49 protein-coding genes (1 of these 49 running past the window's edge) are annotated in these 57,671 nt (G+C 48.1%); 33 read left to right on the forward strand and 16 right to left on the reverse strand.

All coding sequences use genetic code 11. The annotated features are described in order from the left end of the window. Positions 1 to 109 precede the first annotated feature (109 nt). The 6 genes from pdhR to HGT70_RS02325 all read left to right on the forward strand — a co-directional run bounded on the left by pdhR (position 110) and on the right by HGT70_RS02325 (position 10,651). The gene (pdhR, locus tag HGT70_RS02300) at positions 110 to 874 is read left to right on the forward strand and encodes a pyruvate dehydrogenase complex transcriptional repressor PdhR (protein ID WP_071435057.1); all 765 of its coding nucleotides are present in this window, start codon (positions 110 to 112) and stop codon (positions 872 to 874) included. A 93-nt stretch (positions 875 to 967) separates the two neighbouring features. Next, positions 968 to 3,631: a pyruvate dehydrogenase (acetyl-transferring), homodimeric type gene (gene aceE / locus HGT70_RS02305; RefSeq protein ID WP_214194781.1), complete on the forward strand. Its 2,664-nt coding sequence runs from the start codon at positions 968 to 970 to the stop codon at positions 3,629 to 3,631. Between the two features lie 13 nt (positions 3,632 to 3,644). Then, a complete protein-coding gene (aceF, locus tag HGT70_RS02310; protein WP_214194782.1) occupies positions 3,645 to 5,519 on the forward strand; it encodes a pyruvate dehydrogenase complex dihydrolipoyllysine-residue acetyltransferase in 1,875 nt (624 codons plus the stop codon). Positions 5,520 to 5,740: 221 nt separating this feature from the next. Beyond that, positions 5,741 to 7,165 (forward strand): dihydrolipoyl dehydrogenase, encoded by a 1,425-nt coding sequence (lpdA, locus tag HGT70_RS02315; RefSeq protein ID WP_214194783.1) that lies wholly within the window; start codon positions 5,741 to 5,743, stop codon positions 7,163 to 7,165. Positions 7,166 to 7,582: 417 nt separating this feature from the next. Continuing rightward, positions 7,583 to 10,180 (forward strand): bifunctional aconitate hydratase 2/2-methylisocitrate dehydratase, encoded by a 2,598-nt coding sequence (gene acnB, locus HGT70_RS02320; RefSeq protein WP_071431591.1) that lies wholly within the window; start codon positions 7,583 to 7,585, stop codon positions 10,178 to 10,180. A gap of 114 nt (positions 10,181 to 10,294) precedes the next feature. Beyond that, positions 10,295 to 10,651, forward strand: a complete 357-nt coding sequence (locus HGT70_RS02325) for a YacL family protein (RefSeq protein WP_214194784.1) — start codon at positions 10,295 to 10,297, stop codon at positions 10,649 to 10,651. Here HGT70_RS02325 and HGT70_RS02330 read toward each other — a convergent pair. Beyond that, the gene (locus HGT70_RS02330; RefSeq protein ID WP_071431587.1) at positions 10,648 to 11,007 is read right to left on the reverse strand and encodes a YacC family pilotin-like protein; all 360 of its coding nucleotides are present in this window, start codon (positions 11,005 to 11,007) and stop codon (positions 10,648 to 10,650) included. The two genes, HGT70_RS02325 and HGT70_RS02330, sit on opposite strands and share 4 nt — an antisense overlap. Positions 11,008 to 11,147: 140 nt before the next feature. Here HGT70_RS02330 and cueO point away from each other — a divergent pair, with 140 nt between their 5' ends. From cueO to HGT70_RS02350, 4 genes are all read left to right on the forward strand, one after another. Further along, positions 11,148 to 12,758 carry a multicopper oxidase CueO gene (gene cueO, locus HGT70_RS02335; protein WP_214194785.1) on the forward strand — a complete coding sequence of 537 codons (1,611 nt, stop codon included), beginning with the start codon at positions 11,148 to 11,150 and terminating at the stop codon, positions 12,756 to 12,758. A gap of 146 nt (positions 12,759 to 12,904) precedes the next feature. Then, positions 12,905 to 13,435: a hypoxanthine phosphoribosyltransferase gene (gene hpt / locus HGT70_RS02340; protein WP_071431583.1), complete on the forward strand. Its 531-nt coding sequence runs from the start codon at positions 12,905 to 12,907 to the stop codon at positions 13,433 to 13,435. A 400-nt stretch (positions 13,436 to 13,835) separates the two neighbouring features. Beyond that, positions 13,836 to 14,759 carry an ABC transporter ATP-binding protein gene (locus tag HGT70_RS02345; protein WP_214194786.1) on the forward strand — a complete coding sequence of 308 codons (924 nt, stop codon included), beginning with the start codon at positions 13,836 to 13,838 and terminating at the stop codon, positions 14,757 to 14,759. Beyond that, positions 14,759 to 15,529 (forward strand): ABC transporter permease, encoded by a 771-nt coding sequence (locus HGT70_RS02350; protein WP_071431579.1) that lies wholly within the window; start codon positions 14,759 to 14,761, stop codon positions 15,527 to 15,529. The genes HGT70_RS02345 and HGT70_RS02350 overlap by 1 nt, the downstream gene beginning before the upstream one ends. A gap of 44 nt (positions 15,530 to 15,573) precedes the next feature. Here HGT70_RS02350 and panC read toward each other — a convergent pair whose 3' ends face one another. The 8 genes from panC to thpR form a co-directional block, all read right to left on the reverse strand. Next, the gene (panC, locus tag HGT70_RS02355) at positions 15,574 to 16,428 is read right to left on the reverse strand and encodes a pantoate--beta-alanine ligase (protein ID WP_214194787.1); all 855 of its coding nucleotides are present in this window, start codon (positions 16,426 to 16,428) and stop codon (positions 15,574 to 15,576) included. A 5-nt stretch (positions 16,429 to 16,433) separates the two neighbouring features. Beyond that, complete coding sequence (gene panB, locus HGT70_RS02360) at positions 16,434 to 17,231, reverse strand: 3-methyl-2-oxobutanoate hydroxymethyltransferase (protein WP_214194788.1); 798 nt, start codon at positions 17,229 to 17,231, stop codon at positions 16,434 to 16,436. An 82-nt stretch (positions 17,232 to 17,313) separates the two neighbouring features. Beyond that, the gene (gene folK / locus HGT70_RS02365) at positions 17,314 to 17,793 is read right to left on the reverse strand and encodes a 2-amino-4-hydroxy-6-hydroxymethyldihydropteridine diphosphokinase (RefSeq protein WP_214194789.1); all 480 of its coding nucleotides are present in this window, start codon (positions 17,791 to 17,793) and stop codon (positions 17,314 to 17,316) included. Position 17,794: 1 nt separating this feature from the next. Further along, a complete protein-coding gene (pcnB, locus tag HGT70_RS02370; RefSeq protein ID WP_214194821.1) occupies positions 17,795 to 19,207 on the reverse strand; it encodes a polynucleotide adenylyltransferase PcnB in 1,413 nt (470 codons plus the stop codon). 70 nt (positions 19,208 to 19,277) lie between these two features. Beyond that, positions 19,278 to 20,177, reverse strand: a complete 900-nt coding sequence (gluQRS, locus tag HGT70_RS02375; protein WP_071431571.1) for a tRNA glutamyl-Q(34) synthetase GluQRS — start codon at positions 20,175 to 20,177, stop codon at positions 19,278 to 19,280. Positions 20,178 to 20,255: 78 nt separating this feature from the next. Beyond that, a complete protein-coding gene (gene dksA, locus HGT70_RS02380) occupies positions 20,256 to 20,711 on the reverse strand; it encodes an RNA polymerase-binding protein DksA (protein WP_071431570.1) in 456 nt (151 codons plus the stop codon). 183 nt (positions 20,712 to 20,894) lie between these two features. After that, entirely contained in the window at positions 20,895 to 21,599 is a 705-nt protein-coding gene (sfsA, locus tag HGT70_RS02385; protein WP_214194790.1) for a DNA/RNA nuclease SfsA, read from the reverse strand. A gap of 8 nt (positions 21,600 to 21,607) precedes the next feature. After that, positions 21,608 to 22,156 carry an RNA 2',3'-cyclic phosphodiesterase gene (gene thpR / locus HGT70_RS02390; RefSeq protein WP_157725354.1) on the reverse strand — a complete coding sequence of 183 codons (549 nt, stop codon included), beginning with the start codon at positions 22,154 to 22,156 and terminating at the stop codon, positions 21,608 to 21,610. A 96-nt stretch (positions 22,157 to 22,252) separates the two neighbouring features. Here thpR and hrpB point away from each other — a divergent pair, with 96 nt between their 5' ends. Together hrpB and mrcB are read left to right on the forward strand one after the other, a co-directional pair. Continuing rightward, the gene (gene hrpB, locus HGT70_RS02395) at positions 22,253 to 24,682 is read left to right on the forward strand and encodes an ATP-dependent helicase HrpB (RefSeq protein WP_214194791.1); all 2,430 of its coding nucleotides are present in this window, start codon (positions 22,253 to 22,255) and stop codon (positions 24,680 to 24,682) included. A gap of 106 nt (positions 24,683 to 24,788) precedes the next feature. After that, on the forward strand, positions 24,789 to 27,293 hold the full coding sequence (gene mrcB / locus HGT70_RS02400) for a bifunctional glycosyl transferase/transpeptidase (RefSeq protein ID WP_071431563.1): 2,505 nt from the start codon (positions 24,789 to 24,791) through the stop codon (positions 27,291 to 27,293). A gap of 61 nt (positions 27,294 to 27,354) precedes the next feature. Here mrcB and hemL read toward each other — a convergent pair whose 3' ends face one another. Beyond that, a complete protein-coding gene (gene hemL / locus HGT70_RS02405; RefSeq protein WP_214194792.1) occupies positions 27,355 to 28,641 on the reverse strand; it encodes a glutamate-1-semialdehyde 2,1-aminomutase in 1,287 nt (428 codons plus the stop codon). Between the two features lie 194 nt (positions 28,642 to 28,835). On the opposite strand from hemL, the gene erpA reads away from it, so the two are divergent. Next, a complete protein-coding gene (erpA, locus tag HGT70_RS02410; RefSeq protein WP_071431559.1) occupies positions 28,836 to 29,183 on the forward strand; it encodes an iron-sulfur cluster insertion protein ErpA in 348 nt (115 codons plus the stop codon). On the opposite strand, the gene HGT70_RS02415 is transcribed toward erpA, so the two are convergent. After that, positions 29,166 to 30,098 (reverse strand): LysR family transcriptional regulator, encoded by a 933-nt coding sequence (locus HGT70_RS02415; RefSeq protein ID WP_214194793.1) that lies wholly within the window; start codon positions 30,096 to 30,098, stop codon positions 29,166 to 29,168. The genes erpA and HGT70_RS02415 overlap by 18 nt on opposite strands. Before the next feature lie 98 nt (positions 30,099 to 30,196). Between HGT70_RS02415 and HGT70_RS02420 the strand changes: the two genes are divergently transcribed. Then, complete coding sequence (locus tag HGT70_RS02420) at positions 30,197 to 31,288, forward strand: SDR family oxidoreductase (RefSeq protein WP_071431555.1); 1,092 nt, start codon at positions 30,197 to 30,199, stop codon at positions 31,286 to 31,288. Positions 31,289 to 31,366: 78 nt separating this feature from the next. Here the strand turns inward: HGT70_RS02420 and mtnN are convergent, their stop codons facing one another. Further along, on the reverse strand, positions 31,367 to 32,065 hold the full coding sequence (gene mtnN / locus HGT70_RS02425) for a 5'-methylthioadenosine/S-adenosylhomocysteine nucleosidase (protein WP_071431553.1): 699 nt from the start codon (positions 32,063 to 32,065) through the stop codon (positions 31,367 to 31,369). A 95-nt stretch (positions 32,066 to 32,160) separates the two neighbouring features. Between mtnN and dgt the strand changes: the two genes are divergently transcribed. The 3 genes from dgt (at position 32,161) to cspE (ending at position 35,722) form a co-directional block, all read left to right on the forward strand. Continuing rightward, complete coding sequence (dgt, locus tag HGT70_RS02430; RefSeq protein ID WP_071431551.1) at positions 32,161 to 33,633, forward strand: dGTPase; 1,473 nt, start codon at positions 32,161 to 32,163, stop codon at positions 33,631 to 33,633. A 131-nt stretch (positions 33,634 to 33,764) separates the two neighbouring features. Beyond that, entirely contained in the window at positions 33,765 to 35,186 is a 1,422-nt protein-coding gene (gene degP, locus HGT70_RS02435; protein WP_214194794.1) for a serine endoprotease DegP, read from the forward strand. A gap of 323 nt (positions 35,187 to 35,509) precedes the next feature. Further along, the gene (gene cspE, locus HGT70_RS02440) at positions 35,510 to 35,722 is read left to right on the forward strand and encodes a transcription antiterminator/RNA stability regulator CspE (protein ID WP_071431547.1); all 213 of its coding nucleotides are present in this window, start codon (positions 35,510 to 35,512) and stop codon (positions 35,720 to 35,722) included. A 113-nt stretch (positions 35,723 to 35,835) separates the two neighbouring features. Here cspE and HGT70_RS02445 read toward each other — a convergent pair whose 3' ends face one another. From HGT70_RS02445 to map, 4 genes are all read right to left on the reverse strand, one after another. After that, complete coding sequence (locus tag HGT70_RS02445; protein WP_214194795.1) at positions 35,836 to 36,213, reverse strand: DUF3461 family protein; 378 nt, start codon at positions 36,211 to 36,213, stop codon at positions 35,836 to 35,838. A 70-nt stretch (positions 36,214 to 36,283) separates the two neighbouring features. Next, on the reverse strand, positions 36,284 to 37,111 hold the full coding sequence (dapD, locus tag HGT70_RS02450) for a 2,3,4,5-tetrahydropyridine-2,6-dicarboxylate N-succinyltransferase (protein WP_071431543.1): 828 nt from the start codon (positions 37,109 to 37,111) through the stop codon (positions 36,284 to 36,286). A 103-nt stretch (positions 37,112 to 37,214) separates the two neighbouring features. Then, the gene (gene glnD, locus HGT70_RS02455; RefSeq protein ID WP_214194796.1) at positions 37,215 to 39,866 is read right to left on the reverse strand and encodes a bifunctional uridylyltransferase/uridylyl-removing protein GlnD; all 2,652 of its coding nucleotides are present in this window, start codon (positions 39,864 to 39,866) and stop codon (positions 37,215 to 37,217) included. A 66-nt stretch (positions 39,867 to 39,932) separates the two neighbouring features. Further along, a complete protein-coding gene (map, locus tag HGT70_RS02460; protein WP_071431539.1) occupies positions 39,933 to 40,721 on the reverse strand; it encodes a type I methionyl aminopeptidase in 789 nt (262 codons plus the stop codon). Between the two features lie 368 nt (positions 40,722 to 41,089). Between map and rpsB the strand changes: the two genes are divergently transcribed. The 16 genes from rpsB to dnaE all read left to right on the forward strand — a co-directional run. After that, entirely contained in the window at positions 41,090 to 41,815 is a 726-nt protein-coding gene (gene rpsB, locus HGT70_RS02465; protein WP_071431537.1) for a 30S ribosomal protein S2, read from the forward strand. A gap of 185 nt (positions 41,816 to 42,000) precedes the next feature. Then, positions 42,001 to 42,852 carry a translation elongation factor Ts gene (tsf, locus tag HGT70_RS02470; RefSeq protein WP_071431535.1) on the forward strand — a complete coding sequence of 284 codons (852 nt, stop codon included), beginning with the start codon at positions 42,001 to 42,003 and terminating at the stop codon, positions 42,850 to 42,852. A gap of 150 nt (positions 42,853 to 43,002) precedes the next feature. Continuing rightward, the gene (gene pyrH, locus HGT70_RS02475; RefSeq protein ID WP_071431533.1) at positions 43,003 to 43,728 is read left to right on the forward strand and encodes a UMP kinase; all 726 of its coding nucleotides are present in this window, start codon (positions 43,003 to 43,005) and stop codon (positions 43,726 to 43,728) included. 130 nt (positions 43,729 to 43,858) lie between these two features. Continuing rightward, complete coding sequence (gene frr / locus HGT70_RS02480) at positions 43,859 to 44,416, forward strand: ribosome recycling factor (protein ID WP_071431531.1); 558 nt, start codon at positions 43,859 to 43,861, stop codon at positions 44,414 to 44,416. A gap of 114 nt (positions 44,417 to 44,530) precedes the next feature. Next, positions 44,531 to 45,724 (forward strand): 1-deoxy-D-xylulose-5-phosphate reductoisomerase, encoded by a 1,194-nt coding sequence (gene ispC, locus HGT70_RS02485; protein WP_071431529.1) that lies wholly within the window; start codon positions 44,531 to 44,533, stop codon positions 45,722 to 45,724. Between the two features lie 162 nt (positions 45,725 to 45,886). Continuing rightward, complete coding sequence (gene ispU, locus HGT70_RS02490) at positions 45,887 to 46,639, forward strand: (2E,6E)-farnesyl-diphosphate-specific ditrans,polycis-undecaprenyl-diphosphate synthase (RefSeq protein ID WP_071431527.1); 753 nt, start codon at positions 45,887 to 45,889, stop codon at positions 46,637 to 46,639. Between the two features lie 15 nt (positions 46,640 to 46,654). After that, positions 46,655 to 47,512 carry a phosphatidate cytidylyltransferase gene (cdsA, locus tag HGT70_RS02495; protein ID WP_071431525.1) on the forward strand — a complete coding sequence of 286 codons (858 nt, stop codon included), beginning with the start codon at positions 46,655 to 46,657 and terminating at the stop codon, positions 47,510 to 47,512. 11 nt (positions 47,513 to 47,523) lie between these two features. Continuing rightward, the gene (gene rseP, locus HGT70_RS02500) at positions 47,524 to 48,873 is read left to right on the forward strand and encodes a sigma E protease regulator RseP (RefSeq protein WP_214194797.1); all 1,350 of its coding nucleotides are present in this window, start codon (positions 47,524 to 47,526) and stop codon (positions 48,871 to 48,873) included. Between the two features lie 46 nt (positions 48,874 to 48,919). Continuing rightward, complete coding sequence (bamA, locus tag HGT70_RS02505) at positions 48,920 to 51,334, forward strand: outer membrane protein assembly factor BamA (RefSeq protein WP_214194798.1); 2,415 nt, start codon at positions 48,920 to 48,922, stop codon at positions 51,332 to 51,334. A 99-nt stretch (positions 51,335 to 51,433) separates the two neighbouring features. Continuing rightward, a complete protein-coding gene (gene skp, locus HGT70_RS02510; protein ID WP_071431519.1) occupies positions 51,434 to 51,928 on the forward strand; it encodes a molecular chaperone Skp in 495 nt (164 codons plus the stop codon). Positions 51,929 to 51,931: 3 nt separating this feature from the next. Then, positions 51,932 to 52,963, forward strand: a complete 1,032-nt coding sequence (lpxD, locus tag HGT70_RS02515) for a UDP-3-O-(3-hydroxymyristoyl)glucosamine N-acyltransferase (RefSeq protein WP_214194799.1) — start codon at positions 51,932 to 51,934, stop codon at positions 52,961 to 52,963. 138 nt (positions 52,964 to 53,101) lie between these two features. Beyond that, entirely contained in the window at positions 53,102 to 53,557 is a 456-nt protein-coding gene (fabZ, locus tag HGT70_RS02520) for a 3-hydroxyacyl-ACP dehydratase FabZ (RefSeq protein WP_071431515.1), read from the forward strand. Between the two features lies 1 nt (position 53,558). Beyond that, the gene (gene lpxA, locus HGT70_RS02525) at positions 53,559 to 54,347 is read left to right on the forward strand and encodes an acyl-ACP--UDP-N-acetylglucosamine O-acyltransferase (protein ID WP_071431513.1); all 789 of its coding nucleotides are present in this window, start codon (positions 53,559 to 53,561) and stop codon (positions 54,345 to 54,347) included. Between the two features lie 9 nt (positions 54,348 to 54,356). Beyond that, on the forward strand, positions 54,357 to 55,499 hold the full coding sequence (gene lpxB / locus HGT70_RS02530) for a lipid-A-disaccharide synthase (RefSeq protein WP_214194800.1): 1,143 nt from the start codon (positions 54,357 to 54,359) through the stop codon (positions 55,497 to 55,499). Beyond that, positions 55,492 to 56,091, forward strand: coding sequence for a ribonuclease HII (rnhB, locus tag HGT70_RS02535; protein WP_214194801.1), 600 nt, complete (start codon positions 55,492 to 55,494; stop codon positions 56,089 to 56,091). The genes lpxB and rnhB overlap by 8 nt, the downstream gene beginning before the upstream one ends. 32 nt (positions 56,092 to 56,123) lie before the next feature. Further along, positions 56,124 to 57,671, forward strand: the start of a protein-coding gene (gene dnaE, locus HGT70_RS02540; RefSeq protein WP_071431507.1) for a DNA polymerase III subunit alpha. Its footprint extends 1,935 nt past the window's final position; the window shows 1,548 of its 3,483 coding nt (coding positions 1–1,548); its start codon is at positions 56,124 to 56,126; its stop codon lies off the right edge, out of view.

Consider the following 57,671-nt stretch of genomic DNA (forward strand, 5'->3'; position numbering starts at 1 on the left):
TACTTTGGTGAACGTAACATAGACAGTCGGTAAATGTTTTGTTAGCTTAAGCCACCTTGTGGGAAATTGGTATGACCAATTTAGAAGAGTAAGAATGACTACAGGTATGATGGCTTATAGTAAAATCAGGCAGCCTAAGCTTTCTGATGTCATTGAGCAGCAATTAGAGTCTCTGATTATGGAAGGGTCATTGCGACCTGGAGAAAAGCTACTTCCAGAGCGTGAGCTGGCTCGACAATTTGATGTCTCTCGTCCTTCGGTACGGGAGGCTATTTTACGTTTGGAAGCAAAAGGATTATTGCACCGTCGCCATGGTGGCGGGACCTATGTGCAAGAAAGTTTATGGCAAAGCGTCAGTGACCCGCTAATTGGCTTATTGGCACAGCATAGCGAATCGCAATATGACCTGCTCGAAATGCGCCATGCTCTCGAGGGGATAGCCGCTTACTACGCTGCTTTGCGGGGGACGGAAGACGATTTGTCGAGAATTACGCATTATCATCTGGCGATTCAACATGCTCAAGAGAGCGGGGACCTAGACGCAGAAGCTGATGCAGTGATCGATTATCAAATAACAGTCACAGAAGCCGCGCATAATGTGGTTCTGCTCCATCTGGTTCGTGCAATGGGGCCAATACTCAAGCAGAATGTACGTTCTAACTTTGAATTACTTTACTCTCGCCGCGATATGCTAGCGAAAGTCAGTGGGCATCGTGCTCGGATTTATCAAGCAATCATCGCACGACAGCCTGAAAAAGCCCGTGAAGAATCCAACTCGCATCTGGCTTTTCTTGAAGAGATTTTATTGGAGAGAAACCGAGAGCAGTCTCGGCGTGAGCGCTCTTTACGGCGTTTACAGCAAAGAAAAAATTGAGTCACCTAGGTATAAAGAGTGGGTATTGGCATTAAGGCCTTTACCTAGCAACGATATTAATTTCAATGTACAGACACAGATAAGGAATACCCCATGTCAGACCGTCTACATAATGACGTGGATCCGATTGAAACTCGCGACTGGCTACAGGCGATTGAATCGGTCATCCGTGAAGAAGGTGTTGAACGCGCACAGTATTTGATCGATCAAGTATTGAATGCGGCTCGCAATGGTGGTGTAAGTGTAGCAACTGGATCGGCGATCCGAGACTACGTTAACACTATTCCGACGGAAGAAGAGCCTAACTACCCAGGCAATACCAGCTTAGAGCGCCGTATTCGCGCAGCGATTCGCTGGAACGCGATTATGACCGTACTTCGTGCCTCCAAAAAAGATTTGGAACTGGGTGGTCATATGGCCTCTTTCCAATCGTCAGCGACTATCTATGAAGTCTGCTTCAACCACTTCTTCCGTGCGCGTACTGAAAAGGATGGGGGTGACCTCGTTTATTTCCAAGGCCATATTTCCCCAGGCGTCTATGCGCGTGCTTTCCTTGAAGGACGTTTGACTGAAGATCAAATGAACAACTTCCGTCAAGAAGTGGACGGTAAAGGTCTTTCCTCCTATCCGCACCCTAAATTAATGCCTGATTTTTGGCAGTTCCCGACGGTATCAATGGGCCTGGGACCGCTGAGCGCCATCTACCAAGCTAAATTCCTAAAATATCTCGAACACCGTGGATTGAAAGAGACATCCGCGCAAACCGTCTATGCCTTCTTGGGCGATGGTGAAATGGATGAGCCTGAATCTAAAGGCGCCATCACTATTGCTACGCGTGAAAAGTTAGACAACTTGGTCTTTGTGATTAACTGTAACTTACAGCGTCTCGATGGACCCGTTACAGGCAACGGCAAGATCATTAATGAATTAGAAGGGATCTTTGGCGGCGCTGGTTGGGAAGTGATCAAAGTGATTTGGGGCGACCGTTGGGATGCATTGCTGCGTAAAGATACTAGCGGTAAGCTAATCCAATTAATGAACGAAACCGTCGACGGTGATTACCAAACCTTTAAGTCACGCAATGGGGCCTACGTTCGTGAGCACTTCTTTGGACGTTATCCAGAAACAGCGGCGTTGGTCAAAGACATGACTGATGACGAGATCTGGGCCCTTAACCGTGGTGGTCACGATCCGAAGAAAATCTACGCAGCCTTTAAGAAAGCGCAAGATACTAAAGATAAACCAGTAGTGATCCTTGCTCATACCGTTAAAGGTTATGGCATGGGCGAAACGGCGGAAGGTAAAAACATTGCGCACCAAGTGAAGAAGATGAACATGGAAGGCGTGCGTTATATCCGCGATCGCTTCAATGTTCCGGTTGCCGATGAAAACCTTGAAAAACTTCCTTTTGTGACCTTCGCTGAAGACTCTGAAGAGTACAAATACCTACATAAGCAGCGTGAAAACTTAGGCGGTTACCTGCCAACGCGTCAAGCCGAATTTACTGAAGAGCTCGAGATGCCTGCGCTGAGCGAATTCCAATCATTATTGGAAGAGCAGAACAAAGAGATCTCGACGACTATCGCCTTCGTTCGTGCCTTGAACGTGATGCTGAAAAACAAATCTATCAAAGAACGTCTTGTTCCGATCTTAGCGGATGAAGCGCGTACCTTTGGTATGGAAGGACTTTTCCGTCAGATTGGTATCTACAGCCCGAATGGTCAGCAATATACCCCGCAAGACCGCGAGCAAGTGGCCTATTACAAAGAAGACGAGAAAGGACAGATTTTACAGGAAGGTATTAACGAGTTAGGTGCAGGCGCCTCGTGGTTGGCCGCAGCGACCTCTTATAGTACTAATAACCTGCCGATGATCCCGTTCTATATTTATTACTCAATGTTCGGTTTCCAACGTATCGGCGATCTCTGCTGGGCAGCGGGTGACCAACAAGCACGTGGCTTCTTAATTGGTGGGACATCGGGCCGTACGACCCTCAATGGTGAAGGACTACAGCACGAAGATGGTCATAGCCATATTCAGTCGCTCACTATTCCAAACTGTATCTCTTACGATCCTGCTTATGTGTACGAAGTTGCCGTCATTATGCAGCACGGCTTAGAGCGTATGTACGGTAAAGCGCAAGAGAACGTTTACTACTACATCACGACCCTAAACGAAAACTACCATATGCCTGCGATGCCTGAAGGCGCGGAAGAAGGCATTCGTAAAGGTATCTATAAGCTGGATACGCTGGAAGGCAACAAAGGTAAAGTCCAGCTGCTAGGCTCTGGCGCAATCCTTCGTCATGTTCGTGAAGCAGCGAAAATCCTGTCAGAAGATTATGGCGTCGGTTCAGATGTTTATAGCGTGACGTCGTTCACCGAGTTGGCTCGCGATGGCCAAGATTGTGAGCGTTGGAACATGTTACACCCGGCAGAAGAGCCACGTGTACCTTATATCTCTCAAGTATTGAGCGATGCGCCAGCGGTAGCCTCAACGGATTATATGAAATTATTTGCTGAACAAGTCCGTACTTATGTTCCAGCAAGCGATTACCGTGTATTAGGAACCGATGGTTTCGGGCGTTCAGATAGCCGTGAAAACCTACGTCATCACTTCGAGGTTGATGCCTCCTATGTAGTAGTCGCTGCATTAGGCGAGCTGGCTAAACGTGGCGAAATTGATAAACAAGTGGTTGTCGACGCGATTAAGAAATTTAATATTGACGCAGACAAAGTCAATCCACGTCTGGCATAAGAGGTAAGAGTAGATGTCAATTGAGATCAAAGTTCCGGATATCGGTTCTGACGAAGTCGAAGTCACCGAGATCTTGGTTAAGGTTGGAGACAAGGTTGAAGTCGAACAGTCTCTGCTTACTGTTGAAGGCGATAAAGCCTCAATGGAAGTGCCTTCACCTCAGGCAGGCGTGATTAAAGAGATTAAAGTTGCGACGGGTGATAAAGTCGAAACGGGATCACTTATCATGATCTTCGAAAATGAAGAAAATGCAGCAGCCCCAGAGGCAGCTCAACCCGCTGCAGAGAAAGCCTCTGCTCCGGCCCCGGCTTCTGCTTCGGCAAAAGAGGTGATGGTACCGGATATCGGTGGTGATGAAGTGGAAGTCACCGAGATCCTGGTGAAGGTTGGCGATACCGTTGAACTTGAACAGTCGCTACTCACCGTTGAAGGCGATAAAGCCTCAATGGAAGTGCCTGCGCCTTTTGCTGGTAAAGTCAAAGAGATCAAAGTGAGTACTGGCGATAAGGTCAACACCGGATCGTTAATTATGATATTTGAGGTTGCGGGTGAAGCCGCAGCATCTGCTAGCACGTCTTCGAAAGAAGAGTCTGCGCCTGGCGCAACGACAGCAGCGTCTAGCCAAGTGGTTAACGTCCCGGATATTGGCGGAGACGAAGTTGAAGTAACGGAAATCCTAGTGAAAGTCGGTGATAAGGTTTCACTGGAACAGTCACTGATCACCGTCGAGGGCGATAAAGCATCGATGGAAGTGCCTGCACCTTTCGCGGGTACGGTTACCGAAATTCAAGTAGCGGTTGGCGATAAAATCAGTACCGGTTCTGCCATTATGGTCTTCAGCAGCGATGCCCCAGCCGCTGAAAAAGCGCCTGCACCTGCGCCAGAAAAACCGTCTGCGTCGACCTCAGAACCCGCTAAGGCTGCTCCGACTGCTGCGCCTACGGCGAAGGACGAGTTCGCGGAAAATAGTGCCTATGTCCACGCGACGCCGGTCATTCGTCGTCTTGCACGTGAGTTTGGTGTTAATTTAGCGAAGGTTAGAGCGACTGGTCGTAAGGGACGTATCGTTAAAGAAGACGTTCAGTCTTATATTAAAGATGCGTTAAAACGTGCGGATGCAGCACCTGCGGCGGCAAGTGGCCTTCCTGGAATGCTGCCTTGGCCGAAGGTAGACTTTAGTAAATTTGGCGAAGTAGAAGAAGTGGAATTAGGGCGTATTCAGAAAATTTCTGGTGCTAACCTCAGCCGCAACTGGATGGTGATCCCACACGTTACTCACTTCGACGAGTCCGACATCACCGAGCTAGAAGCTTTCCGTAAGCAACAAAACGTTGAAGCCGATAAACAAAAACTGGACGTTAAAATCACGCCAGTCGTGTTTATTATGAAAGCGGTCGCTAAGGCGCTGGAGGCTTATCCGCGTTTTAATAGCTCTTTATCTGAAGATGCTCAACGTTTGACGCTGAAAAAATACATCAATATTGGTGTTGCGGTAGATACACCGAACGGCTTGGTCGTACCCGTATTCCGCGATGTTAACAAGAAAGGTATTATCGAGCTTTCTCGTGAACTGATGGAAATCTCCAAAAAAGCGCGTTCTGGAAAGCTGACTGCATCCGATATGCAAGGTGGTTGTTTTACAATATCCAGCTTGGGCGGCCTAGGGACAACCTCGTTCACGCCAATCGTTAATGCTCCAGAAGTGGCGATATTGGGTGTTTCTAAATCGTCGATGAAGCCTGTCTGGAATGGAAAAGAGTTTGCGCCACGCTTAATGCTGCCACTCTCACTCTCGTTTGATCACCGAGTGATTGATGGCGCAGAAGGCGCGCGCTTTATCTCCTATCTAGGTCAAGTGCTTGGCGATATTCGTCGTCTAGTTATGTAATATCTTGAGGTCGGCATTTGCCGGCCTTAATCTTATTAGGGAGTAGGGCATTGGTGTTATTGAGAAATAATGCGCTATTCTTCAAAACAACTAACCTTTACGCAATCCCGTTTGCACAATTTTAACAATTATGTAAACTCTTGCACTACATAGGTTCCGGGAAACTAACGCAGCAGAGGGTATTGCGCTATCACCCCCGGAGAATCGAATAAGAGGTCATGATGAGTACAGAGATTAAAGCCCAAGTTGTGGTACTTGGAGCCGGTCCTGCAGGATATTCTGCAGCATTTCGCTGCGCCGATTTAGGCTTAGAAACCGTACTGGTTGAGCGTTACAGCACTCTTGGTGGAGTCTGTTTGAATGTCGGATGTATTCCATCTAAAGCGCTGTTACATGTCGCAAAAGTGATTGAAGAAGCGAAAGCCCTTGAGGCGCATGGTATCGTATTCGGTAAGCCTGAGACTGATATCGATAAAGTTCGCTCTTGGAAAGATAAAGTTATTGGCCAATTAACCGGTGGCCTCGCGGGTATGGCAAAAGGCCGTAAAGTAACGGTCGTTAATGGCCTGGGTAAATTTACCGGCGCTAACACCCTGTCTGTCGACGGTGAAAACGGGTCGACCACTATTAACTTTGACAACGCTATTATCGCGGCGGGTTCTCGTCCGATCACGCTACCGTTTATTCCGCACGATGACCCACGTGTATGGGATTCTACGGATGCCTTAGCGCTGACTACCGTTCCTGAGCGTTTGCTGGTGATGGGCGGAGGTATTATTGGCCTAGAGATGGCTACTGTCTATCACGCATTGGGATCGTCGATCGACGTGGTAGAGATGTTCGATCAAGTTATTCCCGCGGCAGATAAAGACGTTGTTAAAGTATTTACTAAGCGTATTAGTAAGCAATTTAATCTAATGCTTGAAACCAAAGTGACCGCTGTCGACGCTAAAGAAGACGGAATTTATGTCACGATGGAAGGTAAAAAAGCGCCTTCCGAGCCACAGCGTTACGATGCAGTCCTAGTCGCTATCGGTCGTGTACCGAATGGTAAGGGGCTTGATGCCGAGAAAGCGGGTGTGAATGTCGACGAGCGTGGCTTTATCCGTGTCGATAAGCAACTGCGTACCAATGTACCGCATATCTATGCTATCGGTGACATTGTCGGGCAACCGATGCTGGCTCACAAAGGTGTTCATGAAGGCCATGTCGCAGCCGAAGTGATCGCTGGTAAGAAACATTACTTTGATCCGAAGGTTATCCCATCGATCGCCTACACTGAGCCAGAAGTTGCTTGGGTCGGTCTCACTGAGAAAGAAGCCAAAGAGCAAGGGATCAGCTACGAAACCGCAACCTTCCCGTGGGCAGCCTCGGGTCGAGCGATTGCTTCTGACTGTGCAGATGGCATGACGAAGTTGATCTTTGATAAAGAGACACATCGCGTTATCGGCGGAGCGATCGTCGGGACCAACGGTGGCGAGCTGCTTGGCGAAATTGGCCTAGCCATTGAGATGGGCTGCGATGCGGAAGATATCGCCTTGACTATCCATGCTCACCCGACACTCCATGAATCCATTGGCCTTGCTGCTGAAGTCTTCGAAGGAAGTATTACCGATCTTCCTAACCCTAAGGCGAAGAAGAAGTAGTTCTCCCACTGGGTAACGATCATAAACCGCAATAGCAATATTGCGGTTTTTTTTCGCTTTTTTATTGACCAGAATGCTGCGTTAAAGCACTCAACGGCTGTTAAACCTAGAGGATGATGTTATAAAAGAGTGCGTTTCTCAAGTAAGGATTGTGCGAAGCGTTCTCTTATTGAAGGACTTCTGCATATGGCAAGACAGCATTATTCTCTAATACCTTGCCCTAAAAGGTTATTTTTATCGTGGAAGTGCTTTTTATTAGGTAGTGATTATGTTGTGTTTTTGTAAACAGATTAACAAAGTATAAAAATACTGCTATTCTCAGTGGGCTAAACCGACCATCAAAAACCTATAAAAAGAAGATAATTTATCGGTAGTAGAGGGTTGAAAAGCTATAACAATGTGAGCGAGGAGAATGTCGTGCTAGAAGAATACCGTGAGCACGTTGCTGAACGTGCTGCCCAAGGGATTGTACCTAAGCCTTTAGATGCAACCCAAATGGCTGGCCTAGTAGAATTACTCAAAAATCCACCTGCGGGGGAAGAAGAATTTCTGGTCGACTTATTAGTTAACCGTGTTCCGCCTGGTGTAGATGAAGCCGCCTATGTCAAAGCAGGATTACTAGCGGCAATTGCCAAAGGTGAGACCAGCTCCCCACTAGTATCTCGTGAGAAAGCCACCGAGTTATTGGGAACGATGCAAGGTGGATACAATATCCATCCGCTTATTGAGCTACTTGAAGACGAGGCTCTCGCACCGCTGGCAGCTAAAGCCCTGTCTCATACACTCTTAATGTTTGATAACTTCTATGATGTAGAAGAGAAGGCAAAAGCAGGCAACGCTTACGCTGAGCAAATTCTTAAATCATGGGCGGAAGCGGAGTGGTTTAAAGCTCGCCCTGAACTCGCAGAGAAAATCACAGTTACTGTATTTAAAGTAACGGGTGAAACCAATACCGATGATCTCTCCCCCGCACCCGATGCATGGTCTCGTCCCGATATCCCTCTTCATGCACTCGCGATGTTAAAGAATGAGCGTGAAGGAATTATTCCTGACGAGCCAGGTAACGTTGGCCCGATTAAGCAGATCGAACAGCTCGCCGCATTGGGTCACCCACTGGCCTATGTCGGTGATGTTGTCGGAACCGGTTCTTCGCGTAAATCGGCCACTAACTCGGTGCTCTGGTTTATGGGCGACGATATTCCCCATGTACCGAATAAGAAGGGCGGTGGCGTTGTTTTAGGAACGAAAATCGCGCCGATTTTCTTTAATACTATGGAAGATGCAGGGGCCTTACCGATCGAGGTTGACGTAAACGATCTGAATATGGGTGATGTGATTGACATCTATCCGTATAAAGGTGAAATCTGTCGTCACGGTACCGATGAGGTCTTGGTTCGCTTCGAGCTTAAGACAGAAGTGTTGCTCGATGAAGTTCGTGCAGGCGGCCGTATTCCACTGATCATTGGACGCGGATTGACAACGAAAGCGCGTGAGGCCTTAGCCCTGCCTGCTAGCGATGTATTTCGTAGCCCCAAACCTGTAGAAACCACTACTCGTGGTTATTCATTAGCACAGAAAATGGTAGGCCGAGCTTGCGGAGTCGAAGGGATCCGTCCTGGAGAATATTGCGAGCCGAAAATGACCTCAGTGGGATCACAAGATACTACTGGCCCTATGACCCGAGATGAACTTAAAGATCTCGCCTGCCTTGGCTTCTCGGCAGATTTGGTCATGCAGTCATTTTGCCATACTGCGGCCTATCCAAAACCGGTTGATGTGCAGACTCACCATACATTACCCGATTTTATTATGAATCGTGGCGGCGTTTCACTGCGCCCTGGTGACGGTATTATCCATAGCTGGCTAAACCGTATGCTATTGCCCGATACAGTCGGGACAGGCGGCGATTCGCATACACGTTTCCCGATCGGTATCTCTTTCCCTGCAGGTTCAGGCCTTGTTGCCTTCGCGGCTGCGACAGGAGTGATGCCATTAGATATGCCAGAATCTGTGTTGGTGCGCTTTAAAGGCGAACGCCAACCGGGCATTACCTTACGTGACCTCGTGCATGCCATCCCGCTATACGCGATCAAGCAAGGTCTGTTAACGGTAGAGAAAAAAGGGAAGAAAAACGTCTTCTCCGGGCGTATCTTGGAAATTGAAGGCTTACCGGACTTAAAGGTTGAGCAAGCCTTCGAACTCTCCGACGCCTCAGCAGAACGTTCAGCTGCAGGATGTACGATCAAGTTAGATCAAGCACCTATCATCGAATACCTCAACTCAAATATCGTGTTACTTAAGTGGATGATTGCTGAAGGCTACGGTGATCGTCGTACCATTGAGCGTCGTATCCAAGGTATGGAAAAATGGTTGGCGGATCCTCAACTGCTTGAAGGTGATGCTGATGCAGACTATGCAGCGGTGATCGAGATCGACCTCTCTGAGATCAAAGAGCCTATCCTCTGTGCACCCAACGATCCTGACGATGCGCGTACGCTTTCTGAAGTGCAAGGTGAGAAAATCGACGAGGTCTTTATCGGTTCTTGTATGACCAATATCGGTCACTTCCGCGCGGCGGGTAAACTGCTGGACAAGTTCAAAGGACAACTACCGACACGTTTATGGGTTGCACCGCCTACCAAGATGGATGCGGCTCAACTTACCGAGGAAGGCTATTACAGTATATTCGGTAAGAGTGGCGCGAGGGTAGAAATTCCTGGCTGTTCATTATGTATGGGTAACCAGGCTCGTGTGGCGGAGGGCGCTACAGTGGTGTCCACCTCGACGCGTAACTTCCCTAACCGTTTAGGACAAGGCGCGAACGTCTTCCTTGCCTCTGCTGAGCTTGCTGCTGTTTCGGCGCTTCTGGGTAAATTACCGACTGCAGATGAGTATCAGATCTACATGAACGAAGTGGATAAGAGTGCTGAGGATACCTATCGTTACCTCAACTTTGATCGCTTAAATCAATACACTTCTAAAGCGGACGAAGTTATTTTCCAAAGCGCGGTGTAATCATCGGTAGCTTATGAAATAATAGTCGTACCTGAAAGGGGAGCCACCGGCTCCCCTTTTTATTGTTATAGCGGCGATATGGATCCCTGGATCCCGACGAGAAGAGGAGTCACTATGGATTATCAATTCGTGAAAGATATTGAGGGGAATGTTCGTGTCCAGATGTCCATGGATCATGAAGTGATCGGACACTGGTTCAACGAAGAGGTCAATGCCGACCCTGCGTTGCTGGACCAAGTTGTTAAGGCGGCGACGACTTTAAAAGGGACAGAGCAACAGTGGCAACATACCGGACGCGAATACACCATTGCATTAAGTGATGATGAAGTCATGATCCAAGCGAACTTACTCGAGATAAGTATCGATGAACTTGACGAAGGGATGAGCTACTACGATCAAGAATCCCTCGCATTTTGTGGGTTCGAGGATTTCTTTGCCTTAGTCGCCGCCTATCGCCAATTCTGTCGTTAATGAGACTGTTTATTTACGAAGGCGAGTAGGCCTAACGTTTTTTCTGCCAACAGATGACATTTTTGCTTACCGTCGATATGAATCCCTCGCAGATCCTCGTAACTGTTTTCACCACGTTGTTGCATATTAAAGCTATTATAATTACTTAAATTCCAGCCATTATTACGCGCGAAGTAGATGAGCGCATTACGAATCTGCGGGTCGGGTAAGTCTTGGTAGCCACAATCATTTTTCAGATAGATAAATACGGCGGTGAGATCAGCCATATCATCGGCCTGTGAATCGTCGAGCGCGTAACAATAGCTCGACAGTAGAAAGAAAAGTGGAAAAAACAGTATTTTGGCTAACGTTTTCATGAGAATTCTCATCACTACTAATATTCTCAAACGTTAGCACATAATTAGCAGCAATGACGATATGTTTACAGAGAGAATACTTGACCTTCCCTTAAGGGAATAGCGTAACGTCATCAGCTTGATACTTAGAGGGAATACGTATGCAACGTCGAGATTTTATTAAAATAAGTTCACTTCTGGTTGCTTCAGGAGTATTACCAGCATGGAGTAGGGAGGCAATGGTCGGTCAACGCCCGCTGCTCACGACACCGAGTTTATTGGAACCCGACCTTCATCAACGCATTGACCTCACAGCGATGACCGGGCGCAGTGTCTGGAACGGAAATACCGTAGCAACTTGGGGCTATAATGGCGGCTATTTAGGTCCAACTATCAAACTGCAACGTAATCAGCCTGTCTCAGTCCGCATCCATAACCAGCTCCCCGTCGATACGACTGTCCATTGGCACGGCTTGGTGGTAGGTGGAGAAGTCGACGGTGGACCGCAGGAGCTTATTCGTGCGGGAGGGCAGCGCGAAGTGAGCTTCACGCCTGATCAGCCTGCTGCGACCTGTTGGTATCATCCTCATCCGCATATGACCTCGGGGTTACAAGTGGCCAAAGGGCTTGCGGGAATGTTGGTCATCGAAGATGAACATATTAAAACGCTACGAATCCCCTCACAGTGGGGCGTAGATGATATTCCGCTCGTCTTTCAGGATAAAAAACTCACAACAGCCGGAACCGATATCGACTATCAACTCGATATTATGCACGCCGCGGTCGGCTGGTTTGGGGACATGATGCTGACTAATGGGACCCAGTATCCGCAAATCGCCCTCCCAAGCGGTTGGGTGCGTCTACGTCTATTGAATGGATGCAATGCTCGCTCCATGAATCTGGCACTTAGCCACGGTCGTCCGATGTATGTTATCGCGAGTGATGGGGGATTATTAGCTGAACCGGTCAAGATCGAACACTTGACGATGCTACCCGGCGAGAGGTTCGAAGTCATGATCGAACTGACGGATACTACGCCTTTCGATCTACTAACCTTACCGGTAACCCAAATGGGGATGACACTTGCACCTTTCGATCAACCCCTACCGCTATTGAAAATTTTACCTTTACGCATCGGCGGGGCGAGTGAACTTCCAGATCAATTGGCCTCGTTGCCTGCTCTCCCCACTACACAAGGCCTCACGCGGCGTCGTATTAACCTGTCTATGGACAAGCAACTTGACTCTGAAGGGATGCAGCAATTGATGCAGCGCTATGGTCATCAAGCTATGGCCGGCATGTCGATGCCACATACCTCAGCGAGGTCTGAGGCTCATGATACGACGATGCAGCACGCTGGCCATGATATGTCGGGAATGGCTATGTCAGCGGGTCAGGAGACTCAACAGGCATATGATTTCCACCAAGGGAATAAAATTAATGGTAAGGCCTACCAGGTTGGGGATATCGCGTGGCAAACCCCGCAAGGCCAACATGAGATTTGGGAAATCAGCGGTGAAGGGGACATGATGCTACATCCTTTCCATATTCATGGTACTCAATATCGGATCCTTAGCGAGAATGATCAGCCTGTTGCCGCCCATCGACAAGGGCTTAAAGATACGGTGCGCGTTGAGGGGGGAGTGAGCCAGGTGCTGGTTTCATTTGCCCATACGGCTGATCGACAGGCGCCTTATATGGCCCATTGCCATTTGCTTGAGCATGAGGATACGGGAATGATGATGAGTTTTACGGTGGGTAAAAATGGTTAAATAGGGGTGATAGAGGGTTTTTATCTCAAGGAGATTCCCTGTTATACTGCAGCCCCTAAATTTTAGCGGTAAATTGCTGGGTAGCTACCGGTGATTTACGCTAGGCCGCACAATGAAAACTGAGTATTCTCAGTGAGATAGAGATTATGAAACATACCGTTGAAGTGATGATTTCCGAGCAGGAAATAAAGAACCGTGTTACAGAGTTAGGGCAACAAATCACCGCCGCGTATCAAAATCGTGGAAGAGAGATGGTGTTAGTGGGGCTCCTACGTGGTTCCTTTATGTTTATGGCGGACCTCTGCCGAGCGATCGATGTCTCTCATGAGGTCGACTTTATTACTGCATCAAGCTACGGAAATGGTATGTCATCGACCCGCGATGTCAGAATTCTCAAGGATCTAGACGAAGATATCCGAGGTAAGGATGTATTGATTGTCGAGGACATTATCGACTCGGGGAATACCTTGAGTAAGGTGCGCGAAATCTTGCAATTACGCGAGCCAGCCTCTTTGGCTATTTGTACGTTACTCGATAAGCCAGAACGTCGCGAGGTTGAGGTCACGGTAGAATATGTAGGTTTCCCTATTCCTGATGAGTTCGTTGTAGGTTATGGCATTGACTATGCTCAGCGCTACCGCCATCTCCCTTACGTGGGACGCGTGGTCCCTGAGTAAGGCAAATAGCACAAATTTTCAGGCCAGCTTAGCTGGCCTGTTCTATAATGGACGCCAACTGGACCGTGTTAGTCTGCATTCACGTCCTCTACTCATGCACTATTTTCATTTGCTATCGCACGACAACGAAAGCGCATCGTAGCTGACGTTTACTTATTAGCGTTCTCCTCGATATGTGCATCAGGACGTTAAGGTAGCTTGCCACCCACAGTTAGGCTTGATGATTAAAACAGACAGGCATCCTCTTGCGCTTAGCTACCACGCTTCCAAGCATGACGCTTTATAATAGACAGCAAACAGAATGGCGAAACTTCTTTAGATCCTTGCCGTGTATCCTATTTTTGGGGCAGTGAGGGGATCGTAAAACGCGGATCTGTCATCAAACAGGTATGGAGTTGATATGAATTATGCGCTGGAGATATCCGGGCTAACGAAAACGTATGGTAATCAAGTTCACGCGTTGAAGGGAATAGACTTAACGGTTGAAGCGGGCGATTTTTACGCATTACTCGGCCCGAATGGCGCGGGAAAATCGACGACGATCGGGATTATCAGCTCGCTGGTGAATAAGTCCTCTGGGCATGTAAAAGTGTTTGGTTATGACTTGGATAGCGACAAAGTCCGAGCGAAGCTCCAATTAGGTTTAGTACCGCAAGAGTTTAATTTCAATCCCTTCGAAAGTGTCCTGCAAGTCGTCACTAACCAAGCCGGTTACTACGGGGTAGAGAAAAAACTCGCCTTAGTGAGGGCTGAAAAATATCTACGCCAGCTCGATCTGTGGGAAAAACGTCATCAAAAATCGCGTATGCTCTCGGGTGGGATGAAACGACGCCTAATGATTGCACGAGCATTAATGCATGAGCCGAAATTACTTATCTTGGATGAGCCTACCGCAGGTGTCGATATCGAATTAAGGCGTTCGATGTGGGGATTCCTTAAACAGCTTAACGAGTCGGGAACAACGATTATTCTGACAACCCACTATCTCGAAGAAGCTGAGATGCTCTGTCGTAATATCGGTATCATTCAACGCGGTGAGCTGGTTGAAAATACGAGTATGAAGGCGCTGTTGGCGAAGGTTGAGTCAGAAACGTTTCTTCTCGACCTCGCCCCACATACCACACCGGCTGTGTTAGAGGGCTTTCGTTATCAGAATATTGATGCGACAACGCTGGAAGTCGAAGTGCAGCGTGAACAGGGAATGAATGACGTCTTTAGCCAGCTTTCGGCGCAACAGATACAGGTATTAAGTATGCGTAATAAAGCGAATCGCTTAGAAGAGCTATTTGTTGATTTAGTCAGTAATTCTGGGAAGGGTAACTAATGGCACATTTATATTGGGTAGCGCTTAAACGATTATGGGCGAAAGAGATCCATCGTTTCGGACGCATTTGGATCCAAACGCTGGTTCCCCCTGTGATTACCATGACGCTCTATTTTATTATCTTCGGTAATCTGATCGGTTCGCGTATAGGCGATATGCATGGCTTTACTTATATGCAGTTTATCGTCCCGGGTCTGATCATGATGTCGGTAATAACTAACTCTTACGCCAACGTAGCGTCTTCCTTTTTTAGCGCTAAATTCCAGCATAATATTGAAGAGTTATTGGTTGCGCCTGTACCGACTCACGTTATTATTGCCGGTTATGTCGGGGGCGGCGTGGCGCGGGGTATTTGTGTCGGTGCGCTTGTGACGGCAATTTCCTTACTGTTCGTGCCTTTTCATGTTTTCTACTGGCCAATGGTTGCGTTAACGATCTTATTGACCTCTATTGTCTTTTCATTAGCTGGCCTATTGAACGCGGTATTCGCACGGAGCTTTGATGATATCAGCTTGATCCCAACCTTCGTGTTAACGCCTCTCACCTACTTAGGAGGGGTATTCTATTCGTTATCGCTGCTGCCCCCTTTTTGGCAAGGAGTATCGAAGTTAAACCCTATCGTTTATATGATAAGCGGCTTTCGTTACGGATTCCTCGGTATTCACGATGTGCCAGTACCGTTGACCTTAGCGATTTTGGCGATTTTCGTTGCGCTATTCTACGGCATCGTCTGGGCGCTAATTGAGCGTGGAAAGGGCTTACGTAGTTAGAATCCCCTCATACCTCGATACCGATAGTGTGAGGGGACTGTGCCTTACACTATCGGGAGAGCGACCTGTACATTATCAATGAGCCTCGCCTTTCCTAACCATGCTGCCATTAGAATTACGGCGTTTTTGCTGTGCTTAGAGAGCGGCATCAAGGTATCGCTATCACAGAGGGCGATACCATCCGGCTGCCATCCTTGATGGGTTAACTGTTGTTCCGCATCGTGAACGATTGCCGCGAAATCTCTTTCTCCCTGCTGTAAGCGTTCTGCCATCGACTGCATAGTTTGACTTAGTTCAACGGCTTGTTCACGTTGTGCGTCGGTCAAGTAACCATTCCGCGAGCTTAACGCGAGACCGTCTGCAGCCCGGACTGTCGGTACGCCAACAATAGTGATCGGGTAATTAAGGTCGACAACCATTTTTCTGATAATGGCTAATTGCTGGAAGTCTTTCTCCCCGAAGCAGGCAACATCGGGCTGAACAATATTAAATAGCTTACTGACTACCGTACTTACGCCCCGAAAGTGTCCAGGCCGACTGGCCCCTTCCAATAGCTCAGACAGCCCAGGGACCTCGACGAAGGTTTGAGCGCTAAGCCCATTGGGATAGAGGGTATTGGCATTAGGGGCAAATAGCATATCCGCTTTCCCCGCGAGTAGTTGTTGATCGCGTTCAAGAGTGCGCGGGTAGCGATCGAGATCGTCAGGACGATCGAATTGCATTGGATTAACAAAAATAGAGACAACGACATAATCAGCACGTTGCTTCGCTCGCTCAACCAATGTCAGATGCCCTTGGTGCAGGTTGCCCATCGTCGGGACGAAAGCGATCGTTTTACCTTGGCGGCGTAGATCAACCAACACCTGTTGTAGAGGGGGGATTTCATGAAACGTCTGCATCGTTGTTACCCTTTAAAACTATGTTCTGCACCGGGGAAGGTTCCGGCTTGGACTTGGCGTTGATACTCCGCAGCCGCTTGGGAAATTGATCCCGTATCCGTTAAGAAGTTCTTAGCGAATTTAGGAACATAACCGGAGGTAATACCGATCATATCTTGCATCACCAGTATCTGGCCGTCGGTGTGCGGGCCGGCTCCGATGCCGATGACGGGTATAGAGAGAGCTTTGGTAATGCGCTCAGCTAAGGAAATGGGGACGCACTCCAGAACGAGGAGTTGCATACCCGCGGCTTCTAACGCCAAGGCATCGTTTAGCAGCTGTTCAGCCTGTTGCTCTGTTTTACCTTGCACTTGGTATCCGCCGAAAATATTGACAGATTGTGGGGTTAACCCAATATGCCCACAGACCGGTACGGCGCGTTCCGTAAGGAGTCGGACGGTCTCCACTAGCCAGGCCCCTCCTTCAATTTTAACCATGTTTGCCCCAGCCTGCATGACGCGCGCCGCATTCTGGCAAGCTTGCTCGGGAGTGGCATAGCTCATAAAAGGGAGGTCCGTGAGGAGGAGGACATCGGGGGCCCCCTGACGCACATGGCGTGTATGATAGACCATATCGTCGACGGTAACCGGAAGGGTGGAGTTATGTCCCTGAATCGTCATGCCTAACGAGTCGCCGACGAGTAATACTGGAATTTCCTGGTCGGCGAAAAGGCGCGCGAAGCTGTAGTCGTAAGCGGTAAGTGAGGCAAATTTTTGACCTTCACTTTTCCACTGACGTAAATTTTTTAGAGTAATAGCAGCCATAATAAACTCTTACCATGAAAAGATGGTGCGAAGTTTACCGTAACGGGTTCTAGACGGGAATCCCTAAGCTGGCTTTAGGCGGTTACCACAGAGAGAGGGTAGAGGTATCGAGTGCGGCTAAACAGCCGTTTACTGTTTTGTCGTGACCCAGCGGGAGATCGCCCGCGACCTCGGCGAGGGGGACTAACATAAAGGCGCGGTTGTGCATGTCGTAATGAGGCAGGGTCAGTCGTTCGCTCTTTATCCGTACATCGCCGAAGAGGAGGATATCGAGATCGAGCGTACGTGGACCCCAACGCTCGTCTTTACGCTCTCGCCCTTGCTCGAGTTCGATTCTTTGGGTGTGATCAAGCAAGGTAAGGGGAGAGAGCGAGGTATCCAGCACCACCACGGCATTGAGATAATCCGGTTGATCCTGCGGACCATAGGGCGGTGTCCGGTAGAATGACGAGGTCTTGATAAGCGTTGAGTCGGGCAATATCGCAAGTGCCGCAATTGCTCGACGACACTGATCGAGAGGGTCTCGAAGATTACTTCCTAATGCGATATATACCCGGTTCATCTTAGCCTTCTTGACGACGTGGGCCGTTACCTTTCGGCGTTCGTTTACGTGGACGTGTGTAGCGACGGCGTTGAGCGGGGTCGCTACCGAGCTCTTGCAGCATCGTCGCTTGCTCGTTGGCATTTTTGGCTTGAAATTCTGTCCACCATTCGCTCAAGCGGGTAAGCTCAGCAGACGACTCGACGCTAGCTCGTAGCACTAAAAGATCGTAAGCCGCACGGAATTTAGGGTGCTCCATCAGCTTCCAAGCACGCTTACCATGGCGACGAGAAATACGCAGTTGTAAGGTCCAAATATCCCGAACCATAGTCGTGAAACGTTTAGGGATGGCAATCGCTCGGCACGCTTCATCTAAGGTATCATTCATTGCTAGTGAGAAAGCCTCGAAGAAAGGTAGGCCGCTTTCTTGAGCGATTTGCTGCGCTTTCTCTTGTAGCGGATACCAGTACATCGCCGAGAACAGGAAGGCAGGGTTAACCCGTAGATCATTGTGCAGACGGTGGTCGGTATTTTTTAATACCTGCACCAAGATCCGCTCCATCGGGCTATCGCCGCCTTCGGTGAAGTACTGATGGATCAACGGAAATAATGGCTCAAACAGCTGATATTTACGAAGCAATGGATAAGTCTGCTCACCATAGCCCGATTGCAATAATTTTAGCGTTTCTTCAAATAGGCGTGCTGGCGGGATATTTTTTAGTAGCTCGGCTAACTCAGGAATAGGTGCCGCAGTTTCTGGTGCGATCTGCATACCTAATTTTGCACTGAAGCGAATAACCCGTAGCATCCGCACCGGGTCTTCGCGGTAGCGCGTCTCCGGGTGGCCAATAAGGCGAACGATACCTTGCTCTAGGTCGCTAAGGCCATTGACATAGTCGCGGACGGTAAAATCGGCAGCGCTATAGTAGAGACTATTAATAGTCAGATCACGGCGCTGTGCATCGTCTTCAATACTACCAAAAGTATTGTCACGGATAAGCATGCCATTTTGGCCTTGCTGCGACGTATTATGATCGACCGTTTCCTCTTGCTCATGGTGCCCTCGGAAAGTGGCTACTTCGATAACTTCTGGTCCGAACATAACGTGCGCTAGGCGAAAGCGTCGCCCAACGAGTCGGCAGTTACGAAATAATTTACGCATCTGCTCTGGGGTTGCGTTCGTCGTAATATCGAAATCTTTCGGTTTTTTACCCAAGAGTAGATCGCGGACACCGCCGCCCACCAAATAAGCCTCAAATCCTGACTTATTAAGACGGTGCAACACCTTCAAGGCGTTATCACTAATATCTCGACGCGAGATCGTATGTTGATCGCGCGGGATGATCGTTATCGGTGGTGGAACGTTTTCTGCAGAGGTATTCTCCTCGTCACGCGTAAGGATTTTTCGGCAAAAATTAGCGACTCGGGTAAAAATGGTACACCTCAACAATAAAAGTAGATACTGTGGTAAATGGAAGGCTCATCATAGCCTGTTGTGAGCCATTTTAGAACGTCGATAACGCATCTGTAGTAATGAAAGTGCTATTAATTGGGATTTTTACCCTTTGCCACTGCTTGACGGCCTCATCAATCAGCTGTCTGACCGTAAAATCCTGCCATTCCTTGTCCACCTCTTGCCCGAGCAGGATCAACGCGTGGATGAGCGTCCGCTGCAGATTCTGTTGAGGTAGCGCCGGGGCGTGGTTCTGTTTTGACAGCTTATTACCATCTGGACCGAGGGCGAGAGGCAAATGAAGGTAATCAGGTGCCTGCCATCCTAGCTGCTGATAGAGGGTAAGCTGGCGCACCGTAGGCTCGATAAGATCGGCGCCCCTCACGACTTGGGTAATGCCTTGGTCGTGGTCATCGACCGTGACGGCGAGGTTATAGGCAAAAAGGCCATCCCGGCGATGGATAATAAAATCCTCCTGCGCCAGTTGGGGATTACAGACCACGGTGCCACGGAGTAGATCGTTGAAATGCGTCACTGGCGACTGTTGATAGAGACGCAACGCAGCGTCGGTTGCCCTATGACCCTGCGTTCGACAGGTTCCCAAATAATACCCGCCCGATTGCTGGATCATTTTCCTGGTACAAGTACAGTAATAGCTATTGCGATGGCTGATTAGCCACTCGAGAATCTCGCGATAGCGGGCATGATGCTGCGATTGCCAACTGACCGGTCCATCCCATTCAAGCCCATAGGTTTCGAGCTGATGTAATATATTCTGGGCGGCGCCAGGGATCTCCCTAGGAGGATCGATGTCTTCGATACGCACTAGCCAGCGTCCTTGTTGCGAGCGGGCGTCAAGGTAGCTTCCTAAGGCGGCAATAAGGGAGCCAAAGTGCAGATCACCAGAGGGGGAGGGCGCGAAGCGGCCAACTACAGGGGGAAATTCATTCATAATGAGAGTAATCGCACAGCCACTGACGATGAGTCGTCGCGGCCGTGCAATTAGGGTTGTCCTCGAGCAGTGGTAGGGTTAACCTGCCATCTGTTTTTCGCGAATTTCTGCTAACGTCTTACAGTCGATACACATATCGGCAGTTGGACGAGCTTCAAGACGGCGAATGCCGATTTCCACACCACAGGCTTCACAAAAACCGAAGTCGTCATCTTCAACTTTTTTCAGCGTTTTTTCTATTTTCTTAATTAACTTACGTTCACGATCTCGGTTACGTAATTCCAGACTGAACTCTTCTTCTTGTGTTGCGCGATCTGCCGGGTCAGGAAAGTTAGCCGCTTCGTCTTGCATATGACTGACGGTACGGTCTACTTCATCCCTGAGTTGATTACGCCAAGCAACAAGAATTTTCTTGAAGTGTTCCAGCTGGGCTTCGTTCATATACTCTTCGCCCGGTTTCTCCTGATACGGCGCCACCCCAGCGATGGCGAGGATACTTAGAGACGATGTTTTACGTTTTTGCCCTTCTTGCATGTTGCTTCTCCTGGATAACACGCACTATCGATTCCTGATTTCCCTCAGAGGGGAAAAAAACAGGGCGCTATAAATATCAGAATCCGTAGGGGTTGGCAATTGCTGATAACGATGAGTTTCTCGTTATTGATAATATGTTTCTAATATAAGAGGGAAAACTCTTAAAAGAAAAGATTTAGCCTCTTATTCAATAAATGGAATCGGGTCCACTAACCGCAATCGCTGTGGCGTAATTTGCGCGCTATACGCGACGACCTCGACGCCCATAGCGAGTGCGTCTTGTAATAACTGAGCATAAACGGGGTCGAGATGTTTTGCCGCGCTCACTTGGCGAATGCCGGTATGTAATACCGCAAAAAAAAGCAGTGCTCGTTTTCCCTGTTTGACGACGGACATTAATTCTCGTAAATGCTTTTGTCCACGCAGGGTCACGGTATCAGGGAAGTACCCTTGTTCACCTTCTCGTAAGGTCACCGATTTTACTTCCAGAAAGCACTCTTCACCGTGTTCATTATAAAGAACAAAATCGACGCGGCTCTTTTCGTCACCAAAGGCCACTTCTCGCCGCCAACGGGTAAAACCAGCCAGGGCAGGCACCGTATTTTGTGCAAAAAGCTCTTCTGCAACCTGATTGGCCCGCAAGGTGTTAATAGCAATCCATTGGTTATCCGCGGTTTGGGTTAGCTCCCAGCTATACGGATATTTTCGGGTGGTCGAAGAAGAGAGTGAGTACCAGACCGTATCTCCTGGAGTTGCACAACCCGTCATTGCGCCGGTATTGGCGCAGTGAATCGTAACGATTTCTCCATCTGGCAGATAAACGTCGGCTAAAAAACGCTTATAGCGTTTGAGTAGGGTGGCCGGTTGCAAGGCAGGTGTAAATTCCATCACTCCTCCTAATTGGGCGACAGTGGATAAGTGTTTTCGAGAGTAATGATCCGTCGACTTCGCTGATAACGGCTGCTGAAGAGGGAGAAATGGTTACAGGCCACAGACCATGAGAAATTCCGTTTGGGCAGCGTCAAGGAGGATGGAACTTGCCTCAACAGCGTGACATGGGGATGAAAGGGCAGAGAAGACTGCGGACACCCGATACGCGCGACGCGCGAACGCAGTAGCGCGGCTAATTGTAGTAGCTCACGCGGTGCAGGACGGCACCCCACCCAGCATTGTCCTGAACGCGGCCAGTATCCGGCGTCGTTAAGTGTGAAGGTAAACGCGGGGGAACGCAGGGCAGCAATGGCGGGGTGCAACTGACTAAGTTGCGCGGCGTTGGGTGAATTTATCCATGCTAGAACCATATAAAGTTGTGCTTTCGGGAGTGGGATCCCCTCATCCGCAGGTAAAGCGGTTGCACGCCACGTGACCAATTGTTCGGTGACCGAGTCAGGTAGTGTCAGTGCTAAGAAGTAATGATCTGCTTGGATTGTTTTGGCGAAAACCACAACGTTCCTTATTAAGATTAATGGGGAGGGACAAGAATAAAAGGTAGATCAATGATATAGTTGCCATAGTATCATAATCCTTAAACGGAGCGAATCTTGAGCCTCCTCCCCATTCATGATGTTCTTGACGAGTTGCTGAACGCCCTCTCTACTTCACCGCAAGTGATCCTGCAAGCGCCCCCCGGTGCTGGTAAATCAACGTGGCTTCCTTTACAGCTGCTACGAGGTTTGGCGTCGCCAGGAAAAATCATCATGTTAGAGCCGAGACGCTTGGCTGCTAAAAATGTGGCTTATCGCCTTGCTCAGCATCTTGGTGAAGAACCCGGCGCTACTGTGGGATACCGTATGCGTGCCGAACAGTGTGTGAGTAAAGCCACTCGTATCGAAGTCGTGACAGAAGGCGTGTTAACGCGGCGCCTGCAACAGGACCCCTTACTCGAAGGGGTGGCGTTAATCATTCTCGATGAATTCCATGAGCGCAGTTTGCAAGCGGATCTCGCCTTAGCGCTGCTCTTGGATATACAAGAAGGGCTACGCGATGATTTAACGCTACTCATCATGTCGGCGACACTGGATAACCGCCGCCTGGCCGAGGTATTGCCCCAAGCACCGATTATCACATCAGCAGGTAAGCAGTTTGCTGTTGAACGGTTCTATCATGGACTCAATGCGCAACGACCTTTCGCCGTTAATGTTGCCACTAAAATTGTTGAGGTATTACAGCAAGAGTCGGGCGATATGCTCGTATTTTTACCCGGCGAGCGAGAAATCCATCAAGTTATGAATCACTTGTCAGGGCATTGCCCGCTAGACGTCTTGGTGTCTCCCTTATACGGTGCATTGCCACTCGAGCAACAGCAACAGGCGATTAAAGTATCGCGTAGCGGGCAACGTAAAGTCGTGTTAGCGACCAATATTGCCGAAACCAGCCTTACGATCGACGGTATTTGTCTCATTATTGACTCGGCTCTGGAACGTGTCTCGCTATTCGATTTACGCGCAGGATGCCACCGGCTTAAAACACAATTTGTCAGCCAGTCGTCTATGACACAACGCGCAGGGCGAGCTGGACGCTTGATGCCAGGCAAGTGTTGGCACTTAATATTTCAAGAACAGGCGGATCGCTTAGCGGAGCAGCCGACCCCTGAGATTTTACGCAGTGAGTTGACCGGATTGCTGCTGAATGTACTTGCTTGGGGCTGTCCATCGGTGGCTGCGCTTAATTGGTTAGATCTCCCTTCCGAATCCGCATTGAATCATGCCCGAGAACAACTCGCTAAGATGATGGCAATTGAGGCTACGGGGCTTCTAACGGCGAAGGGGAGAAAAATGGCGAGTTTTGGTATGGCGCCGCGGCTAGCTGCGATGCTGGCCGACGCTGAATCACGACCCGATAGCCACGCTACTGCAGCACTGCTGACGGCGATCATCGAACAACCCGAAAGACGAAGTGAAGGGGATTTACGTGATAACCTTGCAGCACCTAGCTCTCTATGGGGGATTCGCGCGCGTCAGGTCGCCCGCATGCTGGGTTCACCCTATGGCGCTTATCGTGCTGAAGAAGTCCTCCCCTTATTAATGAGCGCTTTTGCCGATCGTATCGCCTACCGGCGTGGCGCAACTCACCGCTATCAGATGGCCGATGGGCGCGGGGCGACACTTACTCCCGACCACCCTTTAAGCCACTATTCATGGTTGATTGCGCTACAACTACAACTTTCCGCCGATCGTCATGAAGCGACTATTCAACTGGCTTTGCCTTTCTCTCTTGAGGACCTGCGGCGAGACGCCCCACAACTGATTACCGTCCGACCTGCTATCGAATGGGATGCGGGGCAGGCACAATTCAAGATATGGCAACACGAGGTCGTGGGCGAAATCGTAGTGAGTTCTCGGCCCGGAGAAAAACCAGAATCTCAACAGCTGATCAGCGCTTATCTACGCTGGGTGAAAGAGAGAGGGGTGAGTGTACTACCTTGGGATATCGCTGCGCGTGAGCTGCGCGAGCGGTTACGTTATGCTCAGCAGTGGCTACCTGAACTAGAGTGGCCGTCGATGAGTGACGCAGATTTACTGGACAGCCTTGAGCGATGGTTAGCCCCTGAGCTTGAACAATTACCTTCTCTAGGAAATTTTTCCCGTATCAATCTCTATGCCGCCCTGAAGGCTCAATTAACGTGGGCGCAATGGAAATGTCTGGAGACTGATGTCCCCACGCATATCGTTATCCCTTCGGGGAGAAAAGTCGCTATCGATTATTTATCGCCGCGCGCACCATTACTTTCGGTTAAGGTGCAGGAGATGTTCGGGCAGCACGCACCCTTACGCTTAGCTCAGGGACGGATTGCCTTAATCATTGAGTTATTATCGCCAGCACAACGACCCATTCAAATTACGCAGGATTTACCCGGTTTCTGGCAAGGGAGTTGGCGAGAAGTACAAAAAGAGATGAAAGGGCGCTATCCTAAACATCTGTGGCCCGACGATCCGGCGAATACGTCGCCCACAACGAAAACACGAAAATGATCTGTTGGAAATTTAGTAACGAATCTTTCGGAGGGTTCTGTGTTTTTGGGCCTAAAATAAAGATAAAGTATGTCGCCGATTAGGGCAAAGCCTGGAGAGAGAATCCATGTCTGGGAATGATCGCGAACCCATAGGACGTAAGGGAAAGTCAGCGTCTAAGGGCAAGAGCCAATCCGCTTCACGACGCAGCTCGACTTACCAAGAAGATCCGGATAGCTATGATGATGAGGAGAATACGTCATTGCCTGCAACTAAAAAACGTGGAAAAGCCCCACGAAAAAGCCAAAAGAGAAGTTGGCTTGGTCTACTACTAAAAATAATCCTTGTCGTTGCGGTCATTATTGCCGCATGGGGAATTTATCTCGATTCAGAAATTCGTCATCGTATCGATGGGCGTGTTTGGGATCTCCCCGCAACGGTCTATGGGCGGATGGTTAGCCTGGAACCGGGGATGCCGTTCGATCGTAAAGATATGATCGCACTCCTCGAAGGGACGCAATACCGTCAGGTAACAAAGATTACGCGACCGGGCGAGTTTTCGGTAAAAGGGAACAGCATTGAGTTATTACGTCGTCCCTTCGACTTTCCCGATGGTAAAGAAGGACAGATCCATACTCAGTTGAATTTCGAAGACGGCGAGCTAAGTGAAATCAAAAACCTAGATACAGGTCGCGACTTCGGTTACTTCCGCCTCGATCCGCGCCTTATTACTATGATGCAGTCGCCTAATGGTGAGCAGCGGCTCTTCGTCCCGCGCTCAGGATTCCCGGATCTACTCGTCGATACGCTAGTTGCTACGGAAGATCGCCATTTCTACGAGCATGATGGGATTAGCTTGTACTCCATCGGTCGCGCATTTGTTGCGAACCTGACCGCCGGACGTGCGGTGCAAGGTGGGAGTACGTTAACCCAGCAGCTGGTGAAGAACCTATTCCTCACTAATCAGCGATCGTTATGGCGTAAAGTTCGTGAAGCCTATATGGCGGTGATCGTAGATGCTCGTTACAGTAAAGATCGCATCTTAGAACTGTATCTTAACGAAGTGTACCTAGGTCAGGCCGGTAACGATCAGATCCGTGGATTCCCGTTAGCCAGCCTGTACTACTTCGGTCGTCCAGTCGATGAGTTAAGCCTCGATCAGCAGGCACTCTTAGTCGGCATGGTGAAAGGAGCTTCGCTCTATAACCCTTGGCGAAATCCGAAGCTTGCGCTCGAACGTCGTAATTTGGTGTTACGTCTGCTACAGCAGCAGAATGTGATTAACCAAGAGCTCTACGACATGCTTTCAGCACGGCCGCTCGGTGTACAGCCCAAGGGCGGGGTCATTACGCCTCAGCCAGCCTTTATGCAAATGGTTCGTAACGAGCTGCAGCAAAAACTAGGCGATAAAATGCAAGATCTTTCGGGTGTGAAAATTTTCACTACGCTCGATCCGATTTCGCAAGATGCTGCCGAAAAAGCTGTGGAAGAGGGGATCCCTGCTTTACGTAAGCAGCGTCGCCTTGCCGATCTTGAGACTGCGATGGTTGTCGTCGATCGTTTCAGTGGAGAGGTTCGGGCGATGGTTGGGGGCTCGAATCCTCAGTTCGCAGGATATAACCGGGCCATGCAGGCGCGCCGATCGATTGGCTCACTGGCTAAGCCAGCGACCTATTTAACGGCGCTTAGTCAGCCTCAACAGTACCGGTTAAATAGTTGGATTGCCGACCAGCCTTTGGCTCTGAAACAGCCTAATGGGCAAATCTGGCGTCCAGAAAACGATGACCATCAGTTCAGTGGAAAAGTGATGCTGGTGGATGCCCTGACGCACTCAATGAATGTTCCGACGGTTAATTTAGGGATGTCTCTTGGGCTGAAAAATGTGGTCGACACGTGGACAAAACTTGGGGTTAATCCTGATCAGCTGTCCCCGGTACCATCTATGCTGTTGGGCGCGCTAAACCTTACCCCTGTAGAGGTTGCACAAGCCTTCCAGACGATTGCTAGCGGGGGGAATCGGGCAACGTTATCCGCAGTGCGTTCCGTTATTTCCGAGGATAATAAAGTCTTGTACCAAAGCTATCCGCAAGCCCAGCAGGTCGAGCCACCGGAAGCGGCGTATTTAACGCTTTACTCAATGCAGCAGGTTGTCGATCACGGTACAGCTCATGCGTTAGGTAGCCAGTATAATACGATGCATCTGGCAGGTAAGACGGGGACGACGAATAACTTGGTCGATAGCTGGTTTGCAGGGATTGACGGTAAAGAGGTCGCGATAACGTGGATAGGTCGTGATAATAACCAATCTACGCGTCTGTACGGCGCGAGTGGCGCAATGCAGATCTATCGCCGCTATTTGGCGAGTCAACCGCCAACGCCTCTACAGTTGACTCCGCCTGATGATGTATCGATGATGCCTGTCGATTCAGCAGGTAACTTCGTCTGTAATACGGGAAGTAGTGCATGGCGTAGTTTGCCGGTCTGGACGGCAGATCCGAATGCGCTTTGCCAACAACAACAGCAGCAAGTTGAGCAGCAACAGCAGCAATTACAGCAACAGCAACAACAAGAGCAACAGGGCAGCCAAAGTAATGGCGTTGCCGGTTGGATAAAAGATATGTTCGGTCATTAGTTGATTGAATAGTAAAAAACGCTGCCTCGGCAGCGTTTTTTTTTATCTATTATATTTTGTGCTAGGCCGCTAATTTTGCAAAACTGCGACGGGCCGCTTCAATCGTTCGATCGATATCCTCTTCACTATGGGCTAGGGACATAAAGCCAGCCTCATAGGCGGAAGGTGCAAAGTAGATACCTTCTTCAAGCATTAAATGGAAAAATTGTTTAAAGCGTTGCGTATCACAGCGGGTGACATCTGCGTAGCAAGTCACTTGCTTGTCGTCGGTGAAGAACAGCCCGAACATTGCGCCGACTTGGTTGGTCACCAGCGGAATATTATACTGTTCGGCAGCACGGTGCAGGCCAGCACACAGTCTCTCGGTGAGTGAGGTCAATGTGCTGTGTACTCCAGGCTGAGAGAGTTGTTGTAGACACGCATAACCGGCTGCCATCGCTATCGGGTTACCAGACAACGTCCCTGCTTGGTAGACCGGACCTAGAGGCGCCAGTGCTTCCATGACGTCTTTGCGACCACCAAACGCACCGACAGGCATGCCCCCGCCAATAATTTTCCCTAAGCAGGTCAGATCAGGAATAACGTTGTAGTATGCCTGGGCACCACCCAATGCAACGCGAAAGCCTGTCATTACCTCATCGATGATCAGTAGCGCCCCAAACTCGTCGCACAATGCACGTAGTCCTTGTAAAAAACCTGGTTGAGGAGGTATACAGTTCATATTGCCGGCGACAGGCTCAACAATCACGCAGGCGATATCGTCAGGATACTGTTCGAACGCTTGGCGCACAGAGTCTACATCGTTATAAGTGCAGGTGAGGGTATGGCGTACGACATCAGCGGGTACGCCGGGGGAGTTTGGTTGTCCCAACGTGAGGGCTCCTGACCCGGCCTTAACTAAAAGGTGGTCGGCATGCCCATGGTAGCAGCCTTCAAACTTAATCAGTTTATCACGACGAGTAAAGCCGCGAGCTAAGCGGATGGCACTCATCGTCGCCTCTGTCCCCGAGTTAACCATACGTACCATATCCATAGAGGGCACTAGCTCACACACCAACTCCGCCATTTTAACTTCCATTTCGGTGGGGGCACCGAAGCTTAAGCCTCGTTCGGCCGCTGCAATGACCGCATTACGGATCTCAGCATTATTATGTCCGAGTACCATGGGCCCCCACGAACCGACATAATCGATATAAGCCTTTCCATCGGCATCATAGATGTAAGCACCCTCTGCGCGTTCGATAAAAAGTGGGGTTCCCCCAACGCCAGAAAAGGCACGGACGGGGGAGTTTACGCCACCCGGGATCACAGATTGCGCTTCTTGAAACAGTGTTTCGGACTTGTTCATCAAAAATTCCTGCATAACATAGAAAGAATACCCTACAGTGTAATGGAAAAAACCCCATGCTGTTAATGGCCTCATGGCTTGTCTCTCTTCATCACGGCACGGTTGGTTTAGTCGGAGGCTTGATTGCTACGCTATGCTGACTGATAATAGGCGGATAAGGTCGAAACTTGGCCCTCTCTTTTTGGAGCAGAATAATGAGCGATGACGTAGCAACTTTGCCCTTACAATTTACCGATGCCGCAGCGAATAAAGTTAAAACCTTAGTCGCCGACGAAGAAAATCCCGAACTTAAACTACGCGTGTATATTACCGGCGGTGGATGCAGTGGCTTCCAGTATGGCTTTACGTTCGATGATAAAGTCAACGATGGCGATATGACGATTGAGAAACAAGGCGTCGCGTTAGTCGTCGATCCGATGAGCTTGCAGTACTTAGTAGGCGGCTCGGTGGACTATACCGAAGGCCTGGAAGGTGCTCGCTTCATCGTGACGAACCCTAATGCAAAAACGACATGTGGGTGCGGGTCATCCTTCAGCGTTTAAAGCAGCCCGTGAATTAACTTCGCTTAATGGGTGTAATGCATTAAGCACAGCCTGAATTTTCGGTGATGATTGTTGCTTCGCTTTATAGCGAAGCGTCAACGGTAACCCGTCTAATTGAATATCCGGTAATAGCCATACCAACTCTCCTCGCTCGACCTTCTCCCTGATCAGCCAATAGGGTAGCTGTGCAACGCCAACACCATGGCAGACCGCTATCAGTTGTGCCTCCGTATTGTCTGCAGTTAAACGATACTGAGCGGGGTGCCAAGATTGAGGGTATTGATGGGTTGGGATAAGCCAAGGTTTCATTTTTCCATTCTGGGCTTGATAGCCGACAATATGCTGTGCGCACAGAGTAGTAAGCGTAGTCGGCAGTCCATGCTCGGCGATATAGCCAGGGCTAGCGCAAAACACCATTTTCTCATAGCCGAAAAGCTGGAACCCTTCGTTACTATCGAAGGGGATTTCGCCGCCGATGCGTACCGCGATATCGATTTTTTCCTGTTCAAGATCTAGCAGCTTATCAGATAAATGCAGCGATAGCGTAAGTTCAGGGAAGCGTTGAGTGAGTGCGCATAGCAGCGGTAGCACCACGACTTTACCAAAGGTTTCAGGTAATGCGATCGCGACTTTTCCTGTCGGTAAGTCTTGGCTAAGTTGAAGCGCCGTTTCAGCTTCAGTTAACTGGCGTAGGATCTGCAAACACGTGGCGTAATAGGCATTTCCTGCATCAGTAAGTTGCAGCTTACGCGTCGTTCGTTCAAAAAGGCGGCATGCTAAGCGCTGCTCTAACGCTTGAATAGCTTTGCTGATTGCTGATGGAGAAAGGTGCAGGCGTTTACCGGCTTCAGTAAAGCTGCCCGTTTGTACACACGCAATGAATTGGTGAATATTTTTAAACCGTTGATCATGCATATTTGTGAATTTAATTCAAAAGTTGTATGAAATTTTACCTCAGATAAGCATTTTATTCTCGTCTATGCTAGAGGGATAGGCAAACTTTTGGAGGTTGTATGAAGAAAAATGCACTGATCATCGGTTGTAGCGGTATTACAGGCAGCGCGCTCTCTGCTGAGCTGATTCAGCAAGGGTGGGCAGTAACGGGGCTCTCTCGCGGGCGTTCCCCTCTGCCGGAAGGTGTGACGGGACTTACTGCTGATCTCACTTCTGCGAACGAGGTCTCAACGGCTCTTAGCTCCCAGCAACCAGATGCTGTCTTCTTTACCGTCTGGTCCAGACAAAGTAATGAAAAAGAAAATATCCGCGTCAATGGCGGAATAGTTCGCCATGTTATCGATGCATTAGGTGACCGTCTAGCGGGGCGCCACGTTGCCCTAGTCACCGGTCTTAAACACTATTTAGGCCCTTTCGAAGCCTATGGTGCGGCGGAAACGGTGATAACGCCTTTTAGAGAAGAACAACCGCGGCAACCTGTCGATAATTTCTACTATGCTCAAGAGGACGAGATCTTTGCAGGGGCTGAGCGCTACGGTTACCATTGGAGCGTGCATCGTCCACATACCGTAATTGGTGCGGCGCAAGGTAATGCGATGAATATGGGACAAACCCTAGCAGTCTATGCCTCGCTCTGTCGTGAACACGGATGGCCTTTCGTCTTCCCTGGCTCCCGCGAACAGTGGCAAGGAGTATCTGATGTCACGGATGCCGGTATATTAGCTCGTCAACTCGTTTGGTCAACGGCGGCTAAGAAGGCCGAAAACGAGGCTTTCAATATCGTGAACGGTGAGCACTTTCGCTGGAACTGGCTGTGGCCGAGACTTGCAGAGTATTTCGGTATTGAGGCAGGCGAATTTACAGGCGATCAGGAGACCCTTGAGGCACGCATGAGTGCATGTAATGCTCCAGAACTGTGGGAAGCACTCGCGAAGAAGTATGCGCTACACACCGATGAGGTCGAGAAGCTGGCATCGTGGTGGCATACCGATGCGGACTTAGGGCGTCCTTTTGAGGCGTTTACGGATATGACCAAGAGCCGTCTGGCAGGGTTTGATGACTATGTTTCAACTGAACAGAGTTTTTACAAGCTCTTCGATCAGTTAATCGACAAAAACGTTATCCCCAACTTTAAAAAAGTGTCTGGATAATGTGAGCTTATCGCGACATTTATCTAGGCAGTGTAAAGTTTTTTAGGTAATAAAATCCCGCAGTCTGCGGGATTTTTTCTACTCGTGACCAAGTTTTTTTACGATGGCCTCGACCAATCGCGATGATTGCTCGGCCGCCGTCGCCAAGAACTCGTCAAAACTAAGGTGAGAAGCTTGGTCGGCAACGTCAGAGATCGCGCGCACAACCACGAATGGCGTGGCAAATCGATGACAGACGTGGCCGATAGCGGTGGCTTCCATCTCAACGGCGATTGCTTGTGGGAAGGTAGCGCGAATACGGTCTAAAGACTCGGCACCATTAATAAAGGCATCGCCACTGACCACAAGTCCGGTCACGGTGTGCTGTCCTTGATCAGCCGCACAAGCCTTAACTGTCTGGATTAAGTCCTCACTCGCCACAAACGCTTCTGGGCAGCCAGCCATTTGGCCTGGCACATAGCCAAAGGCGGTGACGTCTGCATCGTGGTAGCGTACCTCGCTTGATACCACAATATCACCTATCTTAAGACTGCTTTCTAGGCCGCCTGCTGAGCCAGTATTGATGATCACATCAGGCTTACAGAGTTGCAGTAAAAGGGTGGTTCCCAACGCGGCCGAGGTTTTGCCTATCCCCGATTTGAGTAATGCCACGTCAACGCCTTGTAGCTTACCTGTATAGATCTCACAACCCGCCAGGTTGAGCGTCTCGCGCTGTTCGATTTTTTCGCGTAGCAAGGTGACCTCTTGCTCCATTGCCCCAATAATGCCTATTTTCATCAGATTCCCTACTAAAACGGTGGATTCAATTATGCTTGTTAGCATAGTCTATCATGGCGTATGAAGAAATTAATGCCATCTGAAGGGAGGAGAAGGTGACGATTAATTTTAGGAAGAAGATCAGTGTTAACAGGCCATTTAATAATGGTCGTATCCCAGAAACCGAAGAACAAATCAGTCGGGTATTTGAAAGTGATCGCGGCCGAATAATCCATTCTGCGGCAATACGACGTTTACAGCAAAAAACGCAGGTTTTTCCTCTGGAACGTAATGCATCAGTACGTTCGCGGCTGACCCACTCCTTGGAAGTGCAGCAAGCTGGGCGCTACATCGCGCGTGAGATATTACTGAGGCTTGAGCGGCAGGGCGGTTTAGCCTCCTATGGTTTAGAAAATTTTGCGCGAAGCTTCGAGAGCTTGGTTGAGATGGCCTGTTTGCTGCATGACGTAGGAAATCCTCCTTTTGGTCATTTCGGTGAGGCTGCAATAAAAGATTGGTTTCAAGAGCACCTAGCCAGCGGTATCCCCGCGTTTGACAATGATGACGTCTCACTCACCTCCCTGATATTACAAATACGCGCCGATCTCAGCCACTTTGAGGGGAATGCCCAAGGTATTAGGCTAGTACACACTATTTTGCAGCTCAACCTTAGCTATGCTCAAGTCGCCTGCATTATGAAGTATACCGCGCCGGCATGGTGGCAGGGGGAAAAGCCCGAAGCTTATTCAACACTGATGAAAAAACCAGGTTTCTATCTTTCAGAGAGACGTTACATAGAGAAACTGAGAGATGAAACACAACTGGCTGAATTTCATCGCTTTCCTTTGACTTATATTATGGAAGCAGCGGACGATATCTCCTATTGTATCGCCGATTTGGATGATGCCGTTGAGAAAGCGATCTTTAACGTCGAAGCCCTGTATGGCTATCTAGCGGCTGAATGGGGCGCTGCTCATGACAAAGACCTTTTTTCGCGTACGGTAGAAGAAGCTTGGACAGAGGCAAATACGAAGAAACGTCGCAGCAAAGGCGATCAGTTTTTTATGTCGTTACGGGTGCATGTTCAACGAGAACTGGTTAGGCATGCGGTGCAGCGTTTTATCGACCATCTTCCCGAAATTTTTGCTGGTAGCTTCAATCATGCTCTGCTTGAAGACCAAGGAGAGTCTGGGCGGTTACTGTCCATGTTTAAAAAAGTTGCACGTAAGTATGTATTCCGGCATTCCGACGTCGAGCAGTTGGAGCTACAAGGCTATCGTGTGATCCGCGGGTTACTTGATATTTATCAACCTATGATGTTGCTGTCTTACGATAATTTTACTCGACTCATCATCGATGACGAGTTGCCTGGATACCCAATCGAAACGCGGCTGTTTCACCGTTTATCGGATAAGCATTGTAAGGCTTACTGTCACCATTTACAGCAGTGTCAACAACTTCCCCATCAAGAATTGATATTATGGGAACGCTATTATCGATATCGACTTATTCAAGACTATGTTAGTGGGATGACCGACCTTTATGCATGGGAAGAGTATCGACGTTTAATGGCGGTTGACTTCGTTTAAGAAGTGTCAGCGATTCAAATATATTTTTACGTTTATACAGGGAGTGTAGCGGGAACTAATTGGTATACATTCATTCTCACGTGAGTGATTACAGCAATGATTCAGGAAAGTAAAAATAAGAGAATCCGACTATGAAAAAAAACACGTTAACACTCAGTATGGTTGCACTTAGCTTAAGTTTAGCTTTTGGCTCGGTAAGTGTAATGGCAGCACAAACGGCCTCATCGGATAGCCAGCAAATGCCGAGCCTAGCCCCTATGCTGCAGAAAATTATGCCATCGGTAGTCAGTATTAGCGTTGAAGGTTCTACCACAGTCAAAAACCAAGCCAATCAGCAATTTCAGCAATTTTTTGGGGATATGACGCCGTTTTGTCAACAAGGCTCGCCCTTTATGAACTCTCCGCTTTGCCAATCTCCTAATCAGGCACAAGGAAGCCAGAAAGAGAAATTTCGTGCTTTAGGCTCGGGGGTGGTGATCAATGCGCAAAAAGGCTATGTAGTCACCAATAACCACGTCGTTGATAATGCCTCAAAAATTACGGTACAACTCAGTGATGGGCGTCGCTTCGATGCCAAAGTGCTTGGCAAGGATCCGCGTTCTGATATTGCGCTTATTCAGCTCAAGGATGCGACAAATCTTTCTGCTATCACGCTGGCAGACTCTGATAATTTGCAAGTGGGTGATTATACCGTCGCAATTGGTAACCCTTATGGCCTTGGCGAAACAGTGACCTCTGGTATTGTTTCGGCGTTGGGACGAAGTGGACTTAATGTCGAGAATTACGAGAACTTTATCCAAACCGACGCAGCGATTAACCGTGGAAATTCTGGCGGCGCGCTGGTGAACCTTCGCGGGGAATTGATTGGGATCAATACGGCAATCCTCGCTCCAGACGGCGGTAATATCGGTATTGGCTTTGCCATTCCTAGTAATATGGTAAAAAACCTGACGGCACAGATGATCGAATATGGCCAAGTGAAGCGGGGTGAGTTAGGTATTATGGGAACTGAACTTAACTCAGAATTAGCGAAAGCTATTCACGTCAATGCACAACGGGGTGGATTTATCAGCCAAGTCTTGCCTAATTCATCGGCAGAAAAAGCCGGGATTAAACCGGGAGACGTGATTGTATCGCTGAATGGTAAACCGCTAAATAGCTTTGCTGCGCTACGAGCTGAAGCGGGTTCTTTACCGGTGGGGACTAAGCTTGCACTCGGTATTATTCGTGAAGGGAAACCCATCACTATCACCGTTGAACTTCAGCAGAGCCGTCAAGATAATGTTGCTTCAGCAACAATCTATGCTGGAATTGAGGGTGCTGAATTGGGTAATTTAGCCAGCAACGGCCAGAAAGGTGTACAGGTTGAGGCGGTGAAAGCGGGGTCTACGGCAGCGCGTATCGGCTTACGTAAAGGCGATATTATTTTAGGGGTAAATCAGCAGCCAATCGCTAATCTGGGTGAGTTACGTAAGGTACTAGATAGCAAACCCGCAGTTTTAGCCCTGAATATTAAACGCGGTAACGACGTTCTGTATCTCCTCGCGCAGTAAAAGTTATCAAGCTTAACGTCTCTTGGCAGCCCAAATATTCCTTCTGGGCTGCCTTTTACAAGGTGGTACGTTCAATAATCCGATGCGGTGCTAAAAATTTATTTGAAATAAAAGTTGCGTAACCTTAGTTAGTCTGTCTATTATAGTCGTATCGGTTTGTAGTACAGACCTTATGTAAGCAACTTTAGTAAAGCAGTCTTCAGTTCAAGCGTTATCCATCGATATCCTTCCTCGAAAGTCTTCTTTAAGTGACCATAAGCTATTTACTGTATAGCAGATCAGATTCGCCATTCTGAGCGGATCGACAAGCAAGGATTTTAACGATGTCTAACAAAATGACTGGTTTAGTAAAGTGGTTTGACGCAGGTAAAGGTTTCGGTTTTATTTCTCCTGCAGACGGTAGCAAAGATGTGTTCGTTCACTTCTCTGCGATTCAAAGCAACGATTTTAAAACCTTAGACGAAGGCCAAAAAGTTGAGTTCTCTATCGAGAACGGCGCTAAAGGTCCATCAGCGGCGAACGTTGTAGCGATCTAATCTACACTTCGTAAGTGATAGTTACGATAGCGATGAAGGTCATAGCCTGAGCAGTTAATTATCACTAAGAAAAATCCCGCCTAGTAGCGGGATTTTTTTATTCTAGCCAATCCCTATTTATGACGCGTTAAGCGATCGAGATCTGCCTCTATTTCTGCAATTTTATTCGATACAACGCCTTCCAAATGACGTAGGTCCTCAAGAATTTTATTCTTCAAGTCTACTTCTAATGGATCTTGCTGGCATAGCTGATCGAGCTCGTTGATCACATAAGCGAGGCTAGGATTAATCTCTTGAATATCGTTTTCTGGGAGATTATCAACGGACTTACGTTGACGCGGGTATTTGAATTTGACGCTCTTGGCAAAAAACTCCCCTTTATCCTTTCTAAAATAGATTTTCAAGATATCGTGATGGGCTTCTTGCCGTAAATTATAGCGATCAATTTCTTCAGGATGGGTGATCCCTAAGCTTTTTAAATTATCAAACATAGTTATTAACCTCGTGAGTTCACCTTTGCCTGTAATAAATCCGATATTAGACAAGAAGCGAGTGGATCAATTAGTCATCAATGCTACGAAGTAGCTCATTAACACCAACTTTTGCGCGCGTTTTCGCATCAACTTTTTTCACGATAACGGCACAGTAAAGGCTGTGGCTGCCATCTTTTGCTGGCATGCTACCCGATACGACGACGGAGCCTGCCGGGACGCGGCCAAAGAATACTTCGCCGGTTTCACGATCGTAAATACGTGTGCTTTGGCTAATATAAACTCCCATCGAAATCACCGAGCCTTCTTCTACGATGACGCCCTCTACGATTTCAGAACGCGCACCGATAAAGCAGTTGTCTTCGATAATGGTCGGATTAGCTTGTAGCGGCTCTAAGACGCCACCGATACCTACGCCACCAGACAGGTGAACATTTTTACCGATTTGTGCACAGGAACCGACGGTTACCCATGTGTCGACCATCGTTCCTTCGTCAACGTATGCACCGATATTCACATAGGAAGGCATCAAAACGGTATTGCGGGCGATATAAGCACCTTGGCGAACTGCAGCAGGAGGGACTACGCGTAAGCCTTCTTCGCGGAAACGGGCATCATCGTAGTCTGCAAACTTTAGCGGCACTTTATCGAAATAACGGGTCTCTGCACCCTCCATCACTTGGTTATCATTGATGCGAAACGAGAGAAGCACGGCTTTTTTTAACCACTGGTGCGTCACCCACTCACCATCGATTTTTTCCGCTACGCGTAGCTCGCCTTTATCGATCGACTGAATGATTTGATTTACCGCATCGCGAGTTTCTGCCTCGACATTGTTCGGTGTGATTTCGGCACGGCGTTCAAAAGCGGCTTCAATAATTTTTTCTAACTGTTGCATCATAATTTCCCAAAAATTCTAAGTGTCTTAGTAAGCAGTGAATGAAATTTAACTACTGTGGTGGGGCTGGCAGCTTACCAGGCCCCTTGAGTTCTTCCATGAATTACATTTTATCGGTTGGATCGAGGGTCTCTGTCAACCTTTGACGTAGTTGCTCGCGCATTTTTTTACTTAATCCACGGCGTTCGTTATCAGCAAGAATAAATAAATCCTCCACCCGCTCACCAATCGTACTGATACGTGCGCCATGTAGCGATATCTCAAGTTCAGCAAAGATTGCCCCAATTTGGGCAAGTAAACCAGGTTGATCCAAGGCAACCAGCTCAAGATAAGTTCGGCGGTCGGTGTGTCCAGGAAGATAGTGCACACGTGTTTCAACGGTGAAGTGTTTCAGGCGCGAGGAGCTGCGCCTCGTTTTTGCTGCTGACCATGTTTCTTGGCGTAAAGACTGGGTGAGACCCTGAATGATTGAGGTGTGTCTGTCAGGGGCAAGTGGGCTTCCCTCAGGTTCGAGGACGATGAAGGTATCCATGGCCATTCCATCACGATTAGTAAAAATCTGTGCGTCATGAACACTCAGGTTGCGCCTATCGAGTTCTCCGGCGACGGTGGCGAAGAGGTAAGCTCGGTCAGGGCTCCAAATAAAAATTTCCGTCCCACCACGTGCCGATTGCGGGCTAATTAGCACTAACGGCTCGTGTAAAGGATGATCGAGCAGATGCTGAGCGTGCCATGCGAGTTGGGTTGGCGTATGGCGTAAAAAGTAATCTGCCCGGCAGCGATTCCATAAATGAAAAAGCCGATTTTCGTTCACATCGTTCATACGCAGTAAGGCTAATGCTTGCTGACGATTATGACGGACGCGTGAGCGTAGGTCGGGCCGTTTATCTTTACCACGACGTAGTTGCTTTTCGGTTGCAAAGAAGAGTTCACGTAATAGGCTTTGCTTCCAGCTATTCCAAAGACTCTCATTCGTGGCACAAATATCAGCGACAGTCAGACAAGTCAGGAACTTTAGCTGGCGTTCATTACCCATTACCTCAGAAAATTGGCGAATGACTTCCGGGTCCTGAATATCTCGCCGCTGTGCGGTCACTGACATTAAGAGATGATGCTCGACCAGCCAAGCGATTAACTCACTATCGCGTGAGTTAAGCTGATGAAGCTTTGCGAAAGCATAAACATCTTCTGCCCCCAGTAGGCTATGATCCCCCCCTCGGCCCTTGGCTATATCGTGGAAGATAGCGGCAATAATTAAAATTAGCGGGTTGGAGGAGCGCTGCCAAATTTCGACACAGAGCGGGTGCTGAGGCCGAACCTCTTCCCGGCCAAAGCTTTCGAGCTTTTGCAGTACGCGCATGGTGTGCTCATCGACCGTATAGGCATGAAACAGGTCAAACTGCATTTGGCCGACGATGGATTCCCATTGCGGTAAGTATGCCGCGAGCACGCCATGGTGATGCATCGGCATCAATGCTCGACTTACCGCGCCGCTACTCCCTAAAATTTCGAGAAACAAAGGTCTGGCAGCCGCGTTATTACAGAGGGGGTTTTCCAGTTGCTGTAGGGCTAGCCGAAGTTGACGCAGCGTTGCCGAGTAGATACCCGTAATCTCGGGCCGCCGAACCATAACCAAAAACATCTTTAAGATATTTTCAGGTTTTTTAGTGAAACTCTGGCTATCCCTTAGCTCAATCAGATCACCCCTCAACCGGAACAGGTCGTCGATAGGGCGCGGGCGTTCAGTGGTCGGTAGGGTAAGAATAGCCTCATCAAACAACTGTAATAGCATCGTATTTAGCTCACGGATACGGCGCGTTACACGATAATAGTCTTTCATCATCTTCTCGACAGGGGCATTACCCTCACCGAGATAATTGAGGCGCGTTGCGACAGACAGTTGTCGATCAAATAACAACCGATTGTCATAGCGAGTGAGTGTCTGATGTAACGCAAAGCGTAAACGCCACAGGAAGGTTTGGCATTCTTTGAGTTCATCGCGTTCTTCGGTAGTAAGGAAACCAAATTGCACCATATTATCAAGGGATGTCGCGCCAAAATGGCGATGCGCGACCCACTGTAACATATGGATATCGCGTAACCCCCCTGGGCTACTTTTGATATCGGGTTCTAAATTGTAACTGGTTCCGTGATAGCGAAGATGGCGATCGTTTTGCTCTTTGATCTTGGCGGAGAAGAAATGAACCGAAGGCCAGAATTCTTCGCTAAATATATTTTTCTGCAGCTCAAGAAAAAGAGAGACGTCGCCGACGAGCATTCTTGACTCAATTAAGTTAGTCGCAATCGTTAAATCAGCGAGTCCTTCAGTAATACACTCGTCCAGCGTCCGCACACTCTGTCCGACTTCTAATTTCACATCCCATAATAGGGTGATCAAGGCGCTAACTTGTTGAGCTTGATGGTCATTTAAAGGGCGGCGGCTAATAATCAAAAGATCGATATCAGAGAGAGGCAGAAGCTCTTCCCGACCATAGCCGCCGACTGCAATAAGCGTTAACTCCGGTGAGTCGCTCAATTGGTAGAAGGACCAGAGACGCTGTAAAAGTCGGTCGATAAAATGGCTGCGTGCCGTAATTAATTCTTCGACGGGAACACCTTGATCAAAGGCTTCAGCGGAGAGTTGTTGAAAATGGTCAAGAGAGGCTTTGATGACTTCACGTTGCAATTGAGGGGCATGCCAACTGTCGGGAGCGTGGAGTAGTGTGGCCAACGCTTGAGGAATAGGATCGCTCATTAAGTCATTCTCATCATAAAAAAAGCCGGCATCGCGCCGGCTTATGATTATTTAGCAAGATCTTACTTAGTTGACTAATACCGCGGGTAGGGTTTCATCTTTACGAAGCGTTAAAATCTCACAGCCAGTGTCTGTGACCACAATAGTATGCTCGTACTGCGCAGACAAGCTCCGATCTTTAGTTTTTACCGTCCAACCATCTTTCATGCTACGGATGCGATAATCACCCGCGTTGACCATTGGCTCAATGGTGAAAGTCATACCTGTCTGTAACACCACACCTTGGTCATCAGCATCGTAGTGTAAGACTTGAGGTTCTTCATGGAACCCTTTACCAATACCGTGGCCACAATATTCACGTACGACCGAAAAGTTCTGGGCTTCGACGAATTTCTGGATTTCTTTCCCCAGGGTTCGTAGGCGAATACCTGGTTTCACTAGACGTAATGCAAGATACAGGCTCTCTTGCGTAATTTTGCAAAGGCGCTCGCCTAAGATCGTGGGCTTACCAACGATAAACATCATTGAGGTATCACCATGATATTCATCTTTGATCACCGTAACGTCGATATTGACGATATCACCTTCTTTCAGGAGGCGCTCATCGCTAGGGATGCCGTGACAAACCACCTCGTTGATCGAGATACATACTGATTTGGGAAAACCGTGATAGCCCAAGCAGGCAGAGACAGCCTGTTGTTGCTCTGTAATATAGTTGGCACAGATTTTGTCTAGTTCACCAGTAGAAATACCGGGTTTGACATGAGCGCCGATCATCTCCAGCACTTCTGCCGCGAGGCGTCCTGCCACGCGCATTTTTTCAATTTCTTCAGGTGTTTTAATTGAGATAGCCATAAGTTTTGGTTCCAATAGTAGCCAGAAGTCTCAACACTGGCGATTGCGCAATAATTATTACCTATGTTAACAGGACGCCCCTACGCTGCCAATACACAGGCGGTAGAGCAGGAGAGGGGGCGCTAAAAATCGAACAAAATATAGCACTAGGCAGCGATTTATGGTATAAAGCGCGCCGATGATTCTTTAACTCTCCTAGTGAAAGATAAAGGATCACTTACACTCGTATGTGAAAGGTGGTTTTCGCAGTTTACTGTGAAGGTCAAACCAAAACACACATGTACCGACACATACTCCGGGGTGCCTGCAAAGGTCGGTGGTATGGGGTACATGGAGGCTCAACCCCAATTAAAATTTTAGAGGTTATAATGGCAACTGTTTCAATGCGCGATATGCTGAAGGCTGGTGTTCACTTCGGTCACCAAACTCGTTACTGGAATCCAAAAATGAAACCTTTCATTTTCGGTGCACGTAATAAAGTTCACATCATCAACCTTGAGCAAACCGTACCAATGTTCAACGACGCTCTGGCTGAGTTGCACAAGATTTCTTCTCGTAAAGGGAAAATCTTAATGGTTGGTACTAAGCGCGCAGCAAGCGAAGCTGTTAAAGAAGCAGCACTAAGCTGTGACCAGTACTTCGTTAACCATCGCTGGTTAGGTGGTATGCTGACTAACTGGAAAACGGTTCGTCAGTCAATCAAACGCCTGAAAGATCTTGAATCACAATCACAAGACGGTACTTTCGATAAGTTAACTAAGAAAGAAGCGTTAATGCGTGGTCGTGAGCTGGCTAAACTGGAAAACAGCTTAGGCGGTATCAAAGACATGGGCGGCCTGCCTGATGCACTATTCGTTATCGATGCTGATCACGAGCACATCGCAATCAAAGAAGCAAACAACTTAGGTATTCCAGTATTTGCTATCGTTGATACCAACTCTGATCCAGATGGTGTTGATTACATCATCCCTGGTAACGACGATGCGATTCGTGCAGTGACCCTGTACCTGACCGCTGTAGCGACTACTGTTCGTGAAGCGCGTTCACAAGATCTGGCTGCTCAAGCAGAAGCTGCATCTTTAGAAAACGCCTGATAATCTTTACTCGAAAGAGTACTGGCATCAGATGTAATCTGTCAGGGGCCAGCAATGGCCCCTTCGTATATTTGATGTATTGACCGTTCTAGTGAACGTTTGATACATAATCTCTCCTACGAAAATGATGCTGTTTATACTCCCTATCGGAAATAAACAGATCACAGTTAACCGAGGAAAATAGAATGGCTGAAATTACCGCTGCTCTGGTAAAAGAACTGCGTGAGCGTACTGGCGCAGGCATGATGGATTGTAAAAAAGCGCTGACCGAAGCGAGTGGCGACATTGAGCTTGCAATCGAGAATATGCGTAAATCTGGTGCGATCAAAGCGGCTAAGAAAGCCGGTAACGTAGCAGCAGATGGCGTGATTAAAACTAAGATTGTTGGCGACTACGCTGTAATCTTAGAAGTTAACTGCCAAACTGACTTCGTTGCTAAAGATACTGGTTTCCAAGCGTTCGCTGATAAAGTCTTAGACGCAGCAGCCGCTGATAAAGTCACTGATGTTGAAGTGTTGAAAGCGCAATTCGAAGAAGAGCGCGTTGCACTGGTCGCTAAGATCGGTGAAAACATCAACATCCGTCGTGTTGCTGTATTAGAAGGCGACGTTTTAGGTAGCTACCTGCACGGTGCTCGTATCGGTGTTGTTGTGGCAGCAACCGGTGCAGACGAAGAGCTGGTTAAGCAAATCGCTATGCATATCGCAGCAAGCAAGCCAGAATTCGTTAAGCCTGAAGATGTATCTGCTGAAGTTGTTGAGAAAGAGTACCAAGTACAACTCGACATCGCGATGCAATCTGGCAAGCCTAAAGAAATCGCAGAAAAAATGGTTAAAGGCCGTATGGAGAAGTTCACCGGTGAAGTTTCACTGACTGGACAAAGCTTCGTTATGGACCCAAGCAAAACCGTAGGTCAGCTGCTGAAAGAAAAAGGCGCTGATGTGACTGGCTTTATCCGCTTCGAAGTGGGTGAAGGCATTGAGAAAGTTGAGACTGATTTCGCTGCTGAAGTTGCAGCAATGTCTAAGCAATCTTAATACTGAAAAGAACCGCCAGCTGGGCGGTTCTTTTTTATGCACAGTAAAATATCTGATTTTTTTGATCCTTTATTTTTGTTATAAAAAATATGGGATGATTAACCTGCAATACACTTCTATTATTCAGCCAATTTCTGGGAATAAACTATTATGGCGACGAACGCAAAACCTGTATATCAACGTATTCTTCTAAAACTGAGTGGTGAGGCCCTACAAGGTACTGACGGTTTCGGTATTGACGCGAGTATTCTCGATCGTATGGCGCAGGAAGTTAAAGAATTAGTCGAACTTGGTATTCAGGTTGGAGTCGTTATTGGTGGCGGCAATTTATTTCGTGGTGCTGGTTTGGCAAAAGCAGGAATGAACCGCGTGGTCGGCGATCACATGGGAATGTTGGCGACGGTCATGAATGGCTTGGCAATGCGTGATGCCTTACACCGTGCCTACGTTAACGCGCGCTTAATGTCTGCTATTCCGCTTAACGGTGTTTGTGATAATTACAGCTGGGCTGAAGCAATCAGCTTACTACGCCAGAATAAAGTCGTTATTTTCTCAGCGGGTACAGGTAATCCGTTCTTCACCACTGACTCAGCGGCTTGTCTACGTGGAATTGAAATCGAAGCTGATGTCGTACTGAAAGCAACTAAAGTCGATGGCGTCTATTCTGCTGACCCAGTCCAATTCCCTGACGCGGTAATGCATGAGAATCTGAGCTACCAAGATGTGCTTGAACGTGAATTAAAAGTTATGGACCTCGCCGCGTTTACGCTGGCTCGTGACCACAACCTACCAATCCGCGTCTTTAACATGAATAAACCTGGCGCACTGCGCCGCGTCGTCATGGGTGAGAATGAAGGAACATTAATCTCACAATAATTCCTGTCGCCTAAAAAATAAGGTATATTCTCGTTTATATAGGCATGTTCGGGACTGTCGACCAGCGTCGCAGGACAGTGAATTACTCCGAATGTTACCGGGGCGCATTAACTAATCCAAGGGTTTTAAAGTGATTAACGATATCAAAAAAGATGCTGAAGTACGCATGGACAAATGTGTTGAAGCATTCAAAACTACAATCAGCAAAATTCGAACTGGGCGCGCTTCGCCGTCACTGCTTGATGGTATTGTCGTGGAATACTATGGAACGCCCACGCCTCTTCGTCAGCTCGCGAGCGTTACAGTTGAAGACTCCCGTACGCTGAAGATCAACGTGTTTGATCGTTCAATGAGTGCTGCGGTAGAAAAAGCGATCATGGCTTCAGACCTAGGGCTTAATCCAAGCTCCGCTGGCGCTGATATTCGTGTCCCACTACCAGCACTGACTGAAGAGCGTCGTAAAGACTTAATCAAAATTGTTCGTGCCGAAGCCGAACAAGGTCGTGTCTCTGTACGTAACGTGCGCCGCGACGCGAACGATAAAGTTAAAGCTCTTCTTAAAGATAAAGAAATTAGCGAAGACGATGATCGTCGCTCTCAAGATGATGTTCAAAAGTTGACTGATGTGAGTATCAAAAAAGTCGACGCAGCATTAGCGGATAAAGAGAAAGAACTTCTCGATTTCTAGCATTGCTTTGCTGTCCATAACGCCGTAATGGAGACTCAGTTAATGGGGCTCTTTGCGGCGTTTTGTTTATGTTTAGGTGGTGTGTTCTCACCTCACTGAGAGAATGGAAAATCAATGCAACGACTGACGATACTCGGATCAACGGGCTCAATAGGCACAAATACCCTGGATGTGGTGAGAGAAAACCCAGAACGCTATCAAGTAATCGCGTTGGTAGGCGGGAATAATGTTGCACTCATGGCCGAGCAATGTAACGAATTTCATCCCCAGTATGTTGCGATGGCTGACGAAACGGCAGCTCGTGAATTACGTGAACGTTTAGTTGCATTGAAATTGAATATAGATATCTCATATGGGATCGAAGCCGCTTCACAGCTAGCTGCTTTGCCCGATGTCGACCAAGTCATGTCAGCGATTGTTGGCGCATCAGGGCTGCTCCCTACGCTCGCTGCAATTAAGGCAAGTAAACGTGTCCTATTAGCGAACAAAGAGTCGTTAGTGACTTGCGGTAAGTTATTCATGGATGCAGTACAGCAGCATAATGCTCAATTGTTACCTGTGGATAGCGAGCACAATGCTATTTTTCAGAGCCTTCCGGAGCTATTGCAGCAGCAATTAGGTTATGGTGATCTGACGACGAACGGGGTTGATTCGATTATTTTGACTGGCTCAGGCGGTCCCTTTCGAGAGACCCCAATTAATGAGCTAAAAGATAAGACACCAGACCAAGCCTGCGCCCATCCTAACTGGTCTATGGGAAGAAAAATCTCTGTTGATTCCGCGACAATGATGAACAAAGGACTGGAATACATTGAGGCGAGATGGCTGTTCAACGCTCAACGCTCGCAAATGGAAGTGATTATTCATCCTCAATCTGTGATCCACTCAATGGTACGCTACCGAGACGGCAGCGTGATTGCACAGTTGGGAACCCCAGATATGAAAACCCCTATCGCCCACTCAATGGCTTGGCCGAATCGTGTCAGGACTGGGGGGAAGCCGCTTGACTTCACACAGCTGCAACCTCTGACCTTTATGCAGCCTGATTTCGAGCGCTATCCTTGCTTAGCGCTTGCGATGACGGCCTGCGACCAAGGGCAATCATATACTACCGCATTGAATGCCGCTAATGAGGTCGCCGTTGCTGCTTTTTTAGCGGGGCGCATCTCTTTTTCCGATATTGCTGCGATCAATACAGATATCATCAATCGTATCTCTTTCGGCGAGCCTAGCTGTATTGAAGATGTACTACAGATCGATGTAGAGAGCCGTACCTTAACGAACGAACAGATCAAACGACAATTTTGAGCCAATCCTTCAGGTGACAGATTTGTCGCCCTATAAGGAAAATGGTATAGTCGCTCGCCATCTTTCTAAGATTCGATTCTAGGTTCAGGCTGTTTGGAACGAAGATATTGGGAAGAGCGAAGATTACCACGATGTGTTTTTTTAATGAGAGTAAAGCCCGATATGTTGTCACAAGGCCAAAATGAAGCAGAATGGCTGCCTCAAGTTTTACCTAAGCACGTTGCTATTATCATGGACGGTAACGGGCGTTGGGCAAAAAACCGTGGTAAATTGAGAATGTCCGGCCACAAGGCTGGCGCAAAAGCGGTGAGGAAAGCAGTACGTTTCGCGGCAAACCAGCATCTCGCGGCGCTTACGCTCTACGCATTCAGTAGCGAAAATTGGAGCCGTCCAGCCCAAGAAGTTACGGCGTTAATGGAGCTGTTTATTTGGGCCTTGGAAAGCGAAGTAAAATCACTACATAAGAATAATGTACGCTTACGCGTTATTGGCGACACCTCCGGTTTTAACCAAAAGATTCAAGATCGTATCGCAAAAGCGGAACGGCTTACTGCAGAGAATAGTGGGCTAACCTTAAATATAGCGGCTAACTACGGCGGACGCTGGGATGTCGTTAACGGTGTAAAGCAGCTAGCAGAACAAGTGAAGATGGGAGTATTGCAACCAGAAAATATTACGGAAGATAGGTTGAACTCTCAGCTCTGCCTCTCGGACTTGCCTGCGGTCGATCTAGTGATTAGGACAGGCGGTGAGTATCGAATTAGTAATTTTTTGATATGGCAAGTAGCGTATGCTGAGTTCTATTTTAGCCCGGTGCTTTGGCCCGATTTTGATGAACAAGAATTTCAAGGTGCTTTAGATGCCTTTACTCAGCGAGAACGCCGATTTGGTGGCGTGGTATCTAATGAATCCTAATACCCGGGGGTTTTTTTGTTAAAGTCTCGACTCTTAACGGCAATAATTTTAATACCGCTCGTTATTGCTGCACTATTTTTCCTGCCCGCCAATGGGTTTATCCTAGTGGTATTAGCAATTACCATGCTTGCTGCATGGGAGTGGGGACAGTTTGCGGGGCTTAAGACTCCTCTGCAGCGCATTCTATTAGCATTGGTATTCGGCTTATTATTAGCGGGAATGGTGTTTATGCTCCCCCCATACCAGCGAGATATCCACCAACCTTATGTTGCATTGTCCTTATGGGTATCACTCAGTTGGTGGTGCGTCGCGCTTCTTATGGTGCTTGCGTATCCTAAATCGAAGATGTTGTGGGATCGTTCACGATTTCTTCCCCTAGTTTTTGGGGCACTGACTCTTGTTCCTTTTTTCTGGGGAATGTTGGTGCTACGCCAATATCATTACGATTTCGACCGCTTTGCCGGCGCATGGTGGTTATTGTTTGTCTTACTGCTGGTCTGGGGTGCAGACTCAGGGGCCTATCTTTTTGGTAAATTATTTGGTCGGCATAAGCTGGCGCCAAAAGTTTCACCCGGGAAGACGATTGAAGGGTGCCTAGGTGGATTAGCGACGTCTGCGTTGATAGCCTGGATCTTTGCCTATTTTGCTCCGCTCAACGTCGCACCGATGAGTCTCATTTGCGCTGCGGTAATAGCGACCTTGGCCTCTATTCTCGGCGATTTAACGGAAAGTATGTTCAAGCGTGCTTCGGGGATCAAAGATAGCGGGAATCTTATTCCCGGCCATGGTGGCATTCTCGATAGGATCGACAGTTTAACCGCGGCAGTTCCTGTTTTTACTTGTGTGTTATTGCTCGTATTTCAGGTGAAATAAGGAGTTAACCCTTGGGAAGTTTTTTCTGGAGTCTCGCGGCGTTTATCGTAGCCTTGGCGATACTGATCACGGTTCATGAGTTCGGTCATTTTTGGGTAGCACGGCGCTGTGGTGTTTGGGTAGAACGTTTTTCCATAGGCTTTGGCCCCGCTATCTGGCGGCGTAAAGATAAAAAAGGGACCGAGTTCGTCATCGCGATCATTCCTCTTGGTGGTTACGTAAAGATGCTCGATAGCCGTGTTGAGCAGGTTCCAGAGAATCGTCGCCACGAAGCCTTCGACTTTAAAACGGTTGCTCAGCGTAGTGCGATCATTGCTGCGGGGCCTATTGCTAATTTCCTCTTTGCCATCATCGCTTATTGGTTAGTATTTATGCATGGTGTTCCTGCAATTAAACCAATAATCGGTCAAATTGTCAGCGGTTCTATTGCTGAGCAGTCGCATTTGACACCAGGCATGGAACTTAATGCAGTAGACGGTATCGAAACGCCTGATTGGGATGCTGCGCGTCTCGCCTTGATTTCTAAAATTGGCGATACCTCAGCTGAACTAAAGCTGACCGTGCGTGGTCAACAGGGACAGGTTGAGAAACATCTCGATCTTACTCAGTGGAAATTCGATCCTGAAAAGCAAGATCCATTAGTTGCTTTAGGGCTACTACCTGTGCAACCTAAGATTGAACAGGTACTGGCGCAGGTCCAAAAAAAAACTCCAGCTGACAAAGCAGGTTTGCAAGCCGGCGATAGGATCGCTAAAGTCAACGGTCAGCAGGTAGATGATTGGGCGTTTTTTGCCAAAACAATCAGAGATAATCCACAACAAGCTTTACAAGTGGAAGTGGATCGTCAGGGGAATTCGGTTGTAGTGGTATTGACCCCTGAGATGAAAACGGGTTCGAGTAAAGAAGGATTTGCTGGGGTGATACCTCGTGTCGAACCATTGCCAGATGCCTATAAGACTGAGCATCGCTATGGTCCATTTTCCGCCTTGGCGGAGGCTACGACAAAATCTTGGCAACTGATAAAGCTTACTGTAACAATGCTTGGTAAGTTAGTGGTGGGGGACATAAAGCTGAATACCTTAAGCGGGCCAATTTCAATTGCGCAAGGTGCGGGGGCTTCAGCGGAATATGGGGTGATCTACTATTTAATGTTTTTAGCATTAATTAGTGTGAACTTAGGGATCGTTAACCTTGTTCCCTTACCAGTGTTAGATGGAGGACATCTACTCTTCTTATTAATTGAAAAAATTAAAGGCGGAGCAGTGTCAGAGCGAGTTCAGGCGTTCAGTTACCGTATTGGTTCCGTATTACTAATACTGTTAATGGGCCTGGCACTTTTCAATGATTTCTCTCGCTTGTAGACGATGTGCTACTTGTGAGGATTAGTTAGGAACACGCATAAAAACGATGGCGATGAAAAAATTGCTCATAGCGTCGCTGCTGTTCAGCAGCGCCACCGTGTACGGTGCAGACGATTTCGTAGTGAGAGATATTCATTTCGAAGGCCTGCAGCGAGTCGCTGTCGGCGCGGCCCTGCTCAGTATGCCAGTACGTGTTGGCGATACCGTTAATGATGACGATATCAAAAACAGTATCCGCTCCCTCTTTGCAACGGGTAACTTTGAAGATGTTCAGGTCTTGCGCGATGGTAGCAACCTGATTGTTCAAGTTAAAGAACGTCCTACTATTGCCAGCATTACTTTTTCTGGTAATAAGGCGGTCAAAGATGATCAACTTAAACAGAACCTTGAGGCTTCTGGAGTACGTGTCGGCGAAGCGCTGGACCGTACAACTATCTCCTCTATTGAGAAGGGCCTAGAAGACTTCTACTACAGCGTGGGTAAATACACTGCTAGCGTTAAAGCCATTGTGACGCCGTTACCACGAAATCGTGTTGATCTTAAGTTCGTCTTCTCTGAAGGGGTTTCTGCCAAAATTCAACAGATTAATATTGTTGGCAACAAGGCATTTAGCTCTGATGAACTCATTTCACGCTTCCAACTTCGTGACGACGTGCCATGGTGGAACTTGGTTGCTGACCAAAAATACCAGAAACAGAAACTTGCAGGCGACCTCGAGACACTGCGTAGCTTCTATCTGGATCGCGGTTATGCACGCTTCAATATCGATTCCACTCAAGTCAGCTTAACTCCTGACAAGAAGGGGATTTATATCACTGTTAATATTAATGAGGGCAATCAATACAAAATTGCTGGCGTTGATGTTAATGGAAACATGGCAGGCCACTCAGCTGAAATTGAAAAACTCGCCAAGATAGAACCAGGTGAGCTTTACAATGGAACCAAAGTTACGCAGATCGAAGATAATATCAAAAAACTGCTCGGTAACTACGGCTACGCCTATCCACGAGTTATGACACAGCCTGAAATCAACGATACCGATAAAACGGTTAAGTTACACATTAGTGTCGATTCAGGTAACCGATTCTACGTGCGCAAAATTCGCTTTGAAGGTAACACAACTTCGAAGGATTCCGTGCTACGTCGTGAAATGCGCCAGATGGAAGGTTCCTGGTTGGGAAGTGGTTTAGTTGACCAAGGTAAGGATCGTCTGAATCGCACCGGTTATTTTGAAACCGTAGATGTCGATACGCAGCGCGTTCCAGGCACCGCCGACCAAGTCGATGTCGTCTATAAAGTTAAAGAACGTAATACAGGTACCTTCAATATCGGTGTGGGCTACGGCACAGAGAGTGGTGTTAGCTTCCAAGTTGGTGTCACACAAGATAACTGGATGGGGACAGGTAATACCGTAGGGATTAGTGGCACGAAAAACGACTACCAAACCTACGCTGAGCTTTCCATGACTGACCCGTACTTTACTGTTGACGGAGTGAGTCTGGGCGGGCGTCTATTCTACAATGACTTTAAAGCTGACGATGCGGACCTGTCGGACTATACGAATAGAAGCTATGGCTTAGACGGAACCTTAGGTTTCCCGATTAACGAAGATAACTCGTTACGTGTTGGCCTAGGTTATGTGCATAACGATCTGTCTGACATGCAACCGCAAGTCGCAATGTGGCGTTATTTTAAATCGGCGGGTAAAAATTTCCCTACGACGAATGATGATAGTGACTATTCGACCGATGATTTCACGTTAAATCTAGGATGGACCTATAATACCCTTGACCGTGGATTCTTCCCAACGTCAGGGAACCAAACCAACTTAAATGGTAAGGTCACCATCCCTGGCTCGGATAATAAGTTCTATAAAGTCACCCTAGATAGCCAACAGTATGTTCCGCTTGATAAGAACCGTAGCTGGGTTCTATTAGGTCGTGGACGACTCGGTTACGGTGATGGCTTAGGTAGTAAGGAGATGCCGTTCTACGAGAACTTCTACGCCGGTGGTTCAAGTACCGTGCGTGGTTTCCAATCTAATACGATTGGGCCGAAGGCGGCTTACTATAACTATGGTTCTCGTTCGAATTGCGACGACTCCCCGAACGCTATCTGTAAGTCCAACGATGCGGTAGGCGGTAATGCTATGGCGGTCGCAAGCCTGGAGCTGATTACTCCGACGCCATTCATTAGTGAAAAATACGCCAACTCGTTACGGACGTCCGTATTCGTTGATGCGGGTACCGTTTGGGATACTAACTGGAATGATACGGCAGAAATGCGTTCACTCGGTATTCCGGACTATAGTAAGCCGGGCAATATCCGTGTTTCTTCTGGTTTGGCGCTACAATGGATGTCTCCACTTGGCCCATTAGTATTCTCTTATGCTCTACCGATTAAGAAATACGAAGGGGATAAATCGGAACAGTTCCAATTCAATATCGGTAAAACGTGGTAATATCTTATCGGTAAATCAATTGCGATGGCAGAGAATACTCTCTGTCATCTTGCATGAAATGGTGTTTTACGCACTCAAGGTAATGGAAAGGAGTATATAGTGAAAAAGTTGTTATGTGCCGCGGGTCTTGGATTGGCATTAGCTGCATCAGCTGCATCAGCTGCTGATAAAATCGCAGTCGTGAACGTCTCCAATATTTTCCAACAATTACCTCAACGTGCAACCGTTGCTAAGCAATTGGAAAATGAGTTCAAAGGCCGTGCGACCGATCTACAAGCACAAGAGCGTGCTATCCAAGCTCAAATGCAAAACCTGCAACGTAATGGTTCAACCATGAAAGCAAGTGAGCGTTCAAGCTTAGAAAAAGATATCATGGCTAAGCGTCAAAGCTTTGAAAACAAAGCTCAGACCTTTGAACAAGACAACCGTCGTCGTCAGATGGAAGAGCGTAATAAAATTCTTTCTAGCATCCAAACTGCTGTTAAAAAGGTTGCTGATGATGAAGGTTACGACGTAGTGCTGGATACCAATTCCGTTGCTTACGCCGCTAATTCTAAAGATATTACTGCAGATGTACTGAAGCAGGTTAAATAATCGATGGCATCTATAAGCTTGGCTGATTTAGCCCGCCAATTAGATGCAACGGTGCATGGAGACGGCAGTATTGCCGTCTCTGGCATTGCGTCGATGAAATCTGCTGAATCTAGTCATATCACCTTTCTTGCAAACAGTCGTTACCGCGAGCAACTCTCTCAGTGTAAAGCTGCAGCTGTGGTGCTGACGGAAGCAGATTTAGAATTTTGTCATAGTGCAGCTTTAGTGGTGAAAGATCCCTATCTGACCTATGCAAAATTAGCGCAAGTTCTCGATACTACGCCATCGCCTGCAGAAAACATTGCGCCTTCGGCCGTCATTGCAGACGATGTCTCCCTTGGAAGTAATGTTGCAGTCGGTGCAAATGCTGTCATCGAATCTGGCGTAACGCTCGGTGATTACGTTGTAATTGGCCCTGGTTGTTTCGTGGGTAAAAATACCACAATTGGTGCACATACGCGTTTGTGGGCTAATGTTTCGGTCTACCATGAAATAGAAATAGGCAGCCACTGCCTTATTCAATCGGGCACCGTAATTGGCGCGGATGGCTTCGGCTACGCAAACGAGCGCGGCAATTGGATCAAGATTCCCCAACTGGGAACGGTTGTGATTGGCGATCGCGTTGAGATCGGCGCTTGCACAACGATCGACCGTGGGGCGCTAGACAATACGCAAATTGGCAATGGCGTGATTATCGATAATCAATGCCAGATTGCACATAATGTTATTATTGGCGACAATACTGCAGTCGCGGGCGGCGTCATCATGGCCGGTAGCTTGAAAATTGGACGCTACTGCATGATAGGTGGAGCCAGTGTCATCAACGGTCATATGGAAATTTGTGATAAAGTGACTGTAACGGGAATGGGAATGGTAATGCGGCCAATCACTGAGCCGGGCGTCTATTCCTCTGGAATTCCCTTACAATCGAACAAGCAGTGGCGTAAAACTGCAGCGTTGGTCATGAATATCAATGAGATCAACAAACGTTTGAAAATGCTTGAGCGTCAAGCGAACTCGAAGAGCGACACTTAAGCGTCAAGTCTATCCCCGCGTCGTCGTTGCATAATTATACAAACAATGCGCCGCGAATAGCCTTATTATACTTTGCGACCGATTAACATTTTTATCGTGTCGTATTTTAGCTAACATTTTTAGAGCAGGAAGAGTATCTTGACTACTGAAACACGTACTCTGGCGATAGAAGAAATCTTTGATTTGCTTCCTCACCGCTATCCGTTTTTACTTGTTGATCGCGTTTTAGATTTTGAACCTCATACTTATTTACGTGCGGTTAAAAATGTCAGTGTCAATGAGCCATTCTTCCAGGGTCACTTCCCGGGTAAACCTATTTTCCCAGGTGTTCTGATTCTCGAAGCGATGGCACAAGCGACCGGGATCCTTGCGTTTAAAAGCGTAGGGGGACTTGAGCCTGGAGAGCTTTACTACTTTGCAGGTATTGACAACGCACGTTTTAAAAAACCAGTAGTACCTGGCGATCAAATGGTAATGGAAGTTACTTTTGAAAAAACGCGCCGTGGCCTTACTCGTTTTAAAGGTGTCGCAACTGTTGACGGTAAAGTCGTCTGTGAAGCGACAATGATGTGTGCCCGCAGCCGGGAGGCGTAAAGTGATTGAACCATCAGCTCACATTCATCCTACTGCAATTGTTGAAGAAGGGGCCAAGATTGGCCCTGATGTCACGATTGGCCCTTTTTGTATCGTCGGACAACATGTTGAGATTGCTGCCCGAACGGTTTTAAAATCGCACGTAGTAGTGAATGGTTTCACGCAAATAGGGCAAGATAACCTCATCTTCCAGTTTACGTCTATTGGTGAAGTTAACCAGGACCTTAAATATGCAGGAGAGGATACTAAGGTGATCATCGGTGATCACAATAGCATCCGCGAAGGTTGCTCCATTCACCGTGGAAGTGTTCAAGGAGGAGGAGTTACCCGTATTGGTAATCATAACCTCCTGATGGGAAATACCCATGTCGGACACGATGGGCTGATTGGTAATCACTGTATTTTTGCCAACAATGCGACGCTTGCAGGACATGTTACTGTCGATGACCACGCGATTATCGGTGGGATGACCGCCGTGCATCAGTGGTGCACTATCGGTACCCATGTCATGGTAGGCGGCTGTTCTGGCGTCGTTCAAGATGTGCCTCCGTATATTATTGCGCAAGGGAACCACGCATCTCCCTATGGGGTTAACATTGAAGGTTTGAAGCGCCGTGGCTTTAGCAAAGAAGCTTTACACGCGATCCGTAATGCTTATAAGCTTCTCTATCGCAGCGGGCGTCCTCTCGAAGAGGTTAAGCCTGAAATCGAGGCTCTCGCTCAACTTCATCGCGAAGTTCAGCCCTTTTACGACTTCTTCGCTCGTTCTACCCGCGGTCTTATACGATAAAAGGTTTTCATGCGTCCCTTGACTGTTGCCCTTATCGCCGGAGAAACCTCCGGCGATATTTTAGGTGCAGGATTAATCCGTGCACTTAAAGTAAAACATCCCAATATCCGGTTCGTCGGTATCGCAGGCCCACTCATGCAAGCAGAGGGATGCGAAGCCTGGTACGAAATGGAAGAGTTAGCGGTGATGGGGATTGTCGAGGTACTAGGTCGACTTAAACGATTGCTGCAGATCCGTCGTGACCTCACTCACCGTATTTCGGCACTAAAACCCGACGTTTTCATAGGGATTGATGCGCCCGACTTTAATATCCCGTTAGAAGGGAAATTAAAGCGCGCAGGAATACCCACTATTCACTACGTAAGTCCCTCAGTCTGGGCTTGGCGACAAAAAAGAGTGTTTAAAATTGGCCGCAATACCGACCTAGTCTTAGCCTTTTTACCTTTTGAAAAAGCTTTCTATGATCGCTTCAATGTCCCTTGCCAGTTTATCGGTCATAAAATGGCCGATGATATCGCTCTACACCCTGATAAGCTTGCGGCGAGAAAAACGCTAAATATTGCGCCTGAGGCGCGTTGCTTAGCTTTACTGCCTGGAAGCCGTGCCAGCGAAGTCGATATGCTCAGTGCTGATTTTTTACGTGCGGCAGTGATACTCAGAGAGCGCTATCCCGATTTAGAAATTGTCGTCCCCGCGGCGAATCCACATCGGGCCGAACAATTCTTAGCTATCAAAAAAGAGATCGCCCCGACGCTTGCTTTACATTTGATTGAAGGCAAAGCGCGTGAGGTGATGATTGCGAGCGATGCTGCAATATTAGCTTCTGGAACGGCTGCATTAGAGTGTATGCTGGCAAAATGCCCAATGGTCGTAGGGTACAGGATGAAACCTTTTACGTTCTGGCTCGCTAAACGTTTAGTGAAGACTGAATGGGTCTCCTTACCTAATCTGTTGGCAGGTAGAGAGTTGGTTAAAGAGCGACTTCAAGAGGCTTGTACGCCGGAGCAGCTCGCCACAGATCTCGCCCCCTTACTCGACGACAGCGCTGAACGCCGCGAGCTGCTCGAGACTTTTTATGCATTGCACCAACAAATACGATGGGGTGCTGATGATCAAGCCGCCGATGCAGTATTGGAGCTAGTGAATGCCTGACTTTATTTATCCTACTGCTCACTGTATTGCGGGTGTTGATGAGGTTGGGCGCGGACCGCTGGTCGGCGCCGTCGTAACCGCTGCAGTCATTTTGGATCCTAACAATCCTATTGTCGGGTTAGCAGACTCGAAAAAGATTAGCGAAAAGAAAAGGCTAATGTTATATCGCGAGATTAAAGAAAAAGCGTTAGCGTGGGCAGTTGGTCGGGCAGATGTCGAAGAGATTGATCGGCTCAATATCCTACACGCTACGATGCTCGCGATGCAGCGAGCCGTTGCAGGCTTATCGATTCAGCCTGACTATGTTCTGATTGATGGCAACCGCTGCCCAGCGCTTTCTATGCCAGCTCAAGCGGTAGTCAAAGGGGATAGCATTGTCGCTGAGATCAGCGCGGCTTCTATTCTCGCGAAAGTCACGCGCGATCATGAGATGACCCAACTTGCTGAACGCTACCCTGAGTACGGGTTTGATCAACATAAAGGCTATCCGACGGCTAAACACCTTGAGCAACTCTCACGTTTGGGGCCTATACCTGAACATCGTAAGAGTTTTGCTCCCGTAAGAAATATACTCACGCGCGTTTCAACTTAGTCAGAGACCTGTAAACCCGATAAGCGAGCATTATGGCCAACCCACGTTTTATTCACCTCCATGTTCATAGCGACTATTCCATGATCGATGGTATAGCCAAAACTGGTGCCCTAGTTAAGAAAGCTGCGAGTTCAGGTATGCCAGCTTTGGGGATCACCGACCATATGAACTTGTGCGGGCTGGTCAAATTCTACGGTTCTGCACAGGGTGCTGGTGTCAAACCAATTATCGGTGCCGATCTTAATATTATTAATCCTTTGCTCGGTGATGAACCGATGCAATTGACGGTACTTGCTGCCAACAATGATGGATACCAGAATCTTACTCTACTCATCTCAAAAGCGTACCAACGTGGCTATGGTCATCAGGGGCCGATCGTTGATCAAGAATGGCTGGTTGAGCATGCCTCAGGTTTAATCCTGCTATCGGGCGGCTTTAAAGGTGATGTTGGCTATAGTTTATTAAGAGGAAACACGGCACTTGCACAGCAATGCCTAGCCTTTTACCAAGAGCACTTTGCGGATAATTATTACCTCGAGTTGACGCGTACTGGGCGTAGTGAAGAAGAGAGTTATTTACACCAAGCCTTATCCCTTGCGGTTGCACATCATATCCCGGTAGTGGCGACTAATGATGTCTGTTTTCTTAGCGAGCAGGATTTCGACGCCCATGAAATTCGCGTTGCGATTCATGATGGCTACACTCTTGATGATCCTAAGCGGCCTAAGCTCTACACCGAGCAGCAGTATCTGCGTACCGAAGAGGAGATGTGTGAGTTATTTGCCGATATCCCAGAAGCGCTTGCGAATAGCGTAGAAATCGCTCGGCGGTGTAACGTCACGATCCGCCTAGGCGAATATTTTCTCCCACAATTTCCAACGGGTGAAATGACCACCGCAGATTTCTTAGTGAGTTGTTCTAAAGCAGGATTGGAGGAAAGGCTCCTATTTTTATTCCCTGATGAACAGGAGCGCGCGGCTAAACGTCTTGCCTACGATGAACGTTTAGATATCGAACTCACCGTTATTAACCAGATGGGCTTTCCAGGTTATTTCTTGATAGTCATGGAATTCATCCAGTGGTCGAAAGATAACGGCGTACCCGTTGGGCCAGGTCGTGGCTCGGGCGCAGGCTCGTTGGTTGCTTACGCGCTAAAAATTACAGATTTGGATCCCCTGGAGTTTGACCTACTATTCGAACGATTCCTCAATCCTGAACGCGTGTCAATGCCCGATTTCGACGTCGATTTCTGTATGGAGAAACGCGATTTAGTCATTGAACACGTTGCGGATATGTATGGACGCGACGCGGTTTCGCAGATTATTACGTTCGGTACGATGGCGGCAAAAGCAGTAATTCGCGATGTTGGCCGAGTCCTCGGGCATCCTTACGGCTTCGTCGACCGTATTTCGAAATTAATTCCTCCCGATCCGGGGATGACGCTAGAAAAAGCGTTTATCGCCGAACCTCAATTACCAGAAATTTATGAGGCAGATGAAGAGGTCAAAGCGCTTATCGACATGGCGCGTAAGCTTGAAGGCGTTACTCGAAATGCAGGTAAGCACGCAGGTGGAGTGGTC

It is taken from the genome of Rosenbergiella collisarenosi (genome assembly GCF_018494085.1).
In the GTDB taxonomy this organism is placed as follows: domain Bacteria; phylum Pseudomonadota; class Gammaproteobacteria; order Enterobacterales; family Enterobacteriaceae; genus Rosenbergiella; species Rosenbergiella collisarenosi.

What these genes read in the sequence shown, in the direction of transcription:
- pdhR (WP_071435057.1), top strand. Translation starts at nt 110, where the DNA reads ATGGCTTATAGTAAAATCAGGCAGCCTAAGCTTTCTGATGTCATTGAG.
- aceE (WP_214194781.1), top strand. Translation starts at nt 968, where the DNA reads ATGTCAGACCGTCTACATAATGACGTGGATCCGATTGAAACTCGCGAC.
- aceF (WP_214194782.1), top strand. Translation starts at nt 3,645, where the DNA reads ATGTCAATTGAGATCAAAGTTCCGGATATCGGTTCTGACGAAGTCGAA.
- lpdA (WP_214194783.1), top strand. Translation starts at nt 5,741, where the DNA reads ATGAGTACAGAGATTAAAGCCCAAGTTGTGGTACTTGGAGCCGGTCCT.
- HGT70_RS02325 (WP_214194784.1), top strand. Translation starts at nt 10,295, where the DNA reads ATGGATTATCAATTCGTGAAAGATATTGAGGGGAATGTTCGTGTCCAG.
- HGT70_RS02330 (WP_071431587.1), bottom strand. Translation starts at nt 11,007, where the DNA reads ATGAAAACGTTAGCCAAAATACTGTTTTTTCCACTTTTCTTTCTACTG.
- cueO (WP_214194785.1), top strand. Translation starts at nt 11,148, where the DNA reads ATGCAACGTCGAGATTTTATTAAAATAAGTTCACTTCTGGTTGCTTCA.
- hpt (WP_071431583.1), top strand. Translation starts at nt 12,905, where the DNA reads ATGAAACATACCGTTGAAGTGATGATTTCCGAGCAGGAAATAAAGAAC.
- HGT70_RS02345 (WP_214194786.1), top strand. Translation starts at nt 13,836, where the DNA reads ATGAATTATGCGCTGGAGATATCCGGGCTAACGAAAACGTATGGTAAT.
- HGT70_RS02350 (WP_071431579.1), top strand. Translation starts at nt 14,759, where the DNA reads ATGGCACATTTATATTGGGTAGCGCTTAAACGATTATGGGCGAAAGAG.
- panC (WP_214194787.1), bottom strand. Translation starts at nt 16,428, where the DNA reads ATGCAGACGTTTCATGAAATCCCCCCTCTACAACAGGTGTTGGTTGAT.
- panB (WP_214194788.1), bottom strand. Translation starts at nt 17,231, where the DNA reads ATGGCTGCTATTACTCTAAAAAATTTACGTCAGTGGAAAAGTGAAGGT.
- folK (WP_214194789.1), bottom strand. Translation starts at nt 17,793, where the DNA reads ATGAACCGGGTATATATCGCATTAGGAAGTAATCTTCGAGACCCTCTC.
- gluQRS (WP_071431571.1), bottom strand. Translation starts at nt 20,177, where the DNA reads ATGAATGAATTTCCCCCTGTAGTTGGCCGCTTCGCGCCCTCCCCCTCT.
- dksA (WP_071431570.1), bottom strand. Translation starts at nt 20,711, where the DNA reads ATGCAAGAAGGGCAAAAACGTAAAACATCGTCTCTAAGTATCCTCGCC.
- sfsA (WP_214194790.1), bottom strand. Translation starts at nt 21,599, where the DNA reads ATGGAATTTACACCTGCCTTGCAACCGGCCACCCTACTCAAACGCTAT.
- mrcB (WP_071431563.1), top strand. Translation starts at nt 24,789, where the DNA reads ATGTCTGGGAATGATCGCGAACCCATAGGACGTAAGGGAAAGTCAGCG.
- hemL (WP_214194792.1), bottom strand. Translation starts at nt 28,641, where the DNA reads ATGAACAAGTCCGAAACACTGTTTCAAGAAGCGCAATCTGTGATCCCG.
- erpA (WP_071431559.1), top strand. Translation starts at nt 28,836, where the DNA reads ATGAGCGATGACGTAGCAACTTTGCCCTTACAATTTACCGATGCCGCA.
- HGT70_RS02415 (WP_214194793.1), bottom strand. Translation starts at nt 30,098, where the DNA reads ATGCATGATCAACGGTTTAAAAATATTCACCAATTCATTGCGTGTGTA.
- HGT70_RS02420 (WP_071431555.1), top strand. Translation starts at nt 30,197, where the DNA reads ATGAAGAAAAATGCACTGATCATCGGTTGTAGCGGTATTACAGGCAGC.
- mtnN (WP_071431553.1), bottom strand. Translation starts at nt 32,065, where the DNA reads ATGAAAATAGGCATTATTGGGGCAATGGAGCAAGAGGTCACCTTGCTA.
- degP (WP_214194794.1), top strand. Translation starts at nt 33,765, where the DNA reads ATGAAAAAAAACACGTTAACACTCAGTATGGTTGCACTTAGCTTAAGT.
- cspE (WP_071431547.1), top strand. Translation starts at nt 35,510, where the DNA reads ATGTCTAACAAAATGACTGGTTTAGTAAAGTGGTTTGACGCAGGTAAA.
- HGT70_RS02445 (WP_214194795.1), bottom strand. Translation starts at nt 36,213, where the DNA reads ATGTTTGATAATTTAAAAAGCTTAGGGATCACCCATCCTGAAGAAATT.
- dapD (WP_071431543.1), bottom strand. Translation starts at nt 37,111, where the DNA reads ATGCAACAGTTAGAAAAAATTATTGAAGCCGCTTTTGAACGCCGTGCC.
- glnD (WP_214194796.1), bottom strand. Translation starts at nt 39,866, where the DNA reads ATGAGCGATCCTATTCCTCAAGCGTTGGCCACACTACTCCACGCTCCC.
- map (WP_071431539.1), bottom strand. Translation starts at nt 40,721, where the DNA reads ATGGCTATCTCAATTAAAACACCTGAAGAAATTGAAAAAATGCGCGTG.
- rpsB (WP_071431537.1), top strand. Translation starts at nt 41,090, where the DNA reads ATGGCAACTGTTTCAATGCGCGATATGCTGAAGGCTGGTGTTCACTTC.
- tsf (WP_071431535.1), top strand. Translation starts at nt 42,001, where the DNA reads ATGGCTGAAATTACCGCTGCTCTGGTAAAAGAACTGCGTGAGCGTACT.
- pyrH (WP_071431533.1), top strand. Translation starts at nt 43,003, where the DNA reads ATGGCGACGAACGCAAAACCTGTATATCAACGTATTCTTCTAAAACTG.
- ispC (WP_071431529.1), top strand. Translation starts at nt 44,531, where the DNA reads ATGCAACGACTGACGATACTCGGATCAACGGGCTCAATAGGCACAAAT.
- ispU (WP_071431527.1), top strand. Translation starts at nt 45,887, where the DNA reads ATGTTGTCACAAGGCCAAAATGAAGCAGAATGGCTGCCTCAAGTTTTA.
- bamA (WP_214194798.1), top strand. Translation starts at nt 48,920, where the DNA reads ATGGCGATGAAAAAATTGCTCATAGCGTCGCTGCTGTTCAGCAGCGCC.
- lpxD (WP_214194799.1), top strand. Translation starts at nt 51,932, where the DNA reads ATGGCATCTATAAGCTTGGCTGATTTAGCCCGCCAATTAGATGCAACG.
- lpxB (WP_214194800.1), top strand. Translation starts at nt 54,357, where the DNA reads ATGCGTCCCTTGACTGTTGCCCTTATCGCCGGAGAAACCTCCGGCGAT.
- rnhB (WP_214194801.1), top strand. Translation starts at nt 55,492, where the DNA reads ATGCCTGACTTTATTTATCCTACTGCTCACTGTATTGCGGGTGTTGAT.